51 protein-coding genes and 1 tRNA gene (2 of these 52 cut by a window edge) are annotated in these 57,096 nt (G+C 64.2%); 34 read left to right on the top strand and 18 right to left on the bottom strand.

The window, feature by feature from the left end; genetic code table 11:
* A protein-coding gene (locus tag CCOS865_RS02905) for an aminoglycoside phosphotransferase family protein (RefSeq protein WP_119137739.1) crosses the window boundary here: on the bottom strand, positions 1–822 show its 5' portion. 198 nt of this gene lie to the left of the window's left edge; the window shows 822 of its 1,020 coding nt (coding positions 1–822); its start codon is at positions 820–822; its stop codon lies beyond the left edge, outside the window.
* 130 nt (positions 823–952) lie between these two features.
* Between CCOS865_RS02905 and CCOS865_RS02900 the strand changes: the two genes are divergently transcribed.
* The 11 genes from CCOS865_RS02900 (at position 953) to CCOS865_RS02850 (ending at position 15,004) form a co-directional block, all read left to right on the top strand.
* Positions 953–3,769 carry an LPS-assembly protein LptD gene (locus CCOS865_RS02900; RefSeq protein ID WP_119137737.1) on the top strand — a complete coding sequence of 939 codons (2,817 nt, stop codon included), beginning with the start codon at positions 953–955 and terminating at the stop codon, positions 3,767–3,769.
* Positions 3,750–5,069, top strand: a complete 1,320-nt coding sequence (locus tag CCOS865_RS02895) for a peptidylprolyl isomerase (RefSeq protein ID WP_119137735.1) — start codon at positions 3,750–3,752, stop codon at positions 5,067–5,069. Before CCOS865_RS02900 ends, CCOS865_RS02895 begins: the two co-directional genes overlap by 20 nt.
* Positions 5,066–6,055 (top strand): 4-hydroxythreonine-4-phosphate dehydrogenase PdxA, encoded by a 990-nt coding sequence (gene pdxA / locus CCOS865_RS02890; RefSeq protein WP_119137733.1) that lies wholly within the window; start codon positions 5,066–5,068, stop codon positions 6,053–6,055. Before CCOS865_RS02895 ends, pdxA begins: the two co-directional genes overlap by 4 nt.
* A complete protein-coding gene (rsmA, locus tag CCOS865_RS02885) occupies positions 6,052–6,858 on the top strand; it encodes a 16S rRNA (adenine(1518)-N(6)/adenine(1519)-N(6))-dimethyltransferase RsmA (RefSeq protein WP_119137731.1) in 807 nt (268 codons plus the stop codon). Before pdxA ends, rsmA begins: the two co-directional genes overlap by 4 nt.
* A gap of 151 nt (positions 6,859–7,009) precedes the next feature.
* Positions 7,010–7,390: a Co2+/Mg2+ efflux protein ApaG gene (gene apaG, locus CCOS865_RS02880; protein ID WP_119137729.1), complete on the top strand. Its 381-nt coding sequence runs from the start codon at positions 7,010–7,012 to the stop codon at positions 7,388–7,390.
* Positions 7,390–8,262, top strand: coding sequence for a symmetrical bis(5'-nucleosyl)-tetraphosphatase (locus CCOS865_RS02875; RefSeq protein WP_119137727.1), 873 nt, complete (start codon positions 7,390–7,392; stop codon positions 8,260–8,262). Before apaG ends, CCOS865_RS02875 begins: the two co-directional genes overlap by 1 nt.
* Positions 8,263–8,294: 32 nt before the next feature.
* Positions 8,295–8,624: a thiosulfate sulfurtransferase GlpE gene (glpE, locus tag CCOS865_RS02870; protein WP_119137725.1), complete on the top strand. Its 330-nt coding sequence runs from the start codon at positions 8,295–8,297 to the stop codon at positions 8,622–8,624.
* Between the two features lie 281 nt (positions 8,625–8,905).
* Complete coding sequence (locus CCOS865_RS02865; protein ID WP_103435196.1) at positions 8,906–10,828, top strand: PrkA family serine protein kinase; 1,923 nt, start codon at positions 8,906–8,908, stop codon at positions 10,826–10,828.
* Positions 10,829–10,964: 136 nt separating this feature from the next.
* Complete coding sequence (locus CCOS865_RS02860) at positions 10,965–12,239, top strand: YeaH/YhbH family protein (protein WP_119137723.1); 1,275 nt, start codon at positions 10,965–10,967, stop codon at positions 12,237–12,239.
* On the top strand, positions 12,236–13,804 hold the full coding sequence (locus tag CCOS865_RS02855) for a SpoVR family protein (RefSeq protein WP_119137721.1): 1,569 nt from the start codon (positions 12,236–12,238) through the stop codon (positions 13,802–13,804). Before CCOS865_RS02860 ends, CCOS865_RS02855 begins: the two co-directional genes overlap by 4 nt.
* Before the next feature lie 60 nt (positions 13,805–13,864).
* Positions 13,865–15,004, top strand: coding sequence for a multifunctional CCA addition/repair protein (locus tag CCOS865_RS02850; protein WP_119137719.1), 1,140 nt, complete (start codon positions 13,865–13,867; stop codon positions 15,002–15,004).
* 148 nt (positions 15,005–15,152) lie between these two features.
* On the opposite strand, the gene folK is transcribed toward CCOS865_RS02850, so the two are convergent.
* Positions 15,153–15,662, bottom strand: coding sequence for a 2-amino-4-hydroxy-6-hydroxymethyldihydropteridine diphosphokinase (gene folK, locus CCOS865_RS02845; RefSeq protein WP_119137718.1), 510 nt, complete (start codon positions 15,660–15,662; stop codon positions 15,153–15,155).
* Positions 15,653–16,009 carry a dihydroneopterin aldolase gene (gene folB / locus CCOS865_RS02840; protein ID WP_119137716.1) on the bottom strand — a complete coding sequence of 119 codons (357 nt, stop codon included), beginning with the start codon at positions 16,007–16,009 and terminating at the stop codon, positions 15,653–15,655. The genes folK and folB overlap by 10 nt, the downstream gene beginning before the upstream one ends.
* A gap of 74 nt (positions 16,010–16,083) precedes the next feature.
* Between folB and plsY the strand changes: the two genes are divergently transcribed.
* Positions 16,084–16,653, top strand: a complete 570-nt coding sequence (gene plsY / locus CCOS865_RS02835) for a glycerol-3-phosphate 1-O-acyltransferase PlsY (protein ID WP_119137714.1) — start codon at positions 16,084–16,086, stop codon at positions 16,651–16,653.
* A gap of 26 nt (positions 16,654–16,679) precedes the next feature.
* Here plsY and tsaD read toward each other — a convergent pair whose 3' ends face one another.
* The gene (gene tsaD / locus CCOS865_RS02830) at positions 16,680–17,705 is read right to left on the bottom strand and encodes a tRNA (adenosine(37)-N6)-threonylcarbamoyltransferase complex transferase subunit TsaD (protein ID WP_119137712.1); all 1,026 of its coding nucleotides are present in this window, start codon (positions 17,703–17,705) and stop codon (positions 16,680–16,682) included.
* Positions 17,706–17,910: 205 nt separating this feature from the next.
* Here tsaD and rpsU point away from each other — a divergent pair, with 205 nt between their 5' ends.
* The 6 genes from rpsU to CCOS865_RS02800 all read left to right on the top strand — a co-directional run bounded on the left by rpsU (position 17,911) and on the right by CCOS865_RS02800 (position 27,214).
* Positions 17,911–18,126: a 30S ribosomal protein S21 gene (rpsU, locus tag CCOS865_RS02825; protein WP_003255575.1), complete on the top strand. Its 216-nt coding sequence runs from the start codon at positions 17,911–17,913 to the stop codon at positions 18,124–18,126.
* A 286-nt stretch (positions 18,127–18,412) separates the two neighbouring features.
* Positions 18,413–20,395, top strand: coding sequence for a DNA primase (dnaG, locus tag CCOS865_RS02820; protein WP_119137710.1), 1,983 nt, complete (start codon positions 18,413–18,415; stop codon positions 20,393–20,395).
* 67 nt (positions 20,396–20,462) lie between these two features.
* Entirely contained in the window at positions 20,463–22,313 is a 1,851-nt protein-coding gene (rpoD, locus tag CCOS865_RS02815) for an RNA polymerase sigma factor RpoD (protein ID WP_119137708.1), read from the top strand.
* Between the two features lie 140 nt (positions 22,314–22,453).
* On the top strand, positions 22,454–25,825 hold the full coding sequence (locus CCOS865_RS02810; RefSeq protein WP_119137706.1) for a bifunctional diguanylate cyclase/phosphodiesterase: 3,372 nt from the start codon (positions 22,454–22,456) through the stop codon (positions 25,823–25,825).
* Positions 25,826–25,840: 15 nt separating this feature from the next.
* Positions 25,841–25,917 (top strand) — tRNA-Ile (locus tag CCOS865_RS02805).
* A 154-nt stretch (positions 25,918–26,071) separates the two neighbouring features.
* Positions 26,072–27,214, top strand: a complete 1,143-nt coding sequence (locus CCOS865_RS02800) for a Fic family protein (protein ID WP_119137704.1) — start codon at positions 26,072–26,074, stop codon at positions 27,212–27,214.
* Here the strand turns inward: CCOS865_RS02800 and CCOS865_RS02795 are convergent.
* Positions 27,211–27,894, bottom strand: a complete 684-nt coding sequence (locus tag CCOS865_RS02795; RefSeq protein ID WP_119137702.1) for a glycosyltransferase family 25 protein — start codon at positions 27,892–27,894, stop codon at positions 27,211–27,213. The genes CCOS865_RS02800 and CCOS865_RS02795 overlap by 4 nt on opposite strands.
* 220 nt (positions 27,895–28,114) lie before the next feature.
* Positions 28,115–28,810, bottom strand: coding sequence for a CatB-related O-acetyltransferase (locus tag CCOS865_RS02790; protein ID WP_119137700.1), 696 nt, complete (start codon positions 28,808–28,810; stop codon positions 28,115–28,117).
* Positions 28,811–28,963: 153 nt separating this feature from the next.
* Between CCOS865_RS02790 and CCOS865_RS02785 the strand changes: the two genes are divergently transcribed.
* Positions 28,964–29,425: an Lrp/AsnC family transcriptional regulator gene (locus CCOS865_RS02785; RefSeq protein ID WP_119137698.1), complete on the top strand. Its 462-nt coding sequence runs from the start codon at positions 28,964–28,966 to the stop codon at positions 29,423–29,425.
* 17 nt (positions 29,426–29,442) lie between these two features.
* On the opposite strand, the gene CCOS865_RS02780 is transcribed toward CCOS865_RS02785, so the two are convergent.
* Entirely contained in the window at positions 29,443–29,733 is a 291-nt protein-coding gene (locus CCOS865_RS02780; RefSeq protein WP_119137696.1) for a hypothetical protein, read from the bottom strand.
* 569 nt (positions 29,734–30,302) lie between these two features.
* Between CCOS865_RS02780 and CCOS865_RS02775 the strand changes: the two genes are divergently transcribed.
* The 11 genes from CCOS865_RS02775 to CCOS865_RS02725 all read left to right on the top strand — a co-directional run bounded on the left by CCOS865_RS02775 (position 30,303) and on the right by CCOS865_RS02725 (position 41,202).
* The gene (locus tag CCOS865_RS02775) at positions 30,303–30,665 is read left to right on the top strand and encodes a toxin (RefSeq protein WP_119137826.1); all 363 of its coding nucleotides are present in this window, start codon (positions 30,303–30,305) and stop codon (positions 30,663–30,665) included.
* The gene (locus tag CCOS865_RS02770) at positions 30,643–30,957 is read left to right on the top strand and encodes a helix-turn-helix domain-containing protein (protein ID WP_119137694.1); all 315 of its coding nucleotides are present in this window, start codon (positions 30,643–30,645) and stop codon (positions 30,955–30,957) included. Before CCOS865_RS02775 ends, CCOS865_RS02770 begins: the two co-directional genes overlap by 23 nt.
* A gap of 160 nt (positions 30,958–31,117) precedes the next feature.
* Positions 31,118–32,800, top strand: coding sequence for a flavin monoamine oxidase family protein (locus CCOS865_RS02765; RefSeq protein ID WP_119137692.1), 1,683 nt, complete (start codon positions 31,118–31,120; stop codon positions 32,798–32,800).
* Positions 32,801–32,814: 14 nt separating this feature from the next.
* Entirely contained in the window at positions 32,815–33,603 is a 789-nt protein-coding gene (locus CCOS865_RS02760) for a carbon-nitrogen hydrolase family protein (protein ID WP_119137690.1), read from the top strand.
* Positions 33,604–33,656: 53 nt separating this feature from the next.
* A complete protein-coding gene (gene pqqF, locus CCOS865_RS02755; protein WP_119137688.1) occupies positions 33,657–35,978 on the top strand; it encodes a pyrroloquinoline quinone biosynthesis protein PqqF in 2,322 nt (773 codons plus the stop codon).
* A 160-nt stretch (positions 35,979–36,138) separates the two neighbouring features.
* Positions 36,139–36,210 (top strand): pyrroloquinoline quinone precursor peptide PqqA, encoded by a 72-nt coding sequence (gene pqqA / locus CCOS865_RS02750; protein WP_008365141.1) that lies wholly within the window; start codon positions 36,139–36,141, stop codon positions 36,208–36,210.
* Between the two features lie 113 nt (positions 36,211–36,323).
* Positions 36,324–37,235 (top strand): pyrroloquinoline quinone biosynthesis protein PqqB, encoded by a 912-nt coding sequence (pqqB, locus tag CCOS865_RS02745; RefSeq protein ID WP_119137686.1) that lies wholly within the window; start codon positions 36,324–36,326, stop codon positions 37,233–37,235.
* 9 nt (positions 37,236–37,244) lie between these two features.
* The gene (pqqC, locus tag CCOS865_RS02740) at positions 37,245–38,000 is read left to right on the top strand and encodes a pyrroloquinoline-quinone synthase PqqC (protein WP_119137684.1); all 756 of its coding nucleotides are present in this window, start codon (positions 37,245–37,247) and stop codon (positions 37,998–38,000) included.
* The gene (gene pqqD / locus CCOS865_RS02735) at positions 37,997–38,272 is read left to right on the top strand and encodes a pyrroloquinoline quinone biosynthesis peptide chaperone PqqD (protein WP_119137682.1); all 276 of its coding nucleotides are present in this window, start codon (positions 37,997–37,999) and stop codon (positions 38,270–38,272) included. The genes pqqC and pqqD overlap by 4 nt, the downstream gene beginning before the upstream one ends.
* Complete coding sequence (gene pqqE / locus CCOS865_RS02730) at positions 38,244–39,404, top strand: pyrroloquinoline quinone biosynthesis protein PqqE (protein ID WP_119137680.1); 1,161 nt, start codon at positions 38,244–38,246, stop codon at positions 39,402–39,404. The genes pqqD and pqqE overlap by 29 nt, the downstream gene beginning before the upstream one ends.
* On the top strand, positions 39,370–41,202 hold the full coding sequence (locus CCOS865_RS02725; RefSeq protein WP_119137678.1) for a S9 family peptidase: 1,833 nt from the start codon (positions 39,370–39,372) through the stop codon (positions 41,200–41,202). Before pqqE ends, CCOS865_RS02725 begins: the two co-directional genes overlap by 35 nt.
* A gap of 83 nt (positions 41,203–41,285) precedes the next feature.
* On the opposite strand, the gene CCOS865_RS02720 is transcribed toward CCOS865_RS02725, so the two are convergent.
* Together CCOS865_RS02720 and CCOS865_RS02715 are read right to left on the bottom strand one after the other, a co-directional pair.
* Positions 41,286–41,444 (bottom strand): YqaE/Pmp3 family membrane protein, encoded by a 159-nt coding sequence (locus CCOS865_RS02720; RefSeq protein ID WP_092400858.1) that lies wholly within the window; start codon positions 41,442–41,444, stop codon positions 41,286–41,288.
* A gap of 168 nt (positions 41,445–41,612) precedes the next feature.
* On the bottom strand, positions 41,613–42,884 hold the full coding sequence (locus tag CCOS865_RS02715) for an aspartate aminotransferase family protein (RefSeq protein ID WP_119137676.1): 1,272 nt from the start codon (positions 42,882–42,884) through the stop codon (positions 41,613–41,615).
* A gap of 231 nt (positions 42,885–43,115) precedes the next feature.
* Here CCOS865_RS02715 and CCOS865_RS02710 point away from each other — a divergent pair, with 231 nt between their 5' ends.
* A complete protein-coding gene (locus CCOS865_RS02710; RefSeq protein WP_119137675.1) occupies positions 43,116–44,030 on the top strand; it encodes a LysR family transcriptional regulator in 915 nt (304 codons plus the stop codon).
* Between the two features lie 376 nt (positions 44,031–44,406).
* On the opposite strand, the gene CCOS865_RS02705 is transcribed toward CCOS865_RS02710, so the two are convergent.
* From CCOS865_RS02705 to bioB, 9 genes are all read right to left on the bottom strand, one after another.
* The gene (locus CCOS865_RS02705; RefSeq protein ID WP_119137673.1) at positions 44,407–46,185 is read right to left on the bottom strand and encodes an acyl-CoA dehydrogenase C-terminal domain-containing protein; all 1,779 of its coding nucleotides are present in this window, start codon (positions 46,183–46,185) and stop codon (positions 44,407–44,409) included.
* A 123-nt stretch (positions 46,186–46,308) separates the two neighbouring features.
* Positions 46,309–47,592 carry a GGDEF domain-containing protein gene (locus tag CCOS865_RS02700; RefSeq protein ID WP_119137671.1) on the bottom strand — a complete coding sequence of 428 codons (1,284 nt, stop codon included), beginning with the start codon at positions 47,590–47,592 and terminating at the stop codon, positions 46,309–46,311.
* A gap of 202 nt (positions 47,593–47,794) precedes the next feature.
* Positions 47,795–49,600 carry a phenylacyl-CoA dehydrogenase gene (locus CCOS865_RS02695; RefSeq protein ID WP_119137669.1) on the bottom strand — a complete coding sequence of 602 codons (1,806 nt, stop codon included), beginning with the start codon at positions 49,598–49,600 and terminating at the stop codon, positions 47,795–47,797.
* Positions 49,601–49,886: 286 nt separating this feature from the next.
* Positions 49,887–50,183 carry a pyrroloquinoline quinone biosynthesis protein PqqE gene (locus CCOS865_RS02690; RefSeq protein ID WP_119137667.1) on the bottom strand — a complete coding sequence of 99 codons (297 nt, stop codon included), beginning with the start codon at positions 50,181–50,183 and terminating at the stop codon, positions 49,887–49,889.
* Positions 50,184–50,428: 245 nt separating this feature from the next.
* Positions 50,429–51,109 (bottom strand): dethiobiotin synthase, encoded by a 681-nt coding sequence (bioD, locus tag CCOS865_RS02685; RefSeq protein WP_119137665.1) that lies wholly within the window; start codon positions 51,107–51,109, stop codon positions 50,429–50,431.
* Position 51,110: 1 nt separating this feature from the next.
* Positions 51,111–51,935, bottom strand: a complete 825-nt coding sequence (bioC, locus tag CCOS865_RS02680; RefSeq protein ID WP_167468999.1) for a malonyl-ACP O-methyltransferase BioC — start codon at positions 51,933–51,935, stop codon at positions 51,111–51,113.
* Entirely contained in the window at positions 51,928–52,659 is a 732-nt protein-coding gene (locus tag CCOS865_RS02675) for an alpha/beta fold hydrolase (RefSeq protein ID WP_119137661.1), read from the bottom strand. Before CCOS865_RS02675 ends, bioC begins: the two co-directional genes overlap by 8 nt.
* Complete coding sequence (gene bioF, locus CCOS865_RS02670; RefSeq protein ID WP_119137659.1) at positions 52,652–53,824, bottom strand: 8-amino-7-oxononanoate synthase; 1,173 nt, start codon at positions 53,822–53,824, stop codon at positions 52,652–52,654. The genes CCOS865_RS02675 and bioF overlap by 8 nt, the downstream gene beginning before the upstream one ends.
* 2 nt (positions 53,825–53,826) lie before the next feature.
* Positions 53,827–54,885, bottom strand: a complete 1,059-nt coding sequence (gene bioB, locus CCOS865_RS02665; RefSeq protein ID WP_119137657.1) for a biotin synthase BioB — start codon at positions 54,883–54,885, stop codon at positions 53,827–53,829.
* A gap of 88 nt (positions 54,886–54,973) precedes the next feature.
* Here bioB and CCOS865_RS02660 point away from each other — a divergent pair, with 88 nt between their 5' ends.
* From CCOS865_RS02660 to CCOS865_RS02650, 3 genes are all read left to right on the top strand, one after another.
* Positions 54,974–55,711 (top strand): ComF family protein, encoded by a 738-nt coding sequence (locus CCOS865_RS02660; RefSeq protein WP_119137655.1) that lies wholly within the window; start codon positions 54,974–54,976, stop codon positions 55,709–55,711.
* A gap of 70 nt (positions 55,712–55,781) precedes the next feature.
* Complete coding sequence (locus tag CCOS865_RS02655) at positions 55,782–56,546, top strand: TOBE domain-containing protein (protein ID WP_119137653.1); 765 nt, start codon at positions 55,782–55,784, stop codon at positions 56,544–56,546.
* Between the two features lie 145 nt (positions 56,547–56,691).
* A protein-coding gene (locus CCOS865_RS02650) for a serine/threonine protein kinase (RefSeq protein ID WP_119137650.1) crosses the window boundary here: on the top strand, positions 56,692–57,096 show its beginning. The gene runs 570 nt beyond the window's last position; only the first 405 of its 975 coding nucleotides appear in the window; its start codon is at positions 56,692–56,694; its stop codon lies off the right edge, out of view.

Raw genomic sequence — 57,096 nt, 5'->3', positions numbered from 1 at the left:
GGCCCGCTGGAACGCGTCGAAATCGGCGTGCACCGGGATGCCGGCGACCCGTGCCTTCTCCCAGTAGTCGCCCAGCCAACCTTCGACACGCGTCTGCGGCCAGCTGAGGAAGGCGTCCTTGAACAGGCAGGTGATATCGTAGGTCACCGGGCCGTAGACCGCGTCCTGGAAGTCCAGCACGCCAGGGTTGGGGGTGCTGTGCATCAGGTTGCGTGGCATGTAGTCGCGGTGCACCAGTACTTTTGGCTGGGCCAGGGCACTGTCGATCAATTGCTGGCTGACGCGCTGCCAGCGGTCTTGCTGGGCTTGGCTCAAGCTCACGCCCAGTTCGCGGCCGACATACCACTCAGGGAACAGCTCCAGCTCGCGGCGCAGCAAGGCGTCGTCGTAACTGGGCAGCGCTGCATCCAGCGGCAGGCGCTGCAGGGCCAGCAGGGCGTCGATGGCGTCGGCGAACAGGCCATCGGCATTGCTCGGGTCAATGATGTCCAGGTATGTCTGGTGGCCCAGGTCACCGAGCAACAGGAAGCCGCGCTGCAGGTCTTGCCCATGAATGGTCGGCACGTGCACGCCCGCGCTGGCCAGGAGGTGATCGATGGCCACGAACGGCGCGCAGTTTTCCTGCGGCGGCGGCGCATCCATCACCACGAAGCTGCGACCGGCGCCCTGCCAGCGGAAGTAACGGCGGAAGCTGGCATCGCTGCTGGCGGCCGTCAGGGTGCCTTCGGGGACTTCGCCCCAGCCGTTTATCTGGAACAGGGCAAGCAGTTGCTGTTTGAGCCAGTCTTTGAGGAGTTCAAGGCGTAGATCATGATCAGGCATTACAAGGGTCTCCGACGGCCCTAGCCGTCAAGCGGGTCATGCTTTATTATCCAGCATCTTTTTCAGACCATCGAGAGGCGTGCGGCCCCACACGCGGGCAGATGGCACGCAGGAAGCCCGGACTAATAAGATGGCATTGAAATCCCCCGCGTTTCGTAGAAAGTTTCCGTTGCTGGTGACAGGCAGTTTGCTGGTACTGCAACCCCTGGCCACCTCGTACGTGGTGGCTGCCGAGCAGTTTGACTGCCAAGTGTCCGCTTCCGGTGGCTGGGACTGCAAGCCCAAGACCTCTGTCAGCACGCTGCCACCGCGCCCTGTGCACGAGGGTGCAGCGCTGAGCACGGGTACCGAAGGCGAGGCTTTCGAAGCCAGCGCCGACGGCAAACCCGCGCCCATGCTGGTCACCGAGAGCAAAGGCCGTGGCCTGAAGACCCGCAGTGAAGACTACAGTCACCTCGACTGGGTCCCACGCGAGAAGCTCACGGCTGCCCAGTTGGCCGAGACCGGTCCGTACTGCGCGGGTGCCTATGTCGAGCCGACCCGGCCAGGCATGGACGACACCACGCCCAAGGACGAGGCGCCGACCTACCTCAATGCCAAGGTGTCCAAGTACCAGCAGGAGCAGCAGATCGCTACCCTCGCCGGTGACGTGGTCATGCGCCAGGGCAGCATGCAGGTCGAGGCCGACGAGGCCAACCTGTACCAGGCCGAGAACCGTGGCGAGCTCAAGGGCAACGTCAAGATTCGCGACAACGGCTCGCTGGTCGTCGGCGACCAGGGGCAGATCCAGCTGGATACCGGCGAGGCCCAGGTCGACAACGCCGAGTACGTGATGCACAAGTCGCGGATTCGCGGCAGCGCGCTGTATGCCAAGCGTGGCGAAAACGCCATCATTCGCCTCAAGGATGGTACCTATACCACCTGCGAACCGAACAGCAACGCCTGGACGCTGAAGGGCAACAACATCACCCTGAACCCGGCCACCGGCTTCGGTACCGCGACCAACGTCACCCTGCGGGTCAAGGATTTCCCGGTGTTCTACACACCGTACATCTACTTCCCGATCGATGACCGTCGCCAGTCCGGCTTCCTGCCGCCGTCGTTCAGCTCCAGCAGCGACACCGGCTTCATGCTGGTCACACCGTACTACTTCAACCTGGCGCCAAACTACGACGCCACGTTGTACCCGCGTTACATGGCCAAGCGCGGCATGCTCATGGAAGGTGAGTTCCGCTACCTGACCAAGTCCAGCGAAGGCCAGTTTGGCGGGGCGTACCTCAACGACGAAAGCAACGATCGCGAGAAGCAGACCGACTACCAGAAAGATCGCTACATGCTCAACTGGCAGCACAAGGGCGGCCTGGATAAGCGCCTTATGGCCGAGGTGGACTACACCAAGATCAGCGATCCGTTCTACTTCCAGGACCTGGAGTCCGACCAGATCGGTGTCGAAAGCACCGACTACGTCATTCAGCAAGGCGCCCTGACCTATCGAGGCGACAGCTACACCGCACGCCTGAACGTGCTGGCGTACGAAATGGCGACCATTTCGGCGATCACCCCGTACGACCGACTGCCGCAACTCACCCTCAACGGTCAGCTGCCGTTCACTCCTGGCGGGCTCAACTTCACGTACGAAAGTGAAGCAGTTCGCTTCGACCGTGATCTGCAGAATGGCACCGTGATCAACAAGGACGGCGAGCTGGACACCACGGCCGGGGCCGACGGCCGTCGCCTGGACCAGAACGTCTTCGGCCTGGCTCGCGCAAACGGCACTCGCTTGAATGTTGCTCCCGCGATCAGCCTGCCGATGGCAGCCAGCTACGGCTACTTCACGCCGAAGCTGAAGTACGTCTACACCCATTACGACCTCGACCTGGACGGCAAGGGCAAGAGCGACCTTGCTACTGCCGATGCTGAAACCCTGGACCTGCGCGGCGACTTCTCGAGCAGCCAGAACCGCAGCATTCCAGTATTCAGCGTCGACAGCGGCCTGTACTTCGACCGCAACACCCAATGGTTCGGCAAGAACTACCGCCAGACCCTGGAACCGCGTCTGTTCTACCTCAACGTACCGTATGAGGATCAGAAGGACATCCCGGTGTTCGACACGGGTGAGAGCTACTTCAACTACTCGTCCCTGTTCCGCGACAACCGGTTCACCGGCTCTGACCGCATCGGCGACGAGAACAAGCTGTCGCTGGGCGTGACCAACCGCTGGATCGAGGAGAACGGCTTCGAACGCCAACGCATCAGCGTCGGCCAGGCCGTCTACTTCCAGGACCGCAAGGTTCAGTTGCCCGGTATCGACTGGCGTACACGCCAGGACTCGCAGTCGAATGTCTCGCCGTACGCACTTGAGTACATGTTCGCCTTCAACCGCGACTGGCGCCTCAATGCCGAATACAACTGGGATCCGGACACCAGCAGCCCCCGTTCGGGCAGCGCGATGTTCCACTACCAGCCTGAAGACAACCCGAACAAGGTCATCAACGCCGGCTACCGCTACCGCAACGACCTGGTGCGTTACGACTCGCTGACCGGCACCTGGCAAGTGGGTGGTGGCAACTACGGCACCCCAGGCACCCCGGGCTACGTCGAGGACTACTACAAGATCGAGCAGCACGACTTCTCGGTGATCTGGCCGATCGTGCCGCAGTGGAGCGTCATCGCCCGCTGGCAGCATGACTACAACCGCAACCGTACCCTGGAAGCCATGGGCGGTTTCGAGTATGACAACTGCTGCTGGAAGCTGCGTCTGATCAACCGTTACTGGATTGACTACGACGACTTCAGCCAGGCAATCCCAGAGAACGAAAAAGGCGACCACGGCATCTTCCTGCAGATCGTGCTGAAAGGCCTGGGTGGCGTCGTGGGCAACAAGGTCGAGTCTTTCCTCGACCAAGGCATTCAAGGTTATCGTACACGTGAAGACCAAGCTTATTGATCGCCTGCGCCCGCTGATGCTGGGCGCTGCTTTACTGAGTGGCGCGGTGCATGCCGCGGTGCAACCCCTGGACAGCGTCGTGGCCATCGTCGATAACGACGTGGTCATGAAGAGCCAACTGGACCAGCGCGTCCGTGAAGTGGAGCAGACCATCGCCAAGCGCGGTGGTGGCATGCCACCTCCCGGCGCCCTGGACCAGCAGGTGCTGGAACGCCTGATCGTCGAAAACCTGCAGCTGCAGATTGGCGAACGCTCGGGCATCCGCATCACCGACGAAGAGCTGAACCAGGCCCTCGGCACCATTGCCCAGCGCAATGGCATGTCGCTGGAGCAGTTCCAGGCCGCCCTGCGCCGCGATGGCTTGTCGTTCGATGACGCCCGCGAGCAGGTCAAGCGCGAGATGATCATCAGCCGCGTGCGTCAGCGCCGGGTTGCCGAGCGCATCCAGGTGTCCGAGCAGGAAGTGAAGAACTTCCTCGCCTCCGACCTTGGCAAGATGCAGCTGTCGGAAGAGTTTCGCCTGGCCAACATCCTTATCCCGACCCCGGAGAGCGCCAACTCGGACGCCATCCAGGCTGCCGCTCGGCAAGCGGGTGAGGTGTACCAGCAACTCAAGCAAGGCGCGGACTTCGGCCAGGTGGCAATCGCCCGCTCGGCCAGCGAGAACGCCCTGGAAGGCGGCGAGATGGGCTGGCGCAAGGCAGGCCAGTTGCCACCCGACTTCGCCAAGATGCTCAGCAGCCTGACGGTGGGTGAGATCACCCAGCCGATCCGTATCCCCAACGGCTTCATCATCCTCAAGCTCGAGGAAAAACGCGGCGGCAGCGAAAGCGTCCTGCGTGACGAAGTGCATGTACGCCACATCCTGATCAAGCCGAGCGAGATTCGCAGCGACGCTGCCACCGAGCAGCTGGCCGAGAAACTCTACGAGCGCATCAAGGATGGCGAAGACTTTGCCACCCTGGCCAAAAGCTTCTCGGAAGACCCAGGTTCGGCGCTCAACGGCGGCGACCTCAACTGGATCGACCCGAACAGCCTGGTGCCGGAGTTCCGCGAAGAAATGGCCCGTGCCGAACAAGGCGTCGTGACCAAGCCGTTCCGTACCCAGTACGGCTGGCACGTGCTTGAAGTGCTCGGCCGCCGCGCCACCGACAGCACTGAACAGGCCCGTGAACAACAGGCACTGAGCGTGTTGCGCAATCGCAAGTACGACGAAGAGCTGCAGACCTGGCTGCGCCAGATCCGCGACGAAGCCTACGTTGAGATCAAGCTGCCTGGCGCCGACCAGGCCGCCCAGTGAAGCCCCTGCGCTTCGCCGTCACACCCGGCGAGCCGGCTGGCATAGGTCCCGACCTGTGCCTGCTGCTCGCCAGCGAGGCCCAGCCTCACCCCCTGATCGCCATCACCAGCCGTGACCTGCTCGTCGAGCGGGCCGCGCAGCTGGGGCTGGCGATCAGCCTGTTGCCGGTCACCCCCGATCATTGGCCCGAGCAGGCCGCGCCTGCTGGCAGCCTGTATGTCTGGGATACACCCTTGGCGGCAGCGGTCGTACCCGGCCAGTTGGACCCGGCCAACGCGGCGTTTGTCCTCGAGACCCTGACACGCGCCGGCAACGGTTGCCTGGACGGCAGTTTCGCCGGGATGATCACCGCACCGGTGCACAAGAGTGTGATCAACGAGAGCGGTATCCCCTTCTCCGGGCATACCGAATTCCTCGCCGACCTGACCCAAACGAGCCAAGTGGTGATGATGCTGGCCACCCATGGCCTGCGCGTGGCCCTGGTGACCACGCACCTGCCACTGCGCGAGATCGCCGACGCCATCACCGCCGAGCGCCTGCAGCGTGTCACGCGCATCCTGCACGCCGACCTGCGTGACAAGTTCGGCATCGCCAACCCGCGTATCCTGGTGTGCGGCCTCAACCCGCACGCCGGCGAAGGCGGCCACCTCGGCCGCGAAGAAATCGACATCATCGAGCCAGCACTGCACAGCCTGCGCACCGAAGGCATGGACCTGCGCGGCCCACTGCCGGCCGATACCCTGTTTACCCCCAAATATCTGGAGCACTGCGACGCGGTGCTGGCGATGTACCACGACCAGGGCCTGCCCGTACTCAAGTACAAAGGCTTTGGCGCTGCGGTCAACGTGACCCTGGGCCTGCCGATCATCCGTACCTCGGTCGATCACGGCACCGCCCTGGACCTGGCCGGCACCGGCAAGGTCGACACCGGCAGCCTGCGCGTCGCGCTGCAAACCGCCTACCAGATGGCCGAGAACCGACCATGAACGAGCATTACCAACACAAGGCGCGCAAGCGCTTTGGCCAGAACTTCCTGCACGACGCCGGGGTCATCGACCGCATCCTGCGGGCCATCCATGCCAAGCCCGGCGAACACCTGCTGGAAATCGGCCCGGGCCAGGGCGCCCTCACCGAAGGCCTGCTGGGCAGCGGCGCGCAACTTGACGTGGTCGAACTGGACAAGGACCTTGTGCCGATCCTCCAGCACAAGTTCGCCAACTTCGACAACTTCCGCCTGCACCAGGGCGACGCGCTGAAGTTCGACTTCAACCAGCTGGGTGTGCCCGAGCGCAGCCTCAAGGTGGTCGGCAACCTGCCCTACAACATCTCCACCCCGCTGATCTTCCACCTCCTGAGCCACGCCGGGCTGATCCGCGACATGCACTTCATGCTGCAGAAGGAAGTGGTCGAGCGCATGGCCGCCGGCCCAGGCGGTGGCGACTGGGGTCGCCTGTCGATCATGGTGCAGTACCACTGCCGGGTCGAACACCTGTTCAATGTCGGCCCCGGCGCGTTCAACCCGCCGCCAAAGGTCGACTCGGCGATCGTCCGCCTGGTCCCGCACGAAGTCCTGCCGCACCCGGCCAAGGATCACCTGCTGCTCGAGCGCGTCGTTCGCGAGGCGTTCAACCAGCGCCGCAAGACCCTGCGCAACACCCTCAAGGCCCTGCTCGACAGCCAGGCCATCGAGGCCGCCGGGGTAGACGGCAGCCTGCGCCCTGAACAGCTCGACCTGGCCGCCTTCGTGCGCCTGGCCGACAAGCTGGCCGAGCAGCAGCCGGCCAACTAAGCGCCATCGCAGCCCGCCTGCTCCCCTCGGAGCGGGCCGGCCACCATGGCCGGCGCAACACCCCTCCCCCGCCACACAACTGGCCTCCTGCCCCGCCGATAGCCTAGACTGCACCCATTGCCGTATTCGCACGTCTGCTCAAGGCCTTTGCATGTCCGACTCCCGATACCAGATCGACGTCAGCGTCGTCACCCGCTACCTCAAAGAACAGTCCGACCCCGACAACGAGCGTTTCGCCTTTGCCTACACCATCACCGTGCAGAACAGCGGCACGGTTGCAGCCAAGCTGATGTCTCGGCACTGGCTGATCACCAACGGTGACGGTGAAGTCGAAGAAGTGCGCGGTTCCGGGGTGGTGGGTCAGCAACCGCTGATCGAGCCGGGCCAGAGCCACACCTACAGCAGTGGCGCGGTGATCAGCACCCGGGTCGGCGCCATGCACGGCAGCTACCAGATGTTTGCCGAGGACGGCAAACGCTTCGACGCCCCGATCGCGCCGTTCCGCCTCGCCGTACCCGGGGCCCTGCACTGATGGCGGTGTACGCCGTCGGCGATCTCCAGGGCTGCCTGCAACCGCTCAAATGCCTGCTTGAACGTGTCCACTTCAACCCCGCCGTCGACCGCCTGTGGCTGGTCGGCGACCTGGTCAACCGCGGCCCTGAATCGCTCGAGACCTTGCGCTTCCTGTACTCGATCCGTGCATCACTGGTCTGCGTACTGGGCAACCATGACCTGCACCTGCTGGCCGCCTGGCACAATGTCGAGCGCCTGAAAAAAAGCGACACCCTGCGCGAGATCATCGACGCCCCGGATGCCGACCAGTTGCTCGACTGGCTGCGCCGACAGAAGCTGTTGCACTACGACGAACCGCGCGGGGTGGCCCTGGTGCATGCCGGCATCCCCCCGCAGTGGACGCTGGGGCGTGCACTGGAGCTCGCCGCCGAGGTCGAGGAAGTGCTGCGCGACGACGCCCGGCTCAAGCCCTACCTGGACGGCATGTACGGCAACGAACCGAGCAAGTGGAGCAAGAACCTCAGCGGCGTCGAGCGCCTGCGGGTGATCACCAACTACTTTACCCGCATGCGCTTCTGCACCGCCGAAGGCAAGCTCGACCTGAAGAGCAAGGAAGGCGCAGACGACGCCCCCAGAGGCTACAAGCCCTGGTTCGCCCACAAGGAGCGCCGCGCCCGCCACGTCAAGATCATCTTCGGCCACTGGGCCGCGCTCGAAGGACGCGCCCATGCGCCCGGCGTGGTCGCGCTGGACACCGGCTGCGTGTGGGGCGGTGCGATGACCCTGTATAACGTCGACAGCGGCGAACTGCACCGCTGTGACTGCGCCGACGACGGCACCGTCCGCCCGCCGGTTGCGCCGCCCAGTAGACCCAGCAGCGCCACCCGCTAAAATGAACGATCAGTCCTGAAGGAAATCACCCCATGAGCGAATTCAAACGCATCCCCCCCGAGCAGGCCCAGGCCCTGCGCGAGCAAGGTGCGGTCGTGGTCGACATTCGCGACCCGCAAGCCTATGCCGCCGGCCACATCCAGGGCGCTCTCCCGCTGGATAACCACTCGGTTGCGGACTTCATCCGCAATGCCGACCTCGACAAGCCCACCGTGGTGGTCTGCTACCACGGCAACTCCAGCCAGAGCGCCGCCGCCTACCTGGTCGGCCAGGGCTTCTCCGAGGTCTACAGCCTCGATGGCGGCTTCGAGCTGTGGCGCAGCACCTACCCGGCCGAGACCGCCCAAAGCGCCCCCGAATAAATTTTCACTTCCCCTGCAGCCCGCGCCCCGTGCGGGCTGGCGCCAGACCTGACGAACGGTCGTAGGCAACTTCTCGGCCTTGCGCCCTTGACCTCTCGCAGAACCAACTATTCTTAAGCCCAGGCCATCCAAAAAGGGGAGAGCCGGTACACCGGCGTGCGGGTCATCGGTAGCGCTTCAAGGGTGTTCTGGGGGGTATACAGCAATCGGCGAACCCGGTTGCATGCCAGCATCAGCTGACTGATCCGGCGTCGGCTCCACGTATCGAGCGAGGTGACGTCATGAGTATTTTTAGCCACTTCCAACAACGTTTCGAGTCAACCCGCCAGGAAGAACTGTCGCTGCAGGAGTACCTCGAGCTGTGCAAGCAGGATCGCAGCGCATACGCCTCGGCGGCCGAACGGCTGTTGCTGGCCATCGGCGAGCCGGAGGTGATCGACACGTCAACCAACTCCAGGCTGTCGCGCATCTTCTCCAACAAGGTAATCCGGCGCTACCCGGCCTTTGCCGACTTCCATGGCATGGAAGAGTGCATTGACCAGATCGTCTCGTACTTCCGCCATGCCGCGCAGGGCCTGGAAGAGAAGAAACAGATCCTCTACCTGCTGGGCCCGGTGGGGGGCGGCAAATCCTCGCTGGCGGAAAAACTCAAGCAACTGATCGAGAAGGTGCCCTTCTACGCCATCAAGGGCTCACCGGTCTTCGAATCCCCCCTGGGGCTGTTCAACGCCACTGAAGACGGCGCGATTCTCGAAGAGGACTTCGGCATTCCACGCCGCTACCTCAACACCATCATGTCGCCGTGGGCGACCAAGCGACTGGCTGAATTCGGGGGCGACATCAGCCAGTTCAAGGTGGTCAAGCTGTACCCCTCGATCCTCAACCAGATTGCCGTGGCCAAGACCGAACCCGGCGATGAGAACAACCAGGATATCTCCGCCCTGGTGGGCAAGGTGGATATCCGCAAGCTCGAGGAATTCCCGCAGAACGACGCCGACGCCTACAGCTATTCGGGCGCGCTGTGCCGGGCCAACCAGGGCCTGATGGAATTCGTCGAGATGTTCAAGGCACCGATCAAGGTGCTCCACCCGCTGCTGACCGCCACCCAGGAAGGCAACTACAACAGTACCGAAGGCCTGGGCGCGATCCCGTATTCGGGGATCCTGCTGGCGCACTCCAACGAATCGGAGTGGCACACCTTCCGCAACAACAAGAACAACGAAGCGTTCATCGACCGGATCTACATCGTCAAGGTGCCGTACTGCCTGCGGGTCAGCGACGAGATCAAGATCTACGACAAGCTGCTGTTCAACAGCTCCCTGGCCAAGGCTCATTGCGCGCCTGACACCCTCAAGATGCTCGCCCAGTTCACCGTGCTGTCGCGCCTCAAGGAGCCGGAAAACTCCAACATCTACTCGAAGATGCGTGTCTACGATGGGGAAAACCTCAAAGACACCGACCCCAAGGCGAAATCGATCCAGGAGTACCGCGACTCGGCCGGCGTCGACGAGGGCATGAACGGTCTGTCGACCCGCTTCGCCTTCAAGATCCTCTCCAAGGTGTTCAACTTCGACGCGCACGAAGTGGCCGCCAACCCGGTGCACCTGCTGTATGTGCTGGAGCAGCAGATCGAGCAGGAACAGTTCCCCGCCGAGGTCCGCGAGCGTTATCTGCGCTTCCTCAAGGAGTACCTGGCACCGCGTTACATCGAGTTCATCGGCAAGGAAATCCAGACCGCGTACCTGGAGTCCTACAGCGAGTACGGCCAGAACATCTTCGACCGCTACGTGCTGTACGCCGACTTCTGGATCCAGGACCAGGAGTATCGCGACCCCGAGACCGGCGAGATCCTCAACCGAATCGCCCTCAACGAGGAGCTGGAAAAGATCGAGAAACCGGCCGGCATCAGCAATCCGAAGGATTTCCGCAACGAAATCGTCAACTTCGTCCTGCGTGCCCGGGCCAACAACAATGGCAAGAACCCGACGTGGTTGAGCTACGAGAAGCTGCGGGTGGTGATCGAGAAGAAAATGTTCTCCAACACCGAAGACCTGCTGCCGGTCATCAGCTTCAACGCCAAAGCCAGCAAGGAAGACCAACAGAAGCACAACGACTTCGTCACCCGGATGGTGGAACGTGGCTACACCGACAAGCAGGTGCGCCTGCTCTCGGAATGGTACCTGCGGGTCAGGAAATCGCAATAAGCGGCTAGCGCCAAGCCCCAGGCCGCAAGCTGTACCGCGCAACGCTCGAACGTTGCGCCACAGCTTGCGGCGGCGGTGGCTGCTGTTGCTTGCAGCCTGACGCTTGAAGCTTGCAGCTGTTCTTAGCGGAGAGACCATGAGCTACGTAATCGACCGACGCCTGAACGGCAAGAACAAGAGCACGGTCAACCGCCAGCGTTTTTTGCGGCGGTACCGTGACCACATCAAGAAAGCCGTCGAAGAGGCGGTGAGCCGCCGTTCCATCATGGACATGGAGCACGGCGAGCAGATCAGCATTCCGGGGCGCGATATCGACGAACCGGTGTTGCACCATGGGCGTGGCGGCAAGCAGACCGTCGTTCATCCGGGCAACAAGGAATTTACCGCCGGCGAACACATCCCCCGGCCCCAGGGCGGTGCGGGAGGCGGTGGCGGCCGTGGCAAGGCGGGTAACTCCGGCGAGGGCATGGACGAGTTCGTCTTCCAGATCACCCAGGAAGAGTTTCTCGAGTTCATGTTCGAGGACCTCGAACTGCCTAACCTGGTCAAGCGCCAGCTGAGCGGCACCGACACCTTCAAGACCGTACGCGCGGGGATCAGCAACGAAGGCAACCCGGCGCGCATCAATATCATCCGCACCTTGCGCTCGGCGCATGCCCGGCGCATCGCCCTGACCGGCAGCAGCCGGGCGCTGTTGCGCGAGGCCAAGGCCGAACTGGCCCGGCTCAAGGTCGAAGAACCCGACAACTTCACGGATATCCAGGCCGTCGAAACCGAAATCCAGCGCCTCAGCGCGCGGATCAACCGCCTGCCCTTCCTGGATACCTTCGACCTCAAGTACAACCTGCTGGTCAAGCAGCCCAACCCCAGCTCCAAGGCGGTGATGTTCTGCCTGATGGACGTGTCCGGCTCGATGACCCAGGCCACCAAGGACATCGCCAAGCGCTTCTTCATCCTCTTGTACCTGTTCCTCAAGCGCAACTACGACCGCATCGACGTGGTGTTCATCCGCCATCACACCAGCGCCCGCGAAGTCGACGAAGAGGAGTTTTTCTATTCCCGGGAAACCGGCGGCACCATCGTCTCCAGCGCGCTCAAGCTGATGCAGGAGATCATGGCCGAACGCTACCCGACCAACGACTGGAACATCTACGCCGCACAGGCCTCGGACGGTGACAACTGGAACGACGACTCACCGATCTGCCGCGAGATCCTCTCCAAGCAGATCATGCCGCATGTGCAGTACTACACGTACGTCGAGATCACCCCGCGTGAGCATCAGGCGCTGTGGTACGAGTACGAGCGCATCGGCGAATCGTTCCCTGACACCTTTGCCCAACAGCAGCTGGTATCGGCCGGCGATATCTACCCGGTCTTCCGTGAACTCTTCCAGCGCAGGTTAGCCACATGACCGCCAGAGCACAGAGACGCCAACCCATTTCCACCGGATCCGAGTGGACGTTCGACCTGATCCAGACCTACGATCGGGAAATCAGCCGGCTGGCCGAGCGTTACGCCCTGGACACCTACCCCAACCAGATCGAGGTGATCACCGCCGAGCAGATGATGGACGCCTATGCGTCCGTCGGCATGCCGCTGGGGTATCACCACTGGTCCTACGGCAAGCAGTTCCTCAGTACCGAGAAGTCCTACAGCCGGGGCCAGATGGGCCTGGCCTACGAGATCGTGATCAACTCCGATCCGTGCATCGCCTACCTGATGGAAGAAAACACCATGTGCATGCAGGCACTGGTGATTGCCCACGCCTGCTATGGCCACAACAGCTTCTTCAAGGGTAATTACCTGTTCCGCACCTGGACCGACGCCAGTTCGATCATCGACTACCTGGTGTTCGCCAAGCAGTACATCGCCCAATGCGAAGAGCGCCATGGCATCGATGCGGTCGAGGACCTGATCGACTCGTGCCATGCGCTGATGAACTACGGCGTCGACCGCTACAAGCGCCCGTACCCGATCTCCGCCGAAGAAGAACGCCGGCGGCAGAAGGAGCGCGAGGAGCATTTGCAACGGCAGATCAACGATCTGTGGCGGACGATCCCCAAGGGAGCTGACAAGGGTGGCGACCGCGATGATGCACGCTTCCCCGCCGAACCGCAGGAAAACATCCTTTACTTCATCGAAAAGCACGCGCCGTTGCTGGAGCCCTGGCAGCGTGAAGTGGTGCGCATCGTGCGCAAGATCGCCCAGTATTTCTACCCACAGCGCCAGACCCAGGTGATGAACGAAGGGTGGGCCACCTTCTGGCACTACACGCTGATGAACGACCTCTACGACGAGGGCCTGGTGACCGAGGGCTTCATGATGGAGTTCCTCCAGTCGCACACCAGCGTGGTGTTCCAGCCCGGCTTCGACAGCCCCTACTACAGCGGCATCAACCCCTATGCCCTGGGCTTTGCGATGTACACCGACATTCGCCGGATCTGCGAACACCCCACCGAAGAGGATCGCCGCTGGTTCCCGGAAATGGCCGGCAGTGACTGGCTGTCGACGATCAAGTTCGCCATGAGCAGCTTCAAGGATGAAAGCTTCATCCTGCAGTACCTGTCGCCCAAGGTGATCCGGGACCTGAAGCTGTTCAGCATTCTGGATGACGACCAGCGCGATGACCTGCTGGTGCCGGCGATCCACGATGAAGACGGCTACCGGGTCATTCGTGAGCAGTTGGCCTCGCAGTACAACCTGGGCAACCGCGAGCCCAACGTGCAGATCTGGAGCATCGACCGGCGTGGCGACCGTTCGCTGACCCTGCGCCACCAGCAGCACAACCGCAAACCGCTGGGCGACTCCACCGAGGAGGTGCTCAAGCACCTGCATCGCCTGTGGGGCTTCGACATTCACCTGGACACCGTACAAGGTGACCAGATCATGAAAACCCACCACATGCCGCCGCGCGGCGAGCATGGCGAGAGCGGCGACTACGGGCGCATGGACCTGGCCGTAGTTCATCACCTCTAGTAGCGCATCACCTCCGTTGCAGCCGACAGGGTATCCTGTGGCCAGCAACGGAGGTTTTACATGCAGATCTACAAAGTCGGCGGCGCTGTGCGCGACCGCTTGCTCGGCCGCGCCGTCAGTGACATTGACTGGCTGGTGGTTGGCGCTACGGTCGAACAGATGCAGGCCCAGGGCTACCGCCCGGTCGGTGCCGATTTCCCGGTATTCATCCATCCCAAGAGCGGCGAGGAATACGCCCTGGCGCGTACCGAGCGCAAGAGCGGGCGCGGCTATGGCGGCTTCGTCTTTCACGCCAGCCCCGAGGTCACCCTCGAGCAGGATCTGATCCGCCGCGACCTGACCATCAATGCCATGGCCGAGGATGAGCACGGCAATCTGTGCGACCCCTATCACGGCAAAGTTGATCTTGATAAGCGCATTCTGCGCCATGTTTCACCGGCGTTTGCCGAAGATCCACTGCGCGTGCTGCGCGTCGCCCGCTTTGCCGCGCGCTATGCCCCGCTGGGTTTCACAGTGGCCGCAGACACCCTCGAACTGATGCGCCAGATCAGCGCTTCAGGCGAGCTGCAGGCACTGACGGCGGAGCGCAGTTGGAAGGAAATCGAGCGCGCGCTGATGGAAGACCAGCCCCAAGTGTTCATCCAGGTGCTGCGCGCCTGCGATGCCCTGAAACAGCTGATGCCAGAGCTGGACGCGTTGTTCGCTGCGCCTCTGAGCGAGGGCGAGCACACCCTCGCTGCACTGCAGCAGGCGGCGTTGCATGGCCAGCCGCTGCATGTGCGCTGGGCTTGCCTGACGCAGGCGCTTGGGCAGGCCATCAAAGCCGTCAATCAACGCTTCAAGGCGCCGCGCGAATGCCAGGAACTGGCGTTGCTGGTAGGTGAGATGCAAGGGCACTGTCAGCGGGCGCCGGAGCTGGACGCCCCGACCCTGCTGGAGTTGCTGCAGAAGTTCGACGTATACCGGCGACCGCAGCGGCTCGAAGATTTCATCGCAGCGTGCGAGATGGTTGCGCGCGGGCGGCAGGCGCTCGAAGGCGACGGTTATCCACAGGGCGATTATCTGCGCGGCGCGGCAGCTGCGGCCAAAGCCGTCGATGTGAAGAGCCTGGTGGACAAAGGCCTGACGGGGCAGGCGTTGGGCGAGGCCCTCAAGACCGAAAGGTTGAATGCGCTGCAAGCCTATACACAGGCGAACTAGCCGAGAGCGCCGGGGCCGCTTCGCGGCCCTTTCGCGACACAAGGCCGCTCCCACAGGGTCGCGTGTGCCCAGGCGATTTGTGTCGTGCGCAAATCTCTGTGGGAGCGGCCTTGTGTCGCGAAAGGGCCGCGAAGCGGCCCCTCTACGGCTAAATACGGGTCAGCTGCAAGCCACGCCATTCGAACGGCACCGGTGCCAGCACCTGCTCGATACGCGCCTCCTGCCACAGCTGCGCCATGGTCTTGCCCGCACCTGGGTGCACCAGCGTCGGCGCAATCAGCGACAACGGCCACAGTACGAAGGCATTCTTCAGGATCTCCGCCCGCGGCAGCACCAGACCGTCGAACGTGCCCTCCCGATCGTCGTACATGAGCACGTCGATATCCAGCGGCAAACCCTTGCGCTCCGGGGCATAGCGGCCGTTTTCGGCCTCGATGAACTTGAGCCGACGGTCCAGCTCCATCAGTGGCAGGTCAGTCTGGCCGGTCACCACCAGGTTGAAGAACGGACCGCTCTTGATCCCCACCGCCTGGCTTTCGAACACCGGCGAGCAGCGCATCTCCGTCAGAAACCCGGCCAACGCGTCGAGCCCGGCACACAAGTGCTGCTCGCGGTCGACATTGCTGCCCAACCCCAGGTAAACCGTGCTCACAGACATCCGCGCTCGATCTCCACGCCAACACCGCCACGGGCCGCCGGCACAGCGCCGGGCTTGGTCAGCTTGAGCCGCACCCAGGGGATCTGAAACTCGTCCATCAATACCGCCACCAGGCGCTCGGCAAAGGTCTCGACCAACTCGAAGCGCGCCTGCTCGGCGAACGCCTGGACCCGTGCCGAGACACTGGCGTAGTCCAGCGCCAGGCTCAGGTCATCGCCGGCCGCCGCGGGGCGGTTGTCCCAGGCGAAACTCAGGTCCAGGCGCAGGCACTGGCGAATATCCCGTTCCCAGTCATAGGCACCGATCACGGTATCGACTTCCAGGCCTTCGATGAACACTCTGTCCAAGCACTTCTCTCCACAGCACGACAAGGGCGACTGGCGCCGTTAGAATCAGGGCGTCCTCGCCCGGAATAGTTAGCATGTTTTGGTTATTGGCGCTGTTCGCCTACCTGCTTGGCTCGCTGTCCTTCGCCATCGTCCTGAGCCGCCTCAGCGGCAGCCCCGACCCTCGCTCGAGCGGTTCGGGCAATGCCGGTGCCACCAACATGCTGCGCCTGGCAGGGCGCAGACTGGCGATCCTGACCCTGCTTGGCGACCTGTGCAAGGGCATGTTGCCGGTGCTGCTCGCACATCTGGCCGGTCTCGGCCTGCAGGCGCAAGCCTGGATCGGCCTCTGCGCGGTGATCGGCCACCTGTTCCCGGTGTACTTCCGCTTCCAGGGTGGCAAAGGCGTGGCGACCGCCGCCGGGATGCTCATGGGGCTGTACTTCCCGGCCGCACTGCTGGCCATCGGCGCCTGGCTGCTGACCTTCTACCTGACCCGCACCAGCTCCCTCGCAGCGCTCATCGCCACACCGCTGACCCTGCCATTGCTGGCCTGGCGCGAGCCTGAGGCACTGCTGCCGATGAGCGTCCTGACGGTACTGATCGTCTGGCGCCATCGAAGCAATTTACGCGACCTGTTCGCCGGACGCGAACGACATTTCTGAGTCCGCCAGGTGAACCACAATCACTGTTACAGCGCGGGCAACTGCTCCATCGGCCAGCGCGCCTGAACGCTGATCGCCAGATCCTGCTGTTGCCCGGCGAGCAGGCGTTGGCAGCCGGCATAGGCGATCATCGCGCCGTTGTCGGTGCAAAACCGCGGCCGCGCGTAATAGACATTGCCTTTGATCCCGGCAAGCATGCCTTCCAGCGATGCGCGCAGGGCCGTGTTGGCGCTCACGCCACCGGCGATCACCAGGCGCTTGAGGCCGGTCTGCTGCAGGGCGCGCTTGCACTTGATGGTCAGCGTGTCGACCACCGCCTGCTGGAACGCCAGCGACACGTCGCAACGGGTCTGCTCGGTGTCGTCGCCGGCCGCCCGGCACTTGTTCCAGGTGTTGAGCGCTGACGTCTTCAAGCCACTGAAGCTGAATTCCAGGCCTGGACGGTCGGTCATCGGCCGCGGGAAGACAAACCGACCCGGCACGCCCTGCTCCGCCAGCCGGGCAATTTCTGGCCCACCGGGGTAGTTGAGGCCGATCAGCTTGGCGGTCTTGTCGAATGCTTCGCCCGCCGCGTCGTCCAGGCTCTCGCCGAGCAACTGGTATTGGCCGATGCCATCGACCCGCACCAGCTGGGTATGGCCGCCGGACACCAACAAAGCGACGAACGGAAATTCTGGCGGCTGCTCTTCAAGCATCGGTGCCAGCAAGTGGCCTTCCATGTGGTGCACGCCGATCGCCGGGATGTCCCAGGCAAACGCCATCGCCTGCGCGCAGGAAGCGCCCACCAGCAGGGCGCCAACCAGGCCAGGACCCGCCGTGTAGGCGATCGCGTCGATCTCGGTGGCGACCGCGCCGGCCTCCTCCAGCACCTGGCGAATCAACGGCAGCATGCGCTTGACGTGATCACGCGAGGCGAGCTCGGGCACCACCCCGCCGTAAGCGCGGTGCAGGTCGATCTGGCTGAACAGCGCGTCGGCCAACAGGCCGCGTTCACTGTCGTATAATGCGACGCCAGTTTCGTCGCAGGATGTTTCCAATCCCAGTACTAGCATGGGTTCGTGCCCTGTGGAGGCTGAATTCGAAGGCGCGCATGATAGTCCCCGTGCCCAGTGCCGACCAGCGGTTTTCGATCAGAGGCTTTGCATTCCGGCTAGCTAAGCGTTAACATCCGCAACCCTTGAAAACCGACGTTCTCCAGCGCATCTTTATTTTTGTCAGGAGTACGTCTACCCCGGTAACGAATGAAGGTAGCCCTGGATGCCAGCCGTCAAAGTAAAAGAGAACGAACCCTTCGACGTAGCTCTGCGTCGCTTCAAGCGCTCCTGCGAGAAAGCCGGTGTACTGGCTGAAGTGCGTAGCCGCGAGTTTTATGAGAAGCCAACCGCTGAGCGTAAGCGTAAGGCTGCTGCTGCAGTCAAGCGTCACGCGAAGAAAGTACAGCGCGAACAGCGCCGTGCCGTTCGTCTGTACTAATACAGACGTTCGTCACAAAGCTTCTGCCCTGCCCGGTTAACGCCGGGCCGCTGGCAGCGGTTGCTACACACCTCAGGTGCAAACCCGAGGCGCCAGTTGCGATGTGCAACCGGCAAGCTGCTACAACACGTCAGAACTGGTCCTGGACCAGTCGTGCCGTCCCTGTCTGACGAGCCCTTGTGGCTGGCGACGAGCACACTCCCCTCGCTCCACCCGAATCCGCTACACCTCCCCGCATCCTTGCGTTAGCGATTAGACTTGCCTGTTGCAAGATGACGAGACTGCCATGGCCGGGCTGATTCCCCAGAGTTTTATCGACGACCTTCTCAACCGCACCGACATCGTCGACGTGGTGAGTTCGCGCATCCAGCTGAAAAAGGCTGGCAAGAACTACTCTGCGTGCTGCCCGTTCCACAAGGAAAAAACCCCCTCCTTTACCGTCAGCCCCGACAAGCAGTTCTACTACTGCTTTGGTTGCGGCGCCGGGGGCAACGCACTTGGCTTCGTCATGGACCACGACAACCTGGATTTCCCCCAGGCGGTCGAGGACCTGGCGCGCACGGCGGGCATGGAAGTGCCCCGCGAGGAAGGCCGACGCGGGCAGAAGCCCCGTCAGCCCACCGACTCACCGCTGTATCCGCTGCTCGAAGCCGCCGCCGAGTTCTACCGGCAGGCGCTGCGCAGCCACCAGACGCGCAAGGCGGCGGTCGACTACCTCAAGGGCCGCGGCCTGTCGGGTGAAATCGCCCGCGACTTCAGCCTGGGCTTCGCCCCGCCCGGCTGGGACAACCTGATGAAGCACCTGGGCGCCGACAGCCTGCAGCAAAAGGTCATGATCGATGCCGGCCTGCTGATCGAGAACGCCGAGAGCGGCAAACGCTACGACCGCTTCCGCGACCGCGTGATGTTCCCGATCCGCGACAGCCGTGGCCGGGTCATCGCCTTTGGCGGCCGGGTCCTGGGCGACGACAAGCCCAAGTACCTCAACTCGCCGGAAACTCCGGTGTTCCACAAGGGCCAGGAGCTGTACGGCCTGTTCGAGGCGCGCAAGCACAACCGCAACCTCGACGAGATCATCGTGGTCGAAGGCTACATGGACGTCATTGCCCTGGCCCAGCAAGGCCTGCGCAATGCCGTGGCGACCCTGGGCACGGCGACCAGCGAAGAGCACCTCAAGCGCCTGTTTCGGGTCGTGCCCAGCGTGCTGTTCTGCTTCGACGGTGACCAGGCCGGGCGTAAAGCCGCCTGGCGCGCCCTCGAGTCGACCCTGAGCAGCCTGCAGGACGGCCGGCGCGCGCGCTTCCTGTTCCTGCCCGAAGGCGAAGACCCGGACACCCTGGTCCGCGCCGAGGGCACCGACGCCTTCCGCGCGCGCATCCACCAGCACGCACAGCCGCTGGCCGACTACTTCTTCGAGCAGTTGAGCAACGAAGCCGACCCGCGCTCGCTCGAAGGCAAGGCGCACATGGCGACCCTGGCCGCACCGCTGATCGAAAAGGTCCCCGGCGCCAACCTGCGTCAGCTGATGCGCAATCGCCTGAAGGAAATCACCGGCCTGGACACCCAGCAGGTGGAGCAGCTGACGCAGCACGCACCGGCCGCCAGCGTGCCCGACTACGACCCTGGCTACGACTACGATGCCATGGCCAGCTACACCCCCGACTTTGCTGACGCGCACCAGCCCGACTACGGCGGCGGCCAGCAGCAACAGCAGCCGTGGACGCCGAACAAAGGCACCGGCAAGAAGCAGTGGGATAAAAAACCCTGGGACAAGAAGGGCGGCAAACCCTGGCAGCGCGACGGCCAACGCGAGGCACCACCACGCGTCCCGGCGCCGGTCGAGCCGCCGACCCTGTCGGCCCTGCGCACCCTGCTGCACCACCCGCTGCTGGCCGGCAAGGTCGAAGATGCCAGCCACTTCGCGGACGAAGAACACGTCTACAACCAACTGCTGGTGGCGCTGATCGAAGCCGCGCAGAAGAATCCTAAGCTAAGCTCTATGCAGCTGATTGCACGCTGGCACGGGACTGACCAAGGCCGCTTGCTGCGTGCATTGGCCGAAAAGGAATGGCTGATCGATGCCGACAACCTTGAACAACAGTTTTTCGACACCATTACTAGCTTGTCCGCCCGCCAACGCGAGCGCAGCCTGGAACATCTGATGCGCAAAGCACGTCAAAGTGACTTGAGTACAGAGGAAAAATCTCAGCTTCTTGCCCTGCTGAGCCGTAATGTTCCCGCACAAAACCCGACCTCATCTGGCGCGTGAGGTCCTAGCTCGGGTATAATCCTCGGCTTGTTTTTTGCCCGCCAAGACCTTCAGTGGATAGGGTGTTATGTCCGGAAAAGCGCAACAGCAATCTCGTATCAAAGAGTTGATCACCCGCGGTCGTGAGCAGGGCTACCTGACTTACGCGGAGGTCAACGACCACCTGCCTGAGGATATTTCAGATCCTGAACAGGTGGAAGACATCATCCGCATGATCAACGACATGGGGATCAACGTATTCGAGACTGCTCCGGATGCGGATGCCCTGTTGTTGGCGGAAGCCGACACTGACGAAGCCGCAGCCGAAGAGGCCGCCGCAGCGTTGGCCGCCGTTGAGACCGATATCGGCCGCACGACCGACCCAGTGCGCATGTACATGCGTGAAATGGGTACTGTCGAGCTGCTGACCCGCGAAGGCGAGATCGAAATCGCCAAGCGGATCGAAGAAGGTATCCGTGAAGTCATGGGCGCTATCGCTCATTTCCCGGGCACCGTCGACCATATCCTCAGCGAGTACGATCGAGTCACCACCGAAGGGGGTCGCCTGTCCGACGTCCTCAGCGGTTATATCGACCCTGACGACAACATCGCGGCACCGACCGAAGAAGTACCCGTTCCGGGTGCCAAGGCCGCTGCCGCGAAGGAAGAGGCCGACGACGAGGAAGAGGAAAAGGACGGCGACGACGAAGAGGAAGAGACCGAAAGCGGTCCCGATCCGGTCATCGCTGCCCAGCGTTTCGGCGCAGTTTCCGACCAGCTCGTCATCACCCTCAAGGCGCTGAAAAAGCACGGCCGCAGCCATGCCGAAAGCATCGGCGCGATGCAGGCCCTGGCTGATCTGTTCATGCCGATCAAGCTGGTACCCAAGCAGTTCGAAGTGCTCGTCGAGCGCGTTCGTGGTGCGTTGGACCGTCTGCGTCAGCAAGAACGCGCCATCATGCAGCTGTGCGTGCGTGATGCTCGCATGCCGCGTGCCGACTTCCTGCGCCTGTTCCCGGGCAACGAAGTCGACCAGACCTGGAGCGGTGACCTCTCCAAGCGCAGCACCAAGTGGGCTGCCGCACTGGGCGAAAAGAACGACGCGATCGTTGCCTGCCAGCAGAAGCTGGTCGACCTTGAAACCGAGACCGGCCTGACCGTCGCGGAAATCAAGGACATCAACCGTCGCATGTCGATCGGTGAAGCCAAGGCTCGCCGCGCCAAGAAGGAAATGGTCGAGGCCAACCTGCGTCTGGTGATCTCGATCGCCAAGAAGTACACCAACCGTGGCCTGCAGTTCCTCGATCTGATCCAGGAAGGCAACATCGGCTTGATGAAGGCGGTGGACAAGTTCGAATACCGTCGCGGTTACAAGTTCTCGACCTACGCCACCTGGTGGATTCGCCAGGCGATCACCCGCTCGATCGCCGACCAGGCGCGCACCATCCGTATTCCGGTGCACATGATCGAGACGATCAACAAGCTCAACCGTATTTCCCGGCAGATGTTGCAGGAAATGGGTCGCGAACCGACCCCGGAAGAGCTCGGTGAGCGCATGGAGATGCCCGAGGACAAGATCCGCAAGGTGCTGAAGATCGCCAAAGAGCCCATCTCCATGGAGACGCCGATTGGTGATGACGAAGATTCGCACCTGGGCGACTTCATCGAGGACTCGACCATGCAGTCCCCGATCGACGTGGCCACGGTCGAAAGCCTCAAGGAAGCCACCCGTGACGTCCTTGGCGGCCTGACCGCACGTGAAGCCAAAGTGCTGCGCATGCGTTTCGGTATCGACATGAACACCGACCACACCCTCGAAGAGGTAGGCAAACAGTTCGACGTGACCCGCGAGCGGATCCGTCAGATTGAAGCCAAGGCGCTGCGCAAGCTGCGCCATCCGACCCGAAGCGAGCATCTGCGCTCCTTCCTCGACGAGTGATGACAAACCCCGGCCTAGGCCGGGGTTTTTCTTGGGCGTCACAAACCCTGGACCGCCGGCAAGTTAATCGTCTGCCCCGCAACAACCGGCACAATGCCCGTCTACACTCGAAATCAGACCATCTGGACCGAGAGGCCGCTATGCCGACAATGCCGGCCCTTCTGCTGCTGATCCTGTGTATCTGGAGCGCAACCGCCGGCGCCCTGACCCTGACCGATGAAGAAAAAGCCTGGCTCAGCGCCCACCCCCAGCTGCGCCTGGGCGTCGATGCATCCTGGCCCCCCTTCGAGTTCCGCGATCAGGAGGGCCATTACCAGGGATTGGCCGCCGATTACATCGCCCTGATTCAACAGCGTCTTGGCGTGACGCTCACGCCGATCGAACCGACCAACTGGGGCCAGGTGCTGGAGCAGGCGCGGCACAACCAGCTCGACCTGCTGCCCGGCATCATGTCGACCCCCGAGCGGCAGAACTACCTGTCGTTCACCCGCCCTTACCTGGACTTCCCGATCGTTATCCTGGCGCACGAGGGCGGCCGGCAACCGCGCACCCTCAAGGACCTGTACGGCCTGAAAGTCGCCGTGGTGGAAAACTACGCCCCCCACGAACTGCTGCGCACCCACCACCCGGACCTCAACCTGGTGGCCCTGCCCAATGTCAGCTCGGCGCTCCAGGCACTGGCCACCGACGAGGTCGACGCGGTGGTCGGCGACCTCGCGTCGAGCATCTGGAGCCTGCGCCAGCTCAAGCTGGACGGCCTCTATGTCAGCGGCGAAACGCCCTATCGCTATCAACTGGCGATGGCCGTGCCGCGCGACAACAAGGTGCTGGTGGGCATTCTCGACAAGGTCATGGCGGACATGAGCAGCGCCGAAATCAGTGATATCCAGCAGCGCTGGGTGGGCAACGTCATCGACCAACGCAGTTTCTGGCACGACATGCTGCTCTATGGCCTGCCAGGCGTGCTGTTGCTGGTGGCGATCCTGGCCGCCGTGATGCGCGTCAACCGCCGCCTGAGTTCGGAGATCTCCCGGCGCATCGCCCTCGAACAGGAACTGCGCAGCAGCGAGTACCACTACCGCAGCCTGGTCGAGAGCCTGTCGGCGATCGCCTGGGAAGCCGACGCCAACGACTTTACCTACAGCTACGTCTCGCCACACGCCGAGGACCTGCTCGGTTTCGCCCTCAACGACTGGCTCAAGCCGGGCTTCTGGCGCAGCATCCTGCACCCCGAGGATGCCCTTTGGGCCCAGGCCTACTGCGAGAGCGAAACGGCCGTGGGGCGCGACCACAGCCTCGATTACCGGGTGATCCGCGCCGACGGCCAGACCCTGTGGGTGCGCAACATCGTCAGCATGATCGAACAGGGCCACCGCCCGGTGATGCGCGGCCTGATGATCGACATCAGCGAGACCAAGCGCACTGAAGATGCGCTGCGCCTGTCCGAGCAGAAGTTCGCCAAGGCCTTCCACGCCTCCCCCGACGGCCTGCTGCTGTCCCGGCAAAGCGACGGCCTGCTGATCGAAGTCAATGAAGGCTTCTGCCGCCTGACCGGCTATGACCTCAACCCGAGCCTCGACCAGACCTCGCTCGACCTGGGCATCTGGGTCGACCTCAACGAACGCCGGCGCATGATCGACAAGCTCCAGCAAGACGGCTTCGTGCGCGATTTCAGCTGCCACATCCGCCGCAGCGACGGGCAGATCCGCCTCTGCGAAGTCTCCGCACGGCCACTGCCGATCGCTGGGGTCGACTGCATGCTGACCATCGCCCGGGACATCACCGAGCGCCACCTCATGCAGGAAAAACTGCAACTGGCCGCCACCGTCTTCGAGAACACCGCCGAAGGCGTGCTGATCACCGACACCGAGCAGCGCATCAGTGCCGTCAACCGCGCCTTCAGCGAGATCACCGGCTACAGCGAAATCGAAGCACTCGGCCAGACGCCGCGCCTGCTGGCGTCTGGCCAGCACGACAGCGCGTTCTATGCCGCCATGTGGCATCAGCTCACCGCTGAAGGCCACTGGCAAGGCGAGATCTACAACAAACGCAAGAACGGCGAGTTGTATCCCAGCTGGCTGACCATCAGTGCAGTGCGCAACAGCGAGCGCGAGATCACCCACTTCGTCGCCGTGTTCGCCGACATCTCCAGCCTCAAGCACGCCCAGGCCAAGCTCGACTACCAGGCCCACCACGACCCGCTGACCGGCCTGCCCAACCGCGCACTGTTCGAAAACCGCCTGCAGGCCGCACTCAGTTGCGCGCAGGCCTCCAACCGCCAGGGCGCGGTGCTGTTCCTCGACCTCGACCGCTTCAAGCACATCAACGACAGCCTCGGCCATCCGGTCGGCGACCTGCTGCTCAAGGGCATCGCCCAGCGGCTCAAGGAGCAGGTGCGTGATGTCGACACGGTCGCCCGCCTGGGCGGCGACGAATTCATCATCCTCCTGCCTGGCCTGCACAAGCCCAGTGACGCCAGCGCCATCGCCAACAAGCTGCTGGCCTGCTTCAGCGCACCGTTCCAGGCCGGCGAGCACGAGTTCTTCAGCAGCGCCAGCATCGGCATCAGCCTGTATCCACAGGACGGCAGCGACGTCGCCAACCTGATCCGCAACGCCGATGCCGCCATGTACCGCTCCAAGGCCAAGGGCCGCAACCGTGTCGAAGCCTACACCCGCGACCTCACCGCCCAGGCCAGCATGCGCGTGGCCCTCGAGCATGAGCTGCGCCGGGCTATCGAACGCAATGAGCTGAGCCTGTGCTACCAGCCCAAGTTCAGCCTCAAGACCCAGAGCCTGGTCGGCGCCGAGGCGCTGATCCGCTGGAGCCACCCGAGCCTGGGCGAAGTCCCGCCCGAGCACTTCATCCACCTTGCCGAAGAAAACGGCACCATTCTCCAGCTCGGCGACTGGGTGCTGGAGCAGGCCTGCCGCCAGATGCACAGCTGGAAGACCGGCTATCAAGCGTTCGGCCCCCTGTCGATCAACCTGGCAGGCGCGCAACTGCGCCAGCCCAACCTGGCCAAGCGCATCGAACAGTTGCTCAGGACCTACCAGTTGCAGGCCGGCGACCTGCAGTTGGAGATCACCGAGAACTTCATCATGAGCCAGGCCGAGGAAGCCTTGAGTGTGCTGCACCAGCTCAAGCAACTGGGCGTGCAGCTGGCGATCGACGACTTCGGTACCGGTTATTCATCCCTCAGCTACCTCAAGCGCCTGCCGCTGGACATCCTCAAGATCGACCAGTCGTTCATCCGCGGCCTGCCCGACGACCCCCACGACGCCGCGATCGCCCGCGCCATCATTGCCCTGGGGCGCAGCATGCAGCTGACGATCATTGCCGAAGGGGTCGAAAACCAGGCCCAGCAGCATTTCCTTGCCGCCGAAGGCTGCGAGCAGATCCAGGGCTACATCGTCAGCCTGCCGCTGCCCGCACAGGAATTCGCCGCGAGCTTTCTTCGCATAGCACTATCGGATCTTTCGGATGGCACCCGTTCGAAACCCTCGTTATAATCGCGCCACCTTCTGGGGCCTATAGCTCAGTTGGTTAGAGCAGAGGACTCATAATCCTTTGGTCCACGGTTCAAGTCCGTGTGGGCCCACCAAGTACACGAAAGCCGCGCATTTGCGCGGCTTTTTCGTTTCTGGCGACAGGCCAGGCAGGCGCCCAACTGGACGATGAGCCGATTAGCGCTGATAATCGGCTCACATAATGAGCCGAATAGCATTCGTAATCGGCTCACTCACTACGGACACCTCATGCCCCTACCCCTGTGGATCTGGCAACACGCGAACTGGCCACGGTTCAGCTGGCAAGCGCAGCCATTGGCACCGCTGCTGCGTGCCTGCGTCCAGGCCCAAGGCAAGCTGGTGGGCATGGCGGGCGTGGTCGATAGCGACACGCAGGCGCAAAACACCCTGGATGCGTTACTGCAGAATATCGTCACCAGCTCGGCAATCGAGGGCGAACAGCTCAATGTCGAGTCAGTGCGTTCATCGCTGGCCCGGCGCCTGGGCCTCGATGCCCCGGTGCCCGGCACCGCACGCAGCGAAGGCTTGGCCGAACTGATGCTCGACGCCACCCAGGCGTATGCCAAGCCGCTGACGCTGGAGCGCCTGCTGCACTGGCATCAACTCCTGTTTCCTGCCGCTGGCCACGGGCTGGGCAACCCCATCCGCGTCGGTGCCCTGCGTGGCGAAGAACCCATGCAGGTCGTGTCCGGGCGCATCGACCGGCCCACGGTGCACTTCGAGGCACCTCCTCGGCAAGGACTGGAGGCTCAGCTTGCGACCTTCCTCGACTGGTTCGCCGCCACAGGGCAAGACCCTGGCATCGACCCGCTGGTGCGCGCTGGGATCGCCCATTTCTGGTTCGTCACCCTGCACCCTTTCGATGACGGTAACGGCCGCTTGACGCGTGCACTCACTGACCTGGCACTCGCTCAAGGCGAGCCGCAGGCGATTCGCTTTCACGCCATGTCAGCCAGCATCCTGAACAACCGCCGCGGGTACTACGAGATTCTCGAGCATAGCCAGAAGGACGGCCTGGACATCACCGCCTGGTTGCTGTGGTTCCTGCAGACGTTGCTGCAAAGCCTTGAGCAGGCCCTGGCGCGAATCGACCGTGTGCTGGGCAAGGCACGCTTCTGGCAGCGGCATCGTCAGCAGGTGCTGTCCAGTGAACAGATCAAGGTGCTCAACCGTCTGCTCGATGGCGACCTGTTCAACCCGCGCGGCGGCTTTGCCGATGGCATCAGTGCGGCGCAATACCAGGCGGTGGCGAAGGTATCCAAGGCCACTGCAACCCGCCACCTGAGTGACTTGCTGGAGAAAGGCTGCCTGCTGCGCTTGCCCGGTGGCGGGCGCAGCACGCGCTATCAGATCAGCTGGCCTGCCGATTAAAGATCCCGCAACAACAAGGTCTTGGCGAAGTTGCGCACGACCTCGCGGTACTGCCGGCGCCAGTTGTCACGCCAGAACGCCGCATCGGCGAAGGTCCCATCGCTGGAGCGGGCACGGAGGATATCGCTGGAGGACACTTCCTCGGGCTGCTGCTGGCTCAGCATCGGGAACGCCATGTAGGCCCTGAAGCGCTGGGAGAAAACCCGGTCGATCGCCACACCTTCATACGTCGCCTGCTGCAACAAGCGTCGACAGCCATGATTGGAGAGGACATAGGCATGCGTGCCGCGGGCGCGAACCCGTGCGATGCCGCGGCGCCAGGTCAGCCAGACCTTGCCCAGGTTCGCCCCGAGGTAGAAAAGTTGCGGATCGTGGTGCTGGAAAAAGCGGTTGATCCGCTCCACCTGAATCGGCTCGAACGCCAGCAGGGTGGCATCGTCCTCAAGGATCAGCACACGCCGATAGCCGCGCTCCACCGCCGCACGGGCGCACTGCATATGTGAATTGAAGCAGCCGCGCTCAGGGTTATCGCTGTCCGGCTCGACCCGTATGAACTCTATCTGCAGCCCACTGCCAACAAACTCACGGCGCAACAATTCGCGCCGGTCGCTGCGCGCGTGGAGGCTGATGCAAAACACGCCGTCAATCGCCAGACGGCTAAGATCCTTGGCTTTGGTCATCCCTTGCTCTCTCGAAACAGGTGAGGGCGCCCCCCGCGCTGTTCAGCAGCGCGGGGGGCCATGGCTCATTGTGTCGACCAGACATACCCGACCACCTGATCCACAGGTCTGAGCGGGCATGAGAGATACAGTAGTGTGTTCCGTTCGGCTTGCTGTAATCCTTTTTACTCAATCTGCGACCGTCGGCGCAACAACGCCGACAATCTCGGCGGTTTCAACCTCACTGCACCGCCAGCACCTTGCAGCCCTTGCGTGTCACATCAATGCGCGAGTAGCGCGCCGGTGCCAGCCCTTCGATCTGCTCCAGGCAGGCCAGCGCATCGTGCAGCGGCAGGTCGACCAACTGCTGGGTATCACGCTCCCACCAGCGCGAGGCGAGCAAGCGTTCGATCACGTCTTCGGGATAACGGTAGCGGATCACCTTGGCCGGGAAACCCGCGACCACGGCGTAGGGCGGCACATCCTGGGTGACCAGCGCGCGGGTGGCGATGATCGAGCCGGTACCGACCTCGACCCCCTCCATGATCATCGCGCCCTGCCCTATCCAGACGTCATGGCCTACCCGCGCGGGTTTTCTCGGCTGGTCGTACTGCCATTGGGTATCGGTGAACTGGAACGGATGGGTGCTGAGCCAGTCGCTGGGGTGGGCGTGCTTTTCCTGGCCGATGACCACGGCGCTGCCGATCGAGCAATAGCGGCCGATCGACGCCACGACATCCAGCGAACCGTCGCTGCGCATGTAGGTATGGGCGCCGATCGACACCTCGTAGGTGGCCACGCCGACGGCGACATCGCCGATCCGCACACCTTGCTCGAGGGTCAACCGGGCACGCTTGCCGAAGGCCGAGACCGGCGTGCTGAGTTTGCAGTCGTGCCGACGAATCCAGCGTCGCCAGTACCAGTCTTTGAGATTCATGCACCGCCCTCACGTGTAGCCGTCGTCTGGCTACCCGCTGGCAACCGGGCGCTATCCTAGCGTCTGCCGGAGGGAATACCAACGCCAGTGCAGCAGCCTTGCCAGACATGGTCTGGGCTGACTAGGCTAGTGCGTCCAGAAAAGAGACTCACCATGTCCGATTCGCGCCCCATCGCCCTCGACGACGTCGATCGTCGGCTCATCGCCCTGCTGCAGATCAACGCGCGCGAAAGCGTGGCGACCCTCGCCCGGCACCTGGGCATCGCCCGCACCACGGTCAATTCGCGCCTGGCGCGGCTGGAGAAGAGCAAGGTCATCAGCGGCTACGGCGTACGCTTGGGCCAACGCCTGCTCGGCGGTGGCCTGCAGGCCTACGTGGGGATCAAGGTGCAACCGCGGGCGGGCAAGGAAGTGGTGCGGCGCATGGGCGCCATGGGCCAGGTCCAGCAGCTGTGCGCAGTGAGTGGCGAGTTCGATTACGTGGCCTGGCTGCACAGCGATTCGCCCGAGCAACTGGACCAGTTGCTGGACCAGATCGGCAGCCTGGAAGGGGTGGAGAAGACCACCACGTCGATCATTCTCAGCAGCAAGGTCGACCGCGGCCAGCCGGGCTGACCGGCCGCGTCTTTCGCTTAGGCGTTCATGCCGTCGAGCACGGCATCGCTGAGGGCCTTGATCGCCTCGGCAGACTGCACGACGGTCATGATGTAACCGTGATGCTGTGGGTCGACATGGCGCTGGGCGTAGTCGTCGGCCATCTGCCGAATACCATCGGCCAGCAGGCTGACATGCACCAGGGCGTCGGCGGCGTCTGTGCCGGAGCGGACGAAGAACACTGGCGGGTGGCTGGAGCCACAGGTGCTGAAGGGCTGCTCGGTGGTGGGGTTCAGCTTGATGGGTGGGTCTGGAACGATTTTTTTCACAGGATTGGCCTCGGATCCACTTCAGGGTGGCCACTGCCCATGCCTTCTCACGGGAATAGGTGGCAGCCGTGCACGGAGTGAGAACCGGCGATCGTAGAGGCTTCAGATTCCGGCCAGGCGAGCCTGCCCGTGCACAACTGCCATAACAGCGTGCCTCTACGAATAACCGCCGGGTTCTCACGCCCGATCGCCGATGTGCGGCGACTCCGTGAAGTTAGCGATGAAGCAGAACCCGCGCAGCCAGACCGAGGCTATGGCGCGCGTAGGATACTTCCTTGGTTTTTGATGATCTGTAGGACAGGTCCTATCCGGGAGTACGCGGAGCCCCGGTACAGCATTGATTTGAAGGTCGCCATCGCTGCCGCCTCGCATCATTTTCAACCGGCACACATCCGCTCAGCCCACAGTATCCGCCTTCTCCAACCCTGCCCCACGCACCGTTTAACGGAAACAATCAGCAAATCTCTCCAGCGCCTCTGACCAGGAGTGCCGTATAGGCTGAGGTCGTCAGCTGCCCCTTGACGGGCGCGCTGCGCCCCCACAAACTATACGCAGATGACGTACAGAGCATGGAAGCTACCTTTATTGAATTGCCCGCTTTCGAGCGGCATCGAAAGGAAGTCCTTGATGACGAGGAGTTCCGATTACTCCAGCAGATACTGTTGACGTCGCCACATGCCGGCTGCGTGATTCCGGGCACTGGTGGCCTGCGCAAAATGCGCTTCAGCCATGCCCAGCGCCATAAGGGTAAACGAGGTGGCATCAGGGTGATCTATCACTGCTGGATGCCTGGACATCAAATCTGGTTGTTCGCGCTCTACGAAAAGGGCATGCAAGACGACCTGACCATAGCGCAGCGGCACCTGCTCAGAGCGGCGCTGGAGCGCGAGTACCTGAATAGGACGACTCATGACACGCAATCTTTTCACTGAGCTCATGGAGGGCTTCGATGCCCTCGCTGATGAGCGAGCCGGCAAGATCACCCTGCGCTCCCACAAAGTGACCTTCTGCGACCTGGCCCCATTGGCCGCCAATGAACTGCTGGAGTTGCGCCAGCGTCTGAACATGTCCCGCGCCGTGTTTGCCACCTATTTGCGGACCAATGTTCGAACACTGGAGAACTGGGAGCAGGGCCGCTCCAAACCCAACGCCCAGGCAGTGGCACTGATCCGCCTGGTCCAGAAATTTCCAGTCACGGTCGAGCATCTGGCTGCGCTGGGGTAAAGACGTCATAACTACATAAAATCTCGTCGGAATGACTAAATATAAGTCATATCGACATCAGTTCTGATCTTAATAACGACGCCAGCCCTCCCTAAAATGACCCCAGGCATTTCCTATACTCAGGCTCCGCCTCTCGCGCAGCCCCTGGCAAGGTCACCCCATGAACAACAACAATCGCCACCCCGCCGACGGTAAGAAGCCGATCACCATCTTTGGCCCGGACTTCCCCTTCGCCTTCGACGACTGGCTGGAGCACCCCGCTGGCCTGGGCAGCATCCCCGCCGAACGCCATGGCGAGGAGGTGGCGATCGTCGGTGCCGGGATCGCCGGGCTGGTGGCGGCCTACGAATTGATGAAGCTGGGCCTCAAACCGGTGGTCTACGAGGCGTCGAAGATGGGCGGCCGGCTGCGCTCTCAAGCCTTCAACGGCACCGACGGGATCATCGCCGAGCTCGGCGGGATGCGCTTTCCGGTCTCGTCCACGGCGTTCTATCACTACGTCGACAAGCTGGGCCTGGAGACCAAGCCGTTCCCCAATCCGCTGACGCCAGCCTCGCCCAGCACGGTGATCGACCTCGAGGGCCAGACCTACTACGCCGAGAAAGCCTCCGACCTGCCGGCGCTGTTCCAGGAAGTGGCCGATGCCTGGGCCGATGCGCTGGAAAGCGGGGCGCGCTTCGGCGATATCCAGCAGGCGATCCGCGACCGCGACGTGCCGCGCCTCAAGGAATTGTGGAACACCCTGGTGCCGTTGTGGGACGACCGCACCTTCTACGACTTCGTCGCCACCTCCAAGGCCTTCGCCAAACTGAGCTTCCAGCACCGCGAGGTGTTCGGCCAGGTGGGCTTCGGCACCGGTGGCTGGGACTCGGACTTCCCGAACTCGATGCTGGAAATCTTCCGCGTGGTGATGACCAACTGCGACGACCACCAGCACCTGATCGTCGGCGGCGTCGAGCAAGTGCCGCAAGGCATCTGGCGCCATGTACCGGAGCGCTGCGCCCACTGGCCGGCGGGCACCAGCCTGAGCAGCCTGCATTGCGGCGCGCCGCGCGCCGGGGTCAAGCGCATCGCCCGCGCCAGCGATGGCCGCCTGGCGGTCACCGACAACTGGGGCGACTGCCGGCATTACGCGGCCGTGCTGACCACCTGCCAGAGCTGGCTGCTGACCACCCAGATCGACTGCGAGGAGTCGCTGTTCTCGCAAAAGATGTGGATGGCCCTGGACCGCACCCGCTACATGCAGTCGTCGAAGACCTTCGTCATGGTCGACCGGCCGTTCTGGAAGGACAAGGACCCCGAGACCGGTCGCGACCTGATGAGCATGACCCTCACCGACCGGCTGACCCGCGGCACCTACCTGTTCGACAACGGCGACGACAAGCCGGGGGTGATCTGCCTTTCCTACGCGTGGATGAGCGATGCCTTGAAGATGCTCCCGCATCCGGTAGAAAAGCGCGTGCAGCTCGCGCTGGATGCCTTGAAGAAGATCTACCCGAAAACCGACATCGCCGGGCATATCATCGGCGACCCGATCACCATCTCCTGGGAAGCCGACCCGCATTTCCTCGGGGCCTTCAAGGGCGCGCTGCCGGGGCACTACCGTTACAACCAGCGGATGTACGCGCACTTCATGCAGGACCAGCTACCCAGCGAACAGCGCGGTATCTTCATCGCCGGCGACGACGTGTCGTGGACCCCGGCCTGGGTCGAGGGCGCGGTGCAGACGTCGCTGAATGCGGTGTGGGGTATCATCAGGCACATGGGTGGCAAGACCCATTCGGACAACCCCGGCCCCGGCGACGTGTTCCCTGAAATCGGGCCGATCGCCCTGGCCGACTGAGACAAGGAGGCGCCATGCGTATCGCCCTGTTCCAAGGTGCGCCCAGACCACTGGACGTGCCCGGCAACCTCGAACGCCTGCAGCATCAGGCGCAACTGGCAGCGGCGCGTGGCGCGCAGCTGCTGGTGTGCCCGGAAATGTACCTGAGCGGCTACAACATCGGCCTGACCCAGGTCGAACGCCTGGCCGAGGCCGAAGACGGGCCGTCGGCCATGGCGGTGGTGGAGATCGCCCAGGCGCACCGCATCGCCATCGTCTACGGCTACCCTGAGCGCGGCGACGACGGCGCGCTGTACAACAGCGTGCAGTTGATCGACGCGCATGGCCGCAGCCTGTGCAACTACCGCAAGACCCACCTGTTCGGCGAACTCGACCGGGCGATGTTCAGCGCCGGGGCCGACCACTTCCCGGTGGTCGAACTGGACGGCTGGAAGGTCGGCATGCTGATCTGCTACGACATCGAGTTCCCCGAGAACGCCCGGCGCCTGGCGCTGGCCGGTGCCGAGCTGATCCTGGTGCCGACGGCCAACATGACGCCCTATGACTTCGTCTGCCAGGTGACCGTGCGCTCGCGGGCGCAGGAGAACCAGTGCTACCTGGTGTACGCCAATTACTGTGGCGCAGAAGGTGAGATCCAGTACTGCGGGCAGAGCAGCATCATCGGCCCGGATGGCAGCCTGCTGGCGATGGCCGGACGCGACGAGTGCCAGTTGCTCGCCGAGCTTGAGCACGAGCGGCTGGTGCAGGGGCGTGAGGCGTTCCCTTACCTGACCGACCTGCGCCGGGAATTGCATCGGGGCTGACCCCGCGATGGGTGGCGAATACGCTAGCATGGTGGCTCACCACCGGAGCTCCCATGCCTGACGCCACCCGCCACCTGACCCTCGCCAATGGCCTGCAGCTCACCCTGCGCCATGCCCCACGCCTGAAACGCGCGGCAGCGGCATTGCGGGTGCACGCGGGCAGCCACGACGCCCCGGCAAAATGGCCTGGCCTGGCGCACTTTCTCGAACACCTGTTCTTTCTCGGCAACGAGCGTTTCCCGCAGGCCGACGGCCTGATGCGCTACGTCCAGGGCGTGGGCGGCCAGGTCAACGCCAGTACCCGCGAGCGCACCACCGAGTTCTTCTTCGAAGTCCCGCCGATGGCGTTGGCCGGTGGCCTGGAGCGCCTGTGCCAGATGCTCGCCGAGCCCGACCTGGGTATCGAGCGCCAGCGCCGCGAGCGCGAGGTGATCCATGCCGAGTTCATCGCCTGGTCACGCAACCCCGAGGCGCAGCACTCATTCAGCCTGCTGCAGACGGTGTCCGCCCGGCATCCGCTGAGTGGCTTTCACGCCGGTAACCGGCATACCTTGGCGCTGCACGACCCGGCCTTCCAGCAGGCCTTGCGCGACTTCCACACACGCTTCTACCAGGCCGGCCAGATGGTCCTGAGCCTGTGCGGCCCGCAGCCGCTGGACGCGCTTGAAGCCATCGCCAGGCAGTGCGCTGGCCTGCTCGCCTGCGGCGCGCGAATCGCCCAATCCCTGCCGCCCGCCTTGCTCGAACAGCCGCTGGTCGAACCGGCGAACGACAGCGCACGCCTCGACTTGCTGTTCGCCCACGACCATCTCCCCGAGGGCGCAGGCCAGGCACTTGAACTGCTGCTCGCGCTCCTGGCTGACAGCCGACAGGGTGGCTGGCTGGCGGCACTGCGCCAGCGTGGGTGGTTAGAACAGTTCAAGGCAGAAACCCTGCATGATTTCGCCGGGCAGTTGCTCTGGCACATCCACCTGCAACTGAGCGATGGCGCCTGTGCAAACGAGGTGCGTGCCCTGCTCGGCAGCTGGCTGAGTTTCATCCGCCAGTCAGACGCTGACGCACTGAACCATCAGTTCGGCCTGTTGCAACGTCGCCGCGAGCAAGCCGCCAGTGCCTTGGAACTGGCTCGCCGGGACAGTACCGAAACCGCCTTCGACTCGCTCGACAAGCCCGGCCTCAAGGCCCTGCAAGCCCTGCTCGACAGCCTGCCGACCGGCGACCATGGCCACTGGCAACTGCCGCCGGCCGAGCCGCTGCTGCAGACTGATCTGCCCCCCAAGGGCGCAGCGCTGGCACCTGGCCTGGGCGTCAGTGCGAGCCTACCGGCGACGCGCCAGTTCGCCGCGGTTTATCTGCGCTGGTCGATTACCTCACCGCTGCGCGGCCGCTTGCACGGTGTTCTCGCCCACACCCTGCGGCCCCTGATCGAGCGGGCCGCACGCGCTTCGGTCGAGCTCGATTTCACCCAGGCTGGCGACGGTTGGCAGCTACGCTGCGCGGGGCTGCCAGCAGCGGTGATTCGCACCCTGGACGAGGCGCTGCTGCGACTGCGCACGCCGGACAGCGACAGCTGGCGTGCGCCTCCGTCGAGCGAACCGCCGCTGATACCGATCCGCGCCCTGCTCAAGGTGCTGCCTGATGTGATGAGCGTTTCACAGGCACAACCCTCACCGGCCTGTGTGCTGGATCAGGCGCTGCTCGACCCGGTGTGGCAGGCTGCCTCCTGGCAGGGTCTGGCAGTTGGCTTCGGCAGCGCGGAGCAAGCGGCCCTGGGGGCTGTGCTGGACGCGGGATCGTGGGGCCAGGTTGCGCCCGCCTCGCAACCCAAGGCCGCCAGCCCGGGTCGGCGTTGGGTGCATGTGGAGACGGGGGGCAGCGAACATGCGCTGCTGCTGTTCTGCCCGCTGCCCGCCCCACTGCAAGGCGCCGGGCGGCTGCTCGCGCAGCTGTTGCAGGGGCCGGTGTATCAACGTTTACGGGTGGAACTGCAGCTGGGCTACGCAGTGTTCAGTGCCTTTCGTCAGATAGAGGGGATCGGCGGCCTGCTGTTCGGCGTGCAATCCCCCCACGCCAATCCGGCGCAGATCCTCGGCCATCTGCTCGATCTGCTCAGGGCCGGCGTCAGCCTTGACCGCCCCGCCCGCCAGGCCTTGGCCGACGCGCTCGAGGAAAGCGCCATGCCCAACGCCGAGGTCGCGCACTGGGCATGGCAGACCTATTTGGGCGCAGAACCCGCCGACCTCGCTGGCCTGCAGTGGTCTATCCTCAACACCGAGCAAGCGCAGCTGGATGAGCTGCTGCACGCGCTGCTCGACGCCGAGCAGGGTGTGTTGTGCCTGGCCAACAGCGCGGCGCCAAGCGAGCAATGGCACTGATTGTTACCTGTTCTGCAACGGCGCATTTCAAAGAATTAACCTTTTAGTACAAAAATTTCTTGTAAGATAACGCTATCCCAGCCAAGGGAACCTCCTCGCCGAGGCGGTACCCTAACCCATAGCTGACAACCCCCAAGACCCATCCCGAAGGAGCAATCCCATGTGGACCAAACCTGCTTACACTGACCTGCGTATCGGCTTTGAAGTGACCATGTACTTCGCCAGCCGCTAAGCCCTGCTTGCGGTTCGACGCCTCGGTCCGCCGGGGCGTCTTTGTTTTTGCAGCTGGTTTTTCCGACTAGGCTGGTTTTTCGATCAGGCTGGTTTTTCCGATAGAGAGTGGCCATGTACATCCAGATCCTCGGATCCGCCGCCGGCGGTGGGTTCCCGCAGTGGAACTGCAACTGCGTCAACTGCAAGGGTTACCGTGACGGCTCAATGCGTGCCACGGCGCGCACCCAGTCATCGATCGCCCTGTCCGACGACGGCGAGCACTGGGTCCTGTGCAACGCCTCGCCGGATATCCGCGCGCAGCTGCAAGCCTTCGCCCCGATGCAACCGGCACGCGCCCTGCGCGACACCGGCATCAACGCGATCGTCCTGCTCGACAGCCAGATCGACCACACCACCGGCCTGCTCAGCCTGCGCGAAGGCTGCCCGCATCAGGTCTGGTGCACCGACATGGTCCACCAGGACCTGACCACCGGCTTCCCGCTGTTCAACATGCTCAGCCACTGGAACGGCGGCCTGGTGTGGAACCGCATCGAGCTCGAAGGCAGCTTCGTCATCGACGCCTGCCCCAACCTCAGGTTCACCCCCTTCCCGCTGCGCAGTGCCGCGCCGCCCTACTCGCCGCACCGCTTCGACCCCCACCCGGGCGACAACCTCGGCCTGCTGGTCGAAGACCTGCGCACCGGCGGCAAGCTGTTCTACGCGCCGGGCCTGGGCCAGGTCGATGCCAAGCTGCTGGAGATGATGCACGGCGCCGACTGCCTGCTGGTCGACGGCACGCTGTGGGAGGATGATGAAATGCAACGGCGTGGCGTCGGCACCCGCACCGGTCGCGAGATGGGCCACCTGGCGCAGAATGGCCCGGGCGGCATGCTCGAGGTGCTGGATGGCTTTGACCGCCAACGCAAGGTGCTTATCCACATCAACAACACCAACCCGATTCTCGATGAAGACTCGCTCGAGCGCGCCGAAGTCGAGCGCCGCGGCGTCGAAGTGGCCTTCGACGGCATGAGCATCGAGCTGTAGGAGGCCGTGATGAGCGACGCAACGCCGATGTCCCCTGCCGAGTTCGAGCAGGCCCTGCGCGCCAAGGGCGCCTACTACCACATCCATCACCCGTACCACGTGGCGATGTATGACGGCCGCGCCAGCCGCGAACAGATCCAGGGCTGGGTCGCCAACCGCTTCTACTACCAGGTCAACATCCCCATGAAGGATGCCGCGATCCTGGCCAACTGCCCGGACCGCGAAGTGCGCCGTGAGTGGATCCAGCGCCTGCTCGACCACGACGGCGCGCCCGGCGAAGACGGCGGCATCGAGGCCTGGCTGCGGCTCGGCCAGGCGGTGGGGCTGGACCCGGACCAGCTGCGCTCGCAAGAGCTGGTGCTGCCCGGCGTGCGCTTTGCGGTCGACGCCTACGTCAACTTCGCCCGCCGTGCCAGCTGGCAAGAAGCCGCCAGCAGCTCGCTGACCGAGCTGTTTGCCCCGCAGATCCACCAGTCGCGCCTGGACAGCTGGCCGCAGCACTACCCGTGGATCGACCCGGCCGGCTACGAATACTTCCGCACCCGCCTCGGCCAGGCGCGGCGTGATGTCGAGCACGGGCTGGCGATCACCCTGCAGCACTACACCACCCGTGAAGGCCAGGAGCGCATGCTCGAGATCCTCCAGTTCAAGCTGGATATCCTCTGGAGCATGCTCGACGCCATGAGCATGGCCTACGAACTGAACCGCCCGCCTTATCACTCTGTCACCCGCGAGCGGGTCTGGCACAAGGGGATCGCCTTATGAGTTTCGACCGCCAATCAACCCCCCACTGGCGCCCCGGCTATCGTTATCAGTATGAGCCGGCGCAAAAAGGCCATGTCCTGCTGTACCCCGAGGGCATGATCAAGCTCAACGAAAGCGCCGCGCTGATCGGCGGCCTGATCGATGGCCAGCGCTCGGTCGCGGCGATCATCGCCGAGCTCTCGCTGCAGTTCCCCGATGTGCCCGAAGTCGCCGCCGACATCGAGCAGTTCATGGAGGTGGCCCGTGCCGAACACTGGATCGTCCTCACCTGAAGTGCCGGCCACGCCGCCGGTCGGCCTGCCGCTGTGGCTGCTCGCCGAACTGACCTACCGCTGCCCGCTGCAGTGCCCGTACTGCTCCAACCCGCTGGACTTCGCCGCCCAGGGCCAGGAGTTGACGACCGCGCAGTGGTTCAAGGTGATGGCCGAAGCGCGCGAGATGGGCGCAGCGCAGCTGGGCTTTTCCGGGGGCGAGCCGCTGGTGCGCCAGGACCTCGCCGAACTGATCGGCGAAGCCCGCCGGCTGGGCTACTACACCAACCTGATCACTTCCGGCATCGGCCTGACCGAAAAACGTATCGCCGAATTCAAGACGGCCGGCCTGGACCACATCCAGATCAGCTTCCAGGCCAGTGACGAGCAGGTCAACAACCTGCTCGCCGGCTCGAAGAAGGCCTTCGCGCAAAAGCTCGAGATGGCCCGCGCGGTCAAGGCCCATGGCTATCCGATGGTGCTGAACTTCGTCACCCACCGGCACAACATCGACAAGATCGACCGCATCATCGAGCTGTGCATTGCGCTGGAAGCCGACTTCGTCGAGCTCGCCACCTGCCAGTTCTATGGCTGGGCCCACCTCAACCGGCTCGGCCTGCTGCCGACCCGCGAGCAGCTGCAACGCGCCGAACGCATCACCAATGAGTACCGCGAGCGACTCAAGGCGGCGGGCAGCCCGTGCAAGCTGATCTTCGTCACCCCCGACTACTACGAAGAGCGCCCCAAGGGCTGCATGAACGGCTGGGGCAGCGTGTTCCTCACCGTCACCCCCGACGGCACCGCCCTGCCCTGCCATGGCGCGCGGCAGTTGCCGGTGCAGTTCCCCAATGTGCGCGAGCATGACCTCAAGCACATCTGGTACGACTCGTTCGGCTTCAACCGCTTTCGCGGCTACGACTGGATGCCCGAGCCATGCCGCTCGTGCGACGAGAAGGAAAAGGACTTCGGCGGCTGCCGCTGCCAGGCCTTCATGCTCACCGGCGACGCCAGCAACGCCGACCCAGTGTGTGCCAAGTCGTCCCACCACGGCATCATCCTCAAGGCGCGCGAAGAAGCCGAGCACGCCCACCTGGCCATTGAAGAGCTGACTTTCCGCAATGAGCGAAACTCCCGTGTCATCGTCCGCGGCTGACTTCAGCGCCGCCCAGGCGGTCGCCGCCGGTACCGACTTCGCCGAACTCAAGGTCGGTGCCGACGGGGTGTTCTGGAACGAATTTCGCCCGGCCGACGGCGCGTGTCGCCTGTGGCAGTGGCGCGATCGACAGGCACATTGCCTGACCCCGGATGGCTTCAGTGCCCGCAGCCGGGTGTACGAGTACGGCGGCGGCAGCTTCTGCCTTGGCGGTGACGGCCTGGTGTTCGTCAACGAGGCGGATCAGCAGGTCTACACCCAGGCGCTCGACGGCTCGGCGCCGCGCCCGCTGACCCAGGCCGAGGACTGCCGCTATGGCGATGTGCTGTGGCATGACGGCCAGGTGCTGGCCATCGAGGAGCAGCATGGCCAGCAGGTCACGCATCGGTTGGTGAGCCTTGGCGCCGCAGGGCGCGAGGTGCTGGCGCAAGGGGCTGACTTCTATGCGGCGCCGACCCTCAGCACAGACGGCCTGCGCCTGGCCTGGATCGAATGGGACCGGCCGGCTCAGCCCTGGACGCGCACCCGGCTGATGTGCCGGGTGCATGACAGCCAAGGGCAATGGGGCGCGGCGCGCTGCCTGGCGGGCGACGATGACCAGGACACGTCGCTGCAACAACCGCGCTTCGATGACCACGGTCAGCTCTACTGCCTGTCCGACCGCAATGGCTTCTGGCAGCCCTGGGGCGAACTCGACGGCCACTGGCAGGCCTTGCCTGCCGCCGCCGCGGACCATGCCGCCGCGCCTTGGCAACTGGGCGCCAGCAGCTGGATGGCGCTGGGGCCTGATCGCTACCTGGCGACCTGGTTCGAGGCAGGCTTCGCTCATCTGGGCCTGTGCACTGAAGCCGGTCAGGTACAGCGCTATGCCAGCGAGTACACGCGCTTTCGCAGCCTGGCCATGGACGACGACTGCATCTATGCGATTGCCGCCTCCCCGCTCAGCCCGCCAACGGTGATCGCCATCGATAGGCGCAGCCAGCAGATCACCCCACTGGCGGGAGGCGGCGCGCCGCTGCCGGCCGAACGGGTCAGCCGCCCGCAGCCGATTCGCTACCCCAGCGGCGCGGGCCACGCCCATGGTTTCTTCTACCCCGCCATGAGCGGTAGCGAGCCGTCGCCGCTGGTGCTGTTCATCCACGGCGGCCCGACCTCGGCCTGCTATCCGGTGCTCGACGCGCGGATCCAGTACTGGACCCAGCGCGGCTTTGCCGTGGCCGATCTCAACTACCGCGGCAGCACCGGCTACGGCCGCGACTACCGCCAGGCGCTGCACTTGCGCTGGGGTGAAAGCGACGTCGAAGACGCCTGCGCGGCGGTGGCCCACCTGGCCGGGCTGGGCCTGGTCGATGCGCACCAGGCGTTCATTCGCGGCGGCAGCGCGGGCGGCTATACCACGCTGTGCGCGCTGGCCTTCAAGGAGGTATTCCGCGCCGGTGCCAGCCTGTACGGGGTCAGCGACCCGGTGGCCTTGGCCCGTGCCACGCACAAGTTCGAAGGCGATTACCTGGACTGGCTGATCGGTGATCCAGAGCGCGATGCCGAACGCTACCGGCAGCGCACGCCGTTGCTGCATGCCGAGCAGATCAAGGTGCCGGTGATCTTCTTCCAGGGCGAGCTGGATGCGGTGGTGGTGCCCCAGCAGACCCGCGACATGCTGGCCGCATTGCAGGCCAATGGGATCGAGGCTGAAGGGCACTTCTATGCGGGCGAGCGGCATGGGTTCCGCAAGGCCGAGAACCTGGCGCATGCGCTTGAGGAAGAGTGGAAGTTCTACTGCCGGGTGTTGGGTCGGTAGCGTGTGCAGCCCCATCGCGGGCAAGCCCGCTCCTACGAGGACCGCGGTCTCTCTGTAGGAGCGGGCTTGCCGGCGAAATGGCGTCAGCGTTTGGCGATGATGTACACCGCATGCACGATGCCCGGAATATACCCCAGCAGCGTCAGCAGGATGTTCAGCCAGAACGCCCCGGCAAACCCAACCTGCAGGAACACCCCGAGCGGCGGCAGAAGAATCGCGATGATGATGCGAATGATGTCCATGCATGTGTCTCCGTCAAAGGGTTTAAACAGAGACTAGTCGCGCACGCCAGAGGTTCAACACCCCAGCGAACAGCCAAAAAAAACGCCCCGGGCCAAATGAAGCAGGCCAAGGGCGATGCGCAGAAACGCGAGACGGTTCGTTGAAATTCTGTAGTGCGCTACGCCCGCTCAGGCCGGTACCTCGCGGCGGCTGCGCGGCTGGGCGTGCACACGGGCGAAGGCCCGCGACAAACGCAGCAGCATCTCGTCGATGTTGCCCTTGCTGACCGTCAGGGCCGGTGAAAAACGCAGCACATCGGCCTGCGGTGCATTGACCAGCAAGCCCTCGTGCAGGGCGGCTTCGACCAGCGCCTGGGCCTGGTCATCCTGCAGTTGCAGTGCCCACAGCAGCCCTTGGCCGCGCACCTGACCCTGGCCATAGCGCCCGGCCAGGCGGCTCAGGCCGTCGCGCAAATACCGGCCACTGTCCTCCACCTGCTGGAAGAAACCCGGCGCCAGCACGGTCTCCAGTACCGCCAGGCCAGCCGCGCTCATCAGCGCGTTGCCATGATGGCTGCCTTCAAGCTCGCCAGGCTCGGCGCAACAGGCGCTGCCCCGCGCCAGCAGCGCCGCCAGCGGCACACCACCGCCCAGGCCCTTGCCAAGGGTGATGATGTCGGCACGCACGTCGTAGGTCTGTTCGGCGAGCAAGGCGCCGCAACGGCCGACTCCGGTCTGCACTTCGTCGAGGATCAGCAGGATGCCCAGCTCGCGGCACAGCCGCTCGACGCCCTTGAGATAGTCACGCGTTGCCGGGATCACCCCGGCCTCGCCCTGGATCGGCTCGAGCATGATCGCCACGGTGCGCGAGTCGACCGCCGCATGCAGGGCCTGCAGGTCATTGAACGGAACCTTGCTGAAGCCCGGCAGGCCGGGTTCGCAGCGGTTGCACGGCAGCGGGTCAGACGCCGACAGCGCACCCAGGCTGCGGCCGTGGCAGCCCTGGCTGGCGGTAATGATGTGATAGGCGCCATTGCGATGGCGCTGGCCCCACTTGCGCGCCAGCTTGATCGCGCCTTCGCAGGCATCGGCACCGCTGTTGAGCAGGTAGGCCTGGTCACTGCCGGTGCTCTGGCAGAGCCGCTCGACCAGGCGCAGCAGGCCCGCGCTGTGAAAGCCCGCGCCCGGGTTGATCAACGCCTGGGCCTGGTTGCCCAGCGCCTTGACCAGCACATTCGGGCTATGCCCCAGGCTGTTGACCGCGCCGCCCTGGGTGAAGTCCAGGTAGGCATGCCCCTCGCTGTCCCACAGCCACGAGCCCTGGCCGCGCACGAACACCTGTGCGGCACGCACGGCGCTTGGCATCAGCCGCTCACGCGACAACGGCGCGGCGGCTGCCAGCGGGGCGCACGCAGGCTCGGCAACCACAGTGGCCGAACGGCGCAAGTTGAACAGGTTCATCAGGGCTCCAACCCATCACGGGAGATGGCGGTCAAGGTCCGGTCGTGTGCCGGAATTTCGCGTGATCGGCTGCAAAACCGATCTTTTAGCCTTGCCTATCAAAAGTCTTTTTCAGCAGCGATGACAATCGACCAAAGCATCGCTGTGTAGCGCTTGAGTGCGGCGCTAGACTAGGCACTCGGCGGCCTCACGGCCATTTCGTTTTTCCAGCTATTTCGATAAGCATTACTTATGGATTTTCGCCAACTGCGCTATTTCGTCGCGGTGTACGAAGAAGGCCATGTGGGCCGTGCCGCAGAGCGCCTGTCGCTGTCGCAGCCGGCGCTGTCGCAGCAGATTCGCCAACTCGAACACAGCCTCGACCTGAGCCTGTTCGAGCGCAGCAACAAGCGCCTGCTGCCGACCCTTGCCGCGCACACCCTGTACAACCATGCCCAGCCCCTGCTCGACGGCCTGCAGCGGGCGCACGAGGCCATGCGCAACTTCAAGGGCCAGTCGCTGCGCACGCTGGCCATCGGCGTGCTGCAGACCGTGCGGCCAAGCCTGGTCCCGCGGCTGCTCGAGCGGGTACGCAAGGCCCAGCCGCACCTGGTGGTGCAGATCTACGAACTGTCGGGGCTGGAGATCGAACGGCGCCTGCTCAACGGCAACCTGGACATCGGCATCAGTTACCTGCCGCCGCGCCAGCCGGGGCTGCACGGCCTGATGCTGTACGAAGATGAACTGCAACTGGTGATCCCCAATACCCACCCCCTGAAGGACTTCAAGAAGGTGTCGATCAGGCAGGCGGCGGAGCTGCCGATGCTGATGCTGGGTGAGGAGTTTCAGATCCGCCAGATCTGGAAGGAGCAGTTGGCCAATCAGGGGCGGCGGCCACAGGTGCAGGCCGAGATGAACACCATGGGCGGGATTCTCGACAGCCTGGCGCACACCTCGCTGGCGACCATCTTGCCAGGGCGGGCCAAGGAAGCCGCCGAAGACGACCAGGAACTGCTGTGGAAGCCTTTGAGCGAGCCACGGGTGCCACTCAAGGTCGGCCTGGTATTCCGCGATGCCCAGCGCCAGCAGGCCTCTGTGGAGCTGCTGCGGACCTTGCTCGAAGAAGAGACCGACGCACGTCTGCCGGGCGTTTCGCCACGAGGCTGACAAACAGCAGACGAAGAAAACCCCGCCGAAGCGGGGTTTCCCAGACTGTTTCCCTGACATCCTTATCGCTCACCATCCTGGCGAGAATCCTACGGGTCCCTGTTCTGTCCTTTGCGCTTCCTGCGCTCCGTCCATGTAAGAAAGATTACCCGTGGATCCAATCTTAGGAAAGTGGCGAAAAGTCACCACGTCGTGTAGGAAAAAGCTTACAAGCGGGACTCGTTTGCAGTCATGTCAGATTGCTGGGGGCCGCTGCGCGACCCTTTCGCGACACAAGGCCGCTCCCACAAGGGACAGTACAGACTTCAGATTCTGCACAGTTCACTGTGGGAGCGGCCTTGTGTCGCGAAAGGGCTGCAGAGCAGCCCCAGGGTCGTCAGAACTGCGCGGCATCCAGCAGGTACAACGTCTCACTCCCCGCCTTCACGGAAGCAACCAACGAGTCCACCCGTGGCAGCAAACGGGCAAAGTAGAACCGCGCCGTGCCCAGCTTCGCGCCGTAGAACGCTTCGTCGCCCTCGCCCACCTTGGCCGCTCGCGCCATCAACGCCCACATGTAGCCGTAGGCCACATAGCCAAACGCATGCAGGTACTCGACCGACGCCGCACCGATCTCGTGCGGGTTGCCCTTGGCCTGTTCCAGCACCCACTCGGTCAGCCCGTCGAGCTGCTCCAGCGCGGCGCCCAACGGCTGGGTAAACTCGCCCAGGTCACTGCCAGCGGTGCCGATGAACTGGCGGATCTCGTCGGCGAACACCCGGTACAACGCACCGCCGCTGCCGACCACCTTGCGCCCCATCAGGTCGAGCGCCTGAATACCGTTGGTGCCTTCGTAGATCTGCGTGATGCGCACATCCCGCACCAGTTGCTCCTGGCCCCACTCACGGATGTAACCATGGCCGCCAAACACCTGCTGGCCATGCACCGCGCACTCAAGGCCGGTGTCGGTGAGAAACGCCTTGGCCACCGGCGTCAGCAACGCCACCAGCTCCTCGCCGCGCTTGCGGGTGACCGGGTCTTCACTGTACTTGGCGCTGTCCAGTTGCATCGCGACATAGGTGGAGAAGGCCCGGCCGCCCTCGATCAAGGCCTTCATGGTCAGCAGCATGCGGCGCACATCGGGGTGCACGATGATCGGGTCGGCGACCTTGTCCTTGGCCTGCGGGCCGCTCGGCGAGCGGCTCTGCAGACGGTCACGGGCATACTCGACGGCGTTCTGGTACGAGCGCTCGGCCGAGGCCAGGCCCTGGATACCGACCCCGAGGCGCTCGTAGTTCATCATGGTGAACATCGCCGCCAGGCCCTTGTTCGGCTCACCGACCAGGTAACCCACGGCGCTGTCGAAGTTCATCACACAGGTCGACGAGCCCTGAATGCCCATCTTGTGCTCGATCGAGCCGCAGTTGGCCGGGTTGCGCGCGCCAAGGCTTCCGTCAGCGTTGACCAGGAACTTGGGCACCAGGAACAGCGAAATGCCCTTCGGCCCCGCCGGCGCATCCGGCAGCTTGGCCAGCACCAGGTGGATGATGTTCTCGGTCAGGTCGTGCTCGCCACCGGTGATGAAGATCTTGGTGCCGCTGACGTGGTAGCTGCCGTCGGCCTGCGGTTCGGCCTTGGTGCGGATGATGCCCAGGTCGGTACCGGCGTGCGGCTCGGTCAGGCACATGGAGCCGGCCCAGACCCCGGCGTACATGTTCGGCAGGTACTGCTGCTTGAGCGCTTCACTGGCGTGGGCGTTGATCGACAGGCAGGCACCGGCGGTCAGCATCGGGTACAGGCCGAACGCCAGGCTGGAGGCGTTGACCATCTCCTCGACCTGGGCCGAAATGGCCTTGGGCATGCCCATGCCGCCGAACTGCGGGTCGCCACCCACCCCCACCCAGCCGCCTTCGGCGTAGGTCCGGTAGGCCTCGATGAAACCGGCCGGGGTGCTTACCGCACCGTTGTCCCACTGGCAGCCCTCTTCGTCGCTGGCGCGGTTGAGCGGGGCAATGGTCTTGCTGGTGACCTTGCCGGCTTCTTCGAGCACGGCCAGGGCAGTCTCCTGATCGACCACTTCGGCCAGTTGCGGCAGCTGCGACCAGAGCGTGGCCACGTCGAAGACTTCATTGAGGACGAAGCGCATATCGCGCAGGGGCGCTTTATAGTCAGCCATGACAACCTCTCGCTAGTAGGGTCGGGGCGGTCTCGCGGGACCGCGGCACTGGGTTGGATGCAGTGTAACCGAACAACTTTTGCGAGACATAGGGTCATCACGTGACTATTTGGTATTACAAAGTCACGCCATTCGAACCGCGCCGCGACGCGATTGCTGGCCGAACAGGATGACGCAGTTACGCCCCGCGCCCTTGGCAGTGTAGAGCGCCTCATCGGCGGACTTGAGCACGGCCTCGGGGTTGCGGTGGTCGATCAGGCGCTCGGCGACACCGATGCTGATGGTCACCGAAACCGTGGTATTGGCCCCGCCCGTGCGCCGCTGGCGACCCGCAGAGTCATCCTGCGGTCGGCTGTTCTGATCGCGCAGCTGGATCGCATAGTTGGCGATCATCTCGCGCACCGCCTCCAGGTGCGGCAGGCATTCCTCGGCCGTCTTGCCGGCGAACACCAGGGCGAATTCCTCACCCCCGTAGCGATACGCGCGACCGCCGCCGGTCACTTTCGACAGGCGACTGGCGACCAGGCGCAACACCTGGTCGCCGACGTCGTGGCCATGGGTGTCGTTGAATTTCTTGAAGTGGTCGACATCGGTCATGGCGATCACGTAGTTGCGCCCCAGGCGCTGCATGCGCTCGTTCAGCGCGCGACGCCCCGGCAGGCCGGTCAACTCGTCGCGAAAAGCCATCTGGTAGGCCTCGTGCGACACCGCCGCGGCGATCATCAACATCACCTGGCTGCACATGATGTTCAGGGTGAACGGCAGGATGAAGGTCTTGGGCAGCATCCAGAAAATGCCGATCAGGCCGATCACCTGCGCCGCGTGCAACGGCCGCGGCTGGCGCAGGTACTGCACCACCAGCAGGATGAAGACCCCGGCAAACAGCGGGTAGGCCAGCTGGATCAGGCTCATCCACTGACCGTGCAGCGAGGGCCAGCGGATCTCCGCCAGCCAGCGCAACAGCGCATCGGGGAAGCTCTGTTGCAGGGCCACCGCGACACTGCCGACGGCAAACAGCACGGCAAACCGGGCGAGCATGTCCTGGGCCAGGTGGGTGCGCTCCTGCCAGGCGCCGAACAGGCCGAACAAGGCGGGCAACAGCAGGCAGACCAGGTGGAAGATCACCGCAGCGTCTTCGCGCACCCGGCCGTTGTCACGGTAGAAGTCGGTCTGGGTATCGAGCAGAAAGTAGGCGATGTACACCGTGACCATCAGGAACAGTTCGCGCTGACGGCGGTACACCGCACAGTAGGCGCCGCCCAGCAGCAGGACCAAGGTCGGCAGGACGTTGAACAGCGAGGTGAAGAAGACATTGAGGTCGCGGACGTAAGCCGCAGCAAGCCCCGACACCAGCAACACCAGCGATGGCAGGAAATGGCTCACGCGTACAGCGGATAGTTGAAACAAGGGTAATCTCCAACCCGGCAGATCAATAGTGGCATTGTGCCTTTACTTCATCGGCAGCGCACATGAATAGATGAATACACGGGTTGTTTAACGGCAGCGGTGGGGCGAGGCTTAGCTTTTTCTGTGTAACAGCGTGCTAGCGGCTGGCAAAAAAAAACCGCCTGCCAGTTAAGGCAGACGGTTTTTTGCACAGCCCGCGGGCTTAGATCGACAGACCGAAGTGCTCTTCGTCCATCGCCATCAGGTTGCCTGCGCCGGACAACATGGTCGCCACGTGGGTACGGGTACGCGGCAGGATGCGCTGGAAGTAGAAGCGCGCGGTCTGCAGCTTGGCGGTGTAGAACGCCTCTTCGCTGGTGCCGGCAGCGAGCTTCTCGGCGGCCAGGCGGGCGATGTCGGCCCAGAAGTACGCCAGGCACGCATAGCCGGAGTACATCAGGTAGTCGACCGACGCGGCGCCGACTTCCTCACGGTCCTTCATGGCGGCCATGCCGATCTTCATGGTCAGCTCGCCCCATTCCTTGTTGATCGCGGCCAGCGGCTCGACGAACTCCTTGATCGAGGCATTGCCTTCCTGCGCCTGGCAGAACTTGTGGACGATCTTGGTGAAGCCCTTGAGCGCCTCGCCCTGAGTCATCAGCACCTTGCGCCCGAGCAGGTCGAGGGCCTGGATGCCAGTAGTGCCTTCGTACAGCATGGAGATGCGGCTGTCGCGCACGTTCTGCTCCATGCCCCACTCGGCGATAAAGCCGTGGCCACCGTAGATCTGTACACCGTGGTTGGCGGACTCGAAACCGACTTCGGTCATGAACGCCTTGGCGATCGGGGTCATGAAGGCCAGCAGTGCGTCGGCCTTCTTGCGCGCTTCTTCGTCCTGGCTGTACTTGACGATGTCGACTTGCTGGGCGGTGAAATAGACCATCGCGCGGTTGCCTTCGGCGAAGGCTTTCATGGTCAGCAGCATACGCCGCACGTCCGGGTGGACGATGATCGGGTCGGCCGCCTTGTCGGGGGCTTTCGGACCGGTCAGGGAGCGCATCTGCAGGCGATCACGGGCGTACTTCAGGCCACCCTGGAAGGCCACTTCGGCGTGGGCCAGGCCTTGCAGCGCGGTACCCAGGCGAGCGGTGTTCATGAACGTGAACATGCAGTTCAGGCCCTTGTTGGCAGGGCCGATCAGGTAGCCGGTGGCGCTGTCGAAGTTCATCACGCAGGTGGCGTTGCCGTGGATGCCCATCTTGTGTTCGAGCGAGCCACAGCTGACGCCGTTGCGCTCACCGACGCCGCCCTCGGCGGTCGGCAGGAACTTCGGCACGATGAACAGCGAGATGCCTTTGGTGCCCGCCGGTGCGTCGGGCAGGCGGGCCAGGACGATGTGGACGATGTTGTCGGCCATGTCGTGCTCACCGGCCGAGATGAAGATCTTGGTGCCAGAGACTTTGTAGGAACCGTCGGCCTGAGGCTCGGCCTTGGTCCGCAGCATGCCCAGGTCGGTGCCGCAGTGCGGCTCGGTGAGGCACATGGTGCCGGTCCATTCGCCGGTCACCAGCTTGGTCAGGTAGGCCTCTTGCTGCTCAGGCGTGCCGTGCTCGGAGATGGTGTTCATGGCGCCGTGCGACAGGCCCGGGTACATGCCCCACGACCAGTTCGACTCACCGACCATCTCGCTCACCGCCAGGCCCAGCGACTCCGGCAGGCCTTGGCCGCCGTGGGCGACGTCATGCGCCAGGCTCGGCCAGCCACCTTCGACGAACTGCTTGTAGGCTTCCTTGAAGCCGGTTGGGGTTTTCACCCCCGCCTCGCTCCAGGTGCAGCCTTCGAGGTCACCGACGCGGTTTAGCGGGGCCAGCACCTGCTCACAGAATTTCGCGCCTTCCTCAAGGATCGCGTCGACCATGTCGGGCGTTGCGTCCTCGCAACCCGGCAGGCTTTGATAGTGCGCTTCGTAGCCGAGCAGCTCGTCGCGAACGAAGCGAATATCACGCAAGGGGGCTTTGTATTCAGGCATTGCGATGAACCTCTTGAGGAGTCCGGTGGGGTGACCGCTGACACCGACCAGCTCTTGGGTGGCTATCGGTCAAACAGTTGTTTGAAACTTACGTTTAGGGGCGGTTCTTGTCAAGGAGGGACTATGGTGCCATTTACGTCACGAAATATGGCGTTTATGCCAGGCATGCGTACAAACGCGTAGGAGCGGGCTTGCCCGCGATAGCGTCGGTCCGGGCAACCTCGGTAACCAGGCGAACGCTATCGCGGGCAAGCCCGCTCCTACAGGGGGCCTGCACATTTTTTGATCAGGCGTAGGTGTCGATGAACCTGCCGAGCAGTTCGTCGGAAGCCTTGGCGACTGAGGCGCCGGCCTGGACTTCGAGCTTGCCCAGCGCCAATTGCACCGTGCTGGTGGCCATGTCCATCTGCTGGCTGCGGTCGACGGCACGCAGGCGCTCGGCCTGGTAGTCGCTGGACTGGCTGGTGGCGGCACGCTCGACGGTGCCGTTGGCGATCTGGCTGGCGGCCTGGTCGACGCGGTTCTGGCCGGCCTGAATGGCGCCAAGACCCGCGTAGTAGGCGGAACTACCGGTGATTTCCATGTCAAAACTCCAATGACGCTGGATAACGGACAGGCTTCATTAAAGCAGCCCATGGGCAAAAAGGCCCGTTTAAATCCCTAATAGCCTAGTGCCAGCCGATAGACCCAGGACATACCCCGACACTGATGTGCGACCGCTGGCCTCTCCGCGGGTAAACCCGCTCCCACAGAGTTAGCGGTGCTTATGAAGGCTGCGCTCTGCCTGTGGGAGCGGGTTTACCCGCGAGGAGGCCAGCAGTACCGGCATCAATCCAGCAGGTCCAGCTGCAGGTAATCCGCCACCGCCGCCGCGCTCGGCTGCTTGAGCTTGGGCACGCGGCCCAGGCAAGGCGCCGGTAAACGCTCGGCCAGGCTGGCGAGGTTTTCTTCCAGGCGCGAGGTCTTCGGGTCGATCACGTTCGCCACCCAGCCCGCCAGCTGCAACCCATCGCGGGCAATCGCCTCGGCGCTGAGCAGCGCATGGTTGATGCAGCCCAGGCGCACCCCCACGACCAGGATCACGGGGAGTTTGAGGGCAATCGCCAGGTCGGACAGGTTGGCCTGGTCGGACAGCGGCACGCGCCAGCCGCCCGCGCCCTCGATCAAGGTGAAGTCCGCGCCCTGGGCCAGCACCTGGCGCATGGCCGCCACCAACGTGGGCACGCCCAGCGTCACCCCCGCCTCACGCGCCGCCAGGTGCGGGGCGATGGCCGGCTCGAAGGCAAAGGGATTGACCTGCTCGTAGGGCAGTTTCAGTGAACTCTCGTCGATCAGTGCCAGCGCGTCGGCGTTGCGCAAGCCCTTGCTGGTCAGCGTACACCCCGACGCCACCGGCTTGGCGCCGAGGGTGCTCGCGCCGTTCAGGCGGGCCGCATGCAACAGGCCGGCGGCGATGGTGGTCTTGCCGACGTCGGTGTCGGTACCGGCAATGAAATACCCCTGGCTCATGTCACTCCCCTGGCTGCAGTGGCTTGCGCAACACACCATAGACCACCTGATAGGTGGCGGGCAGCCCCTGTGGCTGGCGGAACTGCTCGTAAGCCTGCAACAGCCCTTGCATGCGTGCCCGACCGGTCAGGCCCGAGGGCCGGCCGGGGTTGAGGTTGTGCGCACCGAGGGCTTTCAGCTCGTGGGTCAGGCTGCGCACATCCGGGTAATGCAAGACCTGCGCGCGCTGCTCGAGGCCAAGCAGCTGCAGCTCGCTCTCGGCGCACAGGCGCTGGTAGTCCTCGAAACGGCGGAAGCGGTTGACGTGGACCATGCCATCCACGGCCTGCCAACTGGCGCGCAGTTCGTCCAGGGTGCCGACACACAGGCTGCTGAACGCCAACACGCCGCCCGGGCGCAGCACCCGCTGGGCTTCGCTGAGCACGCTGGCGAACTGGCTGCACCACTGCACGGCCAGGCTGGTGAACACCAGGTCGACGCTGGCGCTCTGCAACGGCAAGCGCTCGGCGTCGCCGGCCACATGAAAGCGCGCGCCGCCCTGGCCGCGGGCGTGGCCCAGCATGCCTTCGGCGATGTCGACCGCGATACCCAGCGCGCCGGCGAAGCGCTCGGCCAGGACCCGGCTGAAGTAACCGGTGCCACTGCCCAGGTCGAGCCAACGGCTCGGCGCGAGGTCATCGGGCAGTTGTTCGAGCAGGGCGATACCCACCGCCCGCTGCAGCGCCGCGACGCTGTCATAGCTGGCCGCTGCCTTGGAGAACGAAGCCGCCACCTGGCGTTTGTCCGGCAGCGTGCCGGGCAGGCTCGGCTGGGAAAGATCAGTCATCACCACTCTCATGCAGAAAACTCTTGATGCCCGCCGCCAGCTCCTGTGGGTATTCCAGCAGGAAGGCGTGGGAACTCTCTTCGACCAGGCCGACTTCGATGTCGGGCAGCAGCTCGCTCAAGGCCTTGGCCGCCTCCGCCGGGACCAGCGCATCGCTGCCGGCGAACAGGTGCAGTTGCGGGCCGGCATAGGCGTCCAGCGCCGCGCGGGTGTCCAGCCGGGCCAGTACCTCGAGGCCGCTGGCCAGGTACAGCGGGTCGGTGGCGGGCACCCCGACGCCAAGTTGGCGCAGCAACGTGCGCGGCATATGCGCGCCGTCGCTGCACAGCGTGCGAAAACGCTTGAGGGTCACCTGGGGATGGCTGCGACACCCATCGAGAAAGGTGCCAAAGGTGTCTGTCGCCATGCCGTGCGGCCAGTCCGCGCGGCTGACGAAGCTCGGGTTGCTGGCCAGGGTCAGCAGCCCGCAGCAGTGATCACCGCGCTTGCGCGCCAGCTCGCTGGCGAGCATGCCGCCCAGCGACCAGCCGCCCAGCCAGGTGTCGTTAGGCAGTGTGCGGTCGAGGTGCTCGACCCAGGCCTGGACATCGCCTTCGGCCAGTTCCGGCAGGGGCATCAGTTCGACCTGCAGGCGCGAATCCTGGGCGCGCAGGCTGGCGGCCAGCGGTTCCAGTGCAGCGGTGCCCAGGCCCCAGCCGGGCAAGAGGATCAGTCGGTTACGCATCGGCGGACTCCAGCTGTGGATAACACTCGGCCAATGCATTCAACAATAGCTGGACCTGCGCCTCGCTGTGCGCGGCGCTCAAGGTAACCCGCAGGCGGGCGCTGCCGGCAGGCACGGTCGGCGGGCGAATCGCCGTCACCAGCAGCCCACGCTCGCGCAACATCCGCGACAGGCGCAAGGCGCGTGCGCTGTCGCCGATCAGGATCGGCTGGATCGGCGTCTGGCTGTCCATCAGGCGCAGGCCGATCTGCTCGGCGCCCTGGCGGAACTGCCGGATCAGCGCAGCGAGGTGCTCACGCCGCCAGCTTTCGCGGCGCAGCAGTTCCAGGCTCTTGAGCGTGGCACAGGCCAGCGCTGGCGGCTGGCTGGTGGTGTAGATGTAGGGCCGGGCGAACTGCACCAGCGCCTCGATCAGCTCTTCGCTGCCCGCGACGAAAGCGCCCGCGGTACCGCAGGCCTTGCCCAGGGTGCCGATCAGTACCGGCACCTCCTCCAGGCCCAGGCCAAAGTGCTCGACGATACCGCCGCCATTGGCACCCAGGGTGCCCAGGCCGTGCGCGTCATCGACCATCAACCAGGCACCGCGTGCCTGGGCGGTAGCGGCCAGGGCCGGCAGGTCGGCAAGGTCGCCGTCCATGCTGAACACCCCATCGGTCACTACCAGGGTATTGCCGCTCGCCTTGTCCAGGCGGCTGGCCAGGCTGACCGGGTCGTTGTGCAGGTAACGGTTGAAGCGCGCGCCGCTGAGCAGCCCGCCATCCAGCAACGAGGCGTGGTTGAGACGGTCCTGAAGGACCGTGTCGCCCTGCCCGACCAGCGCGGTGATCGCGCCGAGGTTGGCCATGTAGCCCGTGGAAAACAGCAACGCACGCGGGCGCCCGGTGAGCTCGGCGAGCGCCTCTTCCAGCTGGTGGTGAGGCGTGCTGTGGCCGATGACCAGGTGCGAGGCACCGCCGCCGACACCCCAGCGCTCGGCGCCCGCCTGCCAGGCGGCGATCACCTCGGGGTGGTTGGCCAGGCCCAGGTAGTCATTGTTGCAGAAGGCCAGCAGCGGCTGGCCGTCGACCACCACCTGCGGCCCTTGCGGGCTTTGCAGGAGCGGCCGCTGCCGATAGAGGTCGGCGGCGCGCCGTTCGGCCAGGCGCGCCGTCAGGTCGAAGGCCATGCTCAGGCAGACGCTGCGTCGTAGAACATCTCGCTGCTGCGCTGCTCGACCAGGGCTTGCTCGATGGCCGCCTGGTGCACTTCGTCGGCGTGCTCTTCGCGCGCTTCCGGCTGGATGCCGAGACGGGCGAACAGCTGCATGTCCTTGTCGGCCTGCGGGTTGGCGGTGGTCAGCAGCTTCTCGCCATAGAAGATCGAGTTGGCCCCGGCCATGAACGCCAGTGCTTGCATCTGCTCGTTCATCGCCTCGCGGCCCGCCGACAGGCGCACGTGCGACGTGGGCATGAGGATACGCGCCACCGCCAGCATGCGGATGAAGTCGAAGGGATCGACGTCTTCTTCATTGGCCAGCGGCGTGCCGGCGACCTTGACCAGCATGTTGATCGGCACCGACTCCGGGTGCTCCGGCAGGTTGGCCAGCTGGATCAGCAGGTTTGCGCGGTCGTCCAGCGACTCGCCCATGCCGAGGATGCCGCCCGAGCAGATCTTCATCCCGGCATCGCGCACGTAGGCCAGGGTCTGCAGGCGCTCGCTGTAGGTGCGGGTGGTGATGATGCTGGTGTAGAAGTCCGGCGAGGTGTCGAGGTTGTGGTTGTAGTAGTCCAGGCCGGCCTGGGCCAGCACGGCGGTCTGGTCCTGGTCGAGGCGGCCGAGGGTCATGCAGGTTTCCAGGCCCAGGGCCTTGACCCCTTTGACCATCTCCAGGACATACGGCATGTCCTTGGCCGACGGGTGCTTCCAGGCCGCGCCCATGCAGAAGCGGGTCGAGCCGATGGCCTTGGCGCGAGCGGCCTCTTCGAGGACCTTCTGCACTTCCATCAACTTCTGTTTTTCCAGCCCGGTGTTGTAGTGGCCGGACTGCGGACAATATTTGCAATCTTCCGGGCACGCGCCGGTCTTGATCGACAGCAAGGTCGAGACCTGCACGCGGTTCGGATCGAAGTGCGCGCGATGCACGCTCTGCGCCTGGAACAACAGGTCGTTGAACGGTTGCTGGAACAGCGCCTTGACCTCGGCCAGGGCCCAGTCGTGACGTGTTGTTGCAGTTGTGCTGGCGCTCATCGGCGTTTCCTTATCTAGGCTTTGACGGGCGCGGGGACAGCAACGCCGCCAGCGCATCACGGATAGCCGCAATAGTTACGGAAGGCCCATGGACTGTCAACCACCCGCAAGAGGCAAGGTTTACAACTGGTTAAATATTGACCATGCGTGTTTACTCTGCAATGAAGCGGCGGAGCAGGCCTACCCGCTGTGCGTGGCCTGCGAGGCAGAGCTGCCCTGGCTGGAGGAGCAGTGCCTGCGCTGCGCGTTGCCGCTGCCGCTGGCCGATTTGCTTTGCGGCCAATGCAGCCGCCGGCCGCCAGCCTTTGCCCAGGTGGTTGCGCCGTGGCATTTCGGCTTTCCGGTGGATACCTTGGTCAGCCGCTTCAAGCACCAGCGCCAGTGGCCGCTGGGCCGCTTGCTGGCACACTTGCTGGGGCAGGCGCTGCAGTATCGCTTCGCCCAGGGGCTGGCACAGCCAGACCAGTTGTTGCCCGTACCGCTGGCGACACGTCGACTGCGCGCGCGCGGCTTCAACCAGGCCGAGATGCTGGCGCGCTGGTTGTCCACTCAGTTGGGCATCGCCAGTCATCACCAGGTGCTGCAGCGCACCCGCGACACCCCGGCGCAGCAATTGCTGAGCGCGCGTGAGCGGCGGGGCAACTTGCGCCAGGCGTTTTGCCTGGCGCCTGGGGCACAGGTAGAGGGTCTGCACGTGGCCTTGATCGATGATGTGCTGACCACCGGCGCCACGGCCCAGGCGCTGGCCGAGATACTGCTCAAGGCTGGGGTGCGACGGGTCGATGTGTATTGCCTGGCGCGCACACCCAAGCCCGGCCAGGCGTGAGGGCATCGGGCTTGACTCGACGCGACACGGGAGGCACCGTCGCTGCATTCACCCCCTTTGGCCAGCCTTCATGTCCTTGCCCACCCTGCTCACCCAACACATCGCCCGTCGCCCGCAGCGCATCGCCCTGCTCCAGCATGTTGCCGAGCAAGGCTCGATCACCCGTGCCGCCAAGGCTGCGGGGATCAGCTACAAAGCCGCCTGGGATGCGATCGACGAGCTCAACAACCTCGCCAGCCAGCCACTGGTCGAGCGCAGCACCGGGGGTCGCGGCGGCGGCGGTGCGCGGTTGTCTGCCGAGGGCGAGCGGGTGCTGCGCCTCTACCAGCGGCTGCAAGGCTTGCAGGCACAGATCCTCGAGGCCGCCGAGCAGAGCAGCGACCTCGACCTGCTCGGCCGCCTGATGCTGCGCACCAGTGCGCGCAACCAGTTGCAGGGCGAAGTCAGCGGGCTGCGCCGGGAAGGCCGGCATGATCGGGTCAGCCTGGCACTCGGCGGCGGTCTGGAGATCGAGGCGTTGATTACCCGGGACAGCACCGAGCGCCTGGAGCTGGCGTTGGGCAGCATGGTGGTGGCGTTGCTCAAGGCGGGCTGGGTGCGGGTGCTGGGCGATGGCGATCTGGCCGAGGACGGGTGTAACTGCCTGCCGGCCACGGTCGAGGAAGTGCTGGCTGACGAAGATGGCAGCAGCGAGGTGCGCTTGAGCCTGGGCAATGGGCAGACGCTGTGTGCGTTTGTCGACGCCCAGTGGTTGAGCGCTCGCCAGGTTGCGCCGGGGCTGGAGCTGCGGGTGCAGTTTCATCCCTCCTTTGTGCTGCTGGGCGTGCCGGTGTAGCCAGGCCGTGCGCTTGCGCGCCCGGTTCGCGGGTAAACCCGCTCCTACAGGGTCGGCGTTGGCCGCGGGGTTCGCTATGCAGGGCCAATGAGCCCAGGTGGAATGGGGTACCATGGCTCACTGACGTCGCCCCTCCGGAGCTCCAATGTCCCACCCCTTCGACACCCTCACCCCCGACCTGGTCCTGGACGCCGTTGAAAGCATCGGCTTTCTCAGCGACGCGCGGGTGCTGGCGCTCAACAGCTACGAGAACCGGGTCTATCAGGTGGGCATCGAAGATGAGCAGCCGCTGATCGCCAAGTTCTACCGCCCCGGCCGCTGGAGCGATGCACAGATCCACGAAGAACACAGCTTCACCGCCGAACTGGCCGACTGCGAAGTGCCGGTAGTGGCGCCGATCCAGCTCGACGGCCGCAGCCTGTTCGAGCACCAGGGCTTTCGCTTTGCGCTGTTCCCGCGGCGCGGCGGGCACGCCCCGGAGCCGGGCAACCTCGACCAGCTGTACCGCCTCGGCCAACTGCTTGGGCGCCTGCACAAGGTCGGCGCCACC

The organism is Pseudomonas reidholzensis (assembly GCF_900536025.1).
Taxonomy (GTDB): Bacteria; Pseudomonadota; Gammaproteobacteria; order Pseudomonadales; family Pseudomonadaceae; genus Aquipseudomonas; species Aquipseudomonas reidholzensis.
Note: the sequence above shows the minus strand (reverse complement) of the source record. Positions and strands in the feature narration are given on the sequence as shown.

Excerpts from the sequence above, each read along its gene's own strand:
- CCOS865_RS02865 (WP_103435196.1), top strand. The coding sequence starts at position 8,906 with ATGAGTATTTTTAGCCACTTCCAACAACGTTTCGAGTCAACCCGCCAG.
- CCOS865_RS02690 (WP_119137667.1), bottom strand. The coding sequence starts at position 50,183 with ATGGAAATCACCGGTAGTTCCGCCTACTACGCGGGTCTTGGCGCCATT.
- CCOS865_RS02855 (WP_119137721.1), top strand. The coding sequence starts at position 12,236 with ATGACCGCCAGAGCACAGAGACGCCAACCCATTTCCACCGGATCCGAG.
- CCOS865_RS02790 (WP_119137700.1), bottom strand. The coding sequence starts at position 28,810 with ATGAATCTCAAAGACTGGTACTGGCGACGCTGGATTCGTCGGCACGAC.
- pqqB (WP_119137686.1), top strand. The coding sequence starts at position 36,324 with ATGTACATCCAGATCCTCGGATCCGCCGCCGGCGGTGGGTTCCCGCAG.
- CCOS865_RS02800 (WP_119137704.1), top strand. The coding sequence starts at position 26,072 with ATGCCCCTACCCCTGTGGATCTGGCAACACGCGAACTGGCCACGGTTC.
- CCOS865_RS02760 (WP_119137690.1), top strand. The coding sequence starts at position 32,815 with ATGCGTATCGCCCTGTTCCAAGGTGCGCCCAGACCACTGGACGTGCCC.
- CCOS865_RS02710 (WP_119137675.1), top strand. The coding sequence starts at position 43,116 with ATGGATTTTCGCCAACTGCGCTATTTCGTCGCGGTGTACGAAGAAGGC.
- CCOS865_RS02795 (WP_119137702.1), bottom strand. The coding sequence starts at position 27,894 with ATGACCAAAGCCAAGGATCTTAGCCGTCTGGCGATTGACGGCGTGTTT.
- bioD (WP_119137665.1), bottom strand. The coding sequence starts at position 51,109 with ATGAGCCAGGGGTATTTCATTGCCGGTACCGACACCGACGTCGGCAAG.
- CCOS865_RS02660 (WP_119137655.1), top strand. The coding sequence starts at position 54,974 with ATGGACTGTCAACCACCCGCAAGAGGCAAGGTTTACAACTGGTTAAAT.
- CCOS865_RS02875 (WP_119137727.1), top strand. The coding sequence starts at position 7,390 with ATGGCGGTGTACGCCGTCGGCGATCTCCAGGGCTGCCTGCAACCGCTC.
- CCOS865_RS02770 (WP_119137694.1), top strand. The coding sequence starts at position 30,643 with ATGACACGCAATCTTTTCACTGAGCTCATGGAGGGCTTCGATGCCCTC.
- folK (WP_119137718.1), bottom strand. The coding sequence starts at position 15,662 with ATGTCTGTGAGCACGGTTTACCTGGGGTTGGGCAGCAATGTCGACCGC.
- rsmA (WP_119137731.1), top strand. The coding sequence starts at position 6,052 with ATGAACGAGCATTACCAACACAAGGCGCGCAAGCGCTTTGGCCAGAAC.
- CCOS865_RS02720 (WP_092400858.1), bottom strand. The coding sequence starts at position 41,444 with ATGGACATCATTCGCATCATCATCGCGATTCTTCTGCCGCCGCTCGGG.
- bioC (WP_167468999.1), bottom strand. The coding sequence starts at position 51,935 with ATGACTGATCTTTCCCAGCCGAGCCTGCCCGGCACGCTGCCGGACAAA.
- CCOS865_RS02695 (WP_119137669.1), bottom strand. The coding sequence starts at position 49,600 with ATGCCTGAATACAAAGCCCCCTTGCGTGATATTCGCTTCGTTCGCGAC.
- CCOS865_RS02655 (WP_119137653.1), top strand. The coding sequence starts at position 55,782 with ATGTCCTTGCCCACCCTGCTCACCCAACACATCGCCCGTCGCCCGCAG.
- CCOS865_RS02860 (WP_119137723.1), top strand. The coding sequence starts at position 10,965 with ATGAGCTACGTAATCGACCGACGCCTGAACGGCAAGAACAAGAGCACG.
- pqqF (WP_119137688.1), top strand. The coding sequence starts at position 33,657 with ATGCCTGACGCCACCCGCCACCTGACCCTCGCCAATGGCCTGCAGCTC.
- CCOS865_RS02810 (WP_119137706.1), top strand. The coding sequence starts at position 22,454 with ATGCCGACAATGCCGGCCCTTCTGCTGCTGATCCTGTGTATCTGGAGC.
- CCOS865_RS02765 (WP_119137692.1), top strand. The coding sequence starts at position 31,118 with ATGAACAACAACAATCGCCACCCCGCCGACGGTAAGAAGCCGATCACC.
- rpsU (WP_003255575.1), top strand. The coding sequence starts at position 17,911 with ATGCCAGCCGTCAAAGTAAAAGAGAACGAACCCTTCGACGTAGCTCTG.
- bioF (WP_119137659.1), bottom strand. The coding sequence starts at position 53,824 with ATGGCCTTCGACCTGACGGCGCGCCTGGCCGAACGGCGCGCCGCCGAC.
- CCOS865_RS02725 (WP_119137678.1), top strand. The coding sequence starts at position 39,370 with ATGAGCGAAACTCCCGTGTCATCGTCCGCGGCTGACTTCAGCGCCGCC.
- pqqC (WP_119137684.1), top strand. The coding sequence starts at position 37,245 with ATGAGCGACGCAACGCCGATGTCCCCTGCCGAGTTCGAGCAGGCCCTG.
- apaG (WP_119137729.1), top strand. The coding sequence starts at position 7,010 with ATGTCCGACTCCCGATACCAGATCGACGTCAGCGTCGTCACCCGCTAC.
- plsY (WP_119137714.1), top strand. The coding sequence starts at position 16,084 with ATGTTTTGGTTATTGGCGCTGTTCGCCTACCTGCTTGGCTCGCTGTCC.
- CCOS865_RS02850 (WP_119137719.1), top strand. The coding sequence starts at position 13,865 with ATGCAGATCTACAAAGTCGGCGGCGCTGTGCGCGACCGCTTGCTCGGC.
- glpE (WP_119137725.1), top strand. The coding sequence starts at position 8,295 with ATGAGCGAATTCAAACGCATCCCCCCCGAGCAGGCCCAGGCCCTGCGC.
- tsaD (WP_119137712.1), bottom strand. The coding sequence starts at position 17,705 with ATGCTAGTACTGGGATTGGAAACATCCTGCGACGAAACTGGCGTCGCA.
- CCOS865_RS02775 (WP_119137826.1), top strand. The coding sequence starts at position 30,303 with ATGGAAGCTACCTTTATTGAATTGCCCGCTTTCGAGCGGCATCGAAAG.
- CCOS865_RS02675 (WP_119137661.1), bottom strand. The coding sequence starts at position 52,659 with ATGCGTAACCGACTGATCCTCTTGCCCGGCTGGGGCCTGGGCACCGCT.
- bioB (WP_119137657.1), bottom strand. The coding sequence starts at position 54,885 with ATGAGCGCCAGCACAACTGCAACAACACGTCACGACTGGGCCCTGGCC.
- rpoD (WP_119137708.1), top strand. The coding sequence starts at position 20,463 with ATGTCCGGAAAAGCGCAACAGCAATCTCGTATCAAAGAGTTGATCACC.
- CCOS865_RS02785 (WP_119137698.1), top strand. The coding sequence starts at position 28,964 with ATGTCCGATTCGCGCCCCATCGCCCTCGACGACGTCGATCGTCGGCTC.
- CCOS865_RS02705 (WP_119137673.1), bottom strand. The coding sequence starts at position 46,185 with ATGGCTGACTATAAAGCGCCCCTGCGCGATATGCGCTTCGTCCTCAAT.
- pqqD (WP_119137682.1), top strand. The coding sequence starts at position 37,997 with ATGAGTTTCGACCGCCAATCAACCCCCCACTGGCGCCCCGGCTATCGT.
- CCOS865_RS02900 (WP_119137737.1), top strand. The coding sequence starts at position 953 with ATGGCATTGAAATCCCCCGCGTTTCGTAGAAAGTTTCCGTTGCTGGTG.
- CCOS865_RS02715 (WP_119137676.1), bottom strand. The coding sequence starts at position 42,884 with ATGAACCTGTTCAACTTGCGCCGTTCGGCCACTGTGGTTGCCGAGCCT.
- dnaG (WP_119137710.1), top strand. The coding sequence starts at position 18,413 with ATGGCCGGGCTGATTCCCCAGAGTTTTATCGACGACCTTCTCAACCGC.